The organism is Allobosea sp. (genome assembly GCF_030695125.1).
Classification (GTDB): Bacteria; Pseudomonadota; Alphaproteobacteria; order Rhizobiales; family Beijerinckiaceae; genus Allobosea.
Window position 1 is genome coordinate 1 of sequence record NZ_JAUYTP010000076.1, and the last position, 53,994, is coordinate 53,994.

A 53,994-nucleotide genomic window follows, 5' to 3' on the forward strand; every position below is an offset into this window, starting at 1 on the left:
GCCGGTCCCCGATGCCGATGACGGTTCGTTCGCCTACCCGCTGTCCGACTACATCGCCAAGATCTACGAGGTTGCGCTGGTGAAGGACGTGCCGGTCGTGCGCGTGAATGAGGCGCTGGGCGGAAGCTGGGCGATCGGCAATGCGCTCGGCTACTACAACGACAATGTCGGGCATCTGCTGACGCCCGGCAACGCCTTCCTCGCAAATGGCGTCTGGCTCGACGCCTTCAGCCGTATCAAGGCGCTCGGCCTTCCGGCCTGACCCATCACCCATCTACAAGGCAGAGGGGTCCGCGGTTTTCGTCTTCGCCAGGCGCTCACGCCGCTGCAGCTCGGCATCGATGGCCTCGCGGATGAACACGGACATGCGGTTGGGCCCGACGATCGCCTCGATGCGGGCGCGCTGCTGATCGGTCAGCCTGACCTTCGTCTCCTTGACGTGAAGCGCCGGGCGGCCCCTGCGCGCTGGATTAACCGTCCCCTCAAAGTCTGCCATGACACCCTCTCATCCGTCCCCGGAAATCCATTATAACCGGGGACGGATTAACGAAGGGGTTGCGTCATGGTGCAGAGAACGTTCGCCGAGGCCGCCGCCAGCTACATGGCGCTGGGCGGGGAGGGCAAATACCTTCCGCGGATCCTAGCCCGCATCGGCGACAAGCCGGTCACCGAGGTCACCGCCGGCGAGATCAGGTTCCTCGCGCTCGAAATCTTTCCGACCGCGAAGAACTCGACGCGCAACCGGCACGTCATCACGCCTTGCCGTGCCGTTCTCAACCATGCCCACGAGCTGGGCTGGTGCAACTGGCTGCGGATCCGCTCTTTGCGCAATGCGCCGCCAAGGCGCTACGCCCCGCCCGACCAGGACTGGATCGCGACGTTCGTCGAGTTCTGCGACCGCAACCGCCTGCCCAAGCTGGCGGCGCTGATTCTGTTCATGAACCACACCGGCGCCCGGGTGTCGGAGGCGATCGCGCTGCGGGCCGAGCATGTCGACCTCGAGGCGCGCACGGCCGTGCTGGTGAAGACGAAGACCGATCGCCACTCGGAGCGCGCTCTCTCGGCCGAACTGGTCATGCGCATCAGGATGATCGGCCTCGTTCCCGGCGAACGCGTCTTCGGCCAGCGCTGCCGGCACAACGTCAACGATCGCCTGCGCTGCGTCTGCCGGCGCGCCGGGCTCGACTACAAGTCCAGTCACGCCGTCGGCCGGGCGGCCTTCGCGACGAACGCCCTCAACATGGGCCTTGGGATCAGGACCGCGATGGACGCCGGCGGCTGGCGCACCGCGCGGATCTTCCTCGAGGTCTACGTCCACACCGCAGCGGCCGGGAAGGCTGTCGCCAACCGAATCGACCAGACCTTCCCGCCGCCTCGACGGGACTGGCTGCTCGCCGACGCCGCCTGATCCAGCCGCCTCCGGGCGGCTTTCTCTTGCCCGGAGCACATCATGCCGAAACGGTTCTGGCGAGGCCTCGCCTGGGGCCTGCCGATCGCGCTCGTCCTCTGGGCGGGAATCATCGCCGGCGCGCGCCTCGCGCTCGCTCACTCCTGGTATCCGCAGGAGTGCTGCAGCGACCGCGATTGCTGGCCGATGGGGCCGGACGCCGATGCCCGCGAGCCCGACCCGACGATCGTGCCAGGCGGCTATCGCACCCATGACGGGCACTTCATCGCGCAGCGCGACACGCGCCCCAGCCGCGACGGCCGCTTTCACATCTGCCGCGCGGCCGGCGCGCCGGGCGGCGACCCCATCCGGCCCTCCGGCAAACCCGCCTGCCTGTTCGCGCCCGAACCCGCGACCTGACCAGGTCCGCACCCCTCGACATCGGAGCACCATCATGAACACCCGCGAGGTTCAGGCCGCGCTGGCCCGGCTTGGCTATGCGCTCGTCGTCGACGGCGCAGCCGGGCCGAAGACGCGATCGGCCCTGGAGACATTCCAGCGCGGCCGCGGCCTGGCGGCTGACGGGATCGTCGGGCCGCAGACGATCAAGGCCCTGCAGGCGGCGATCGCAGAGAAAGCCGAGCCGCGGACGCAGGCGCCGCCGGCGCCTCCATCGCTGCCCGGATTCGCCCAGCCCCGAGCGACGCGCCGCATCGACGAGATCATCATCCACTGCACCGCGACCCCCGAAGGCCGGGACGTCTCGGTCGAGACCATCCGCGGCTGGCACATCGGACAGGGCTGGAAGGACATCGGCTATCACTGGGTCGTCATGCTCGACGGCAGCGTGAAGCCCGGGCGCCCTGAAGCGCAGGTCGGATCGCACGTCGCCGGCCGCAATAGCGGGACTCTCGGCGTCGTCTATGTCGGCGGTGTCGCGGCCGACGGGAAGACGCCGAAGGACACCCGGACCCCTGCCCAGAAAGCCGCTCTGCTCGCCCATGTGCGGGCGCTGATCGCGCGGTATCCGACGGTCCGCAAGGTGACGGGCCATAATCAGTACGCGGCCAAGGCATGCCCCTCCTTCGACGTCCGCAGGGACGACCTGGGGCGCTTGGTCTGAATCCGAGCCGGGCGGCCTCCCGGCATCCTCAGGAGAGCACCATGATCAAAATGCGCGCGAAGCTTCGCGTCGGCTCCGTCATTCCGCAGGGAGCCAACCACGAGCTGGTAACATTCCATGGCGTTGCCAAAAGCGACGGCTACCCCGCCGACGGCGCCGACGAGAACAACACCTTCGCCAAGTTCTCGCCCTCGGCCAAGTTCGACATCATGATCGCCAATCCGGCGCTGCTCGGCGGATTCGAGCCCGGCGACACCTTCTATGTCGACTTCACGCCCGCGCCGAAATGAAGCGCATCGGCGATCGCACGGCGGCCTGCCCGGCCTGTGGCTCGCTCGCCATCGCTGATGCGCCGCCGACGAATGGCCCTCGGCTTCGCTGCGAGCGTTGCGCGCATGAGGGGCCGCAACGCGCCTTCCTGTCCTGGCATAGCGGCGACGATCGCCGAGCCCGGCCGCCAGTCGTCGGCCATCGGGTGCTGCCGCTGATCCCCTCCGAACTTGATTGACCCGCCGCGGCCGGGCCCGCCGCTGACTTCCGGAGATCCATCATGACCTTCAAACGCCTCTTCGCGGCGATCGCCTTCGCATGCGCGCTCGCCGTCTCCGCCTGCGTCCCGAAGGACGGCGGCGGCCCCGACACCTCGGCCGAGGGCTGGCGCCAGATCGCCGTCGGCGTCGGCACGGTTGTCGGCCCGACCAAGGCCGATGCCGGCGTCGCCAAGGCCTCCGCCCAGCTCGCGCAGTACTGCGGCGCGCTGCAGGCCGTGGCCGCCAGCGCCACGATCTTCGCGCCCGAGAAGCAGCGCAACGCAGCGGCGATCGCCGCTGCAACCATCAACACGGTCTGCGCCAGCCCGCCTGCCGACGTTAGCGCCGCGCTCGTGCTGGCCGCCGACACCTATGCCGCGGTGCGCGCGGCACAGGCGCGTTAGGCCCGCGGCTCTCAATCAACAGCAACGGAGACGACGTCATGTGGAAGCTTCTGAACGACGCGCAGTTCTGGTCGCTGATCCGAACCCTGATCCAGAGCACCGGGGCCTCGCTCGCGGTCGTCGGGATGGTCCATCCCCAGACCGTCGAGCAGCTGGTCGGCCTGACCGCCTCGGCGCAGATCCTGATCGGCGCCGCGGCCAACATCGTCACGACGATCTACAGCCTCGCCATCCGGACCAAGGCCGGCCTGGTCGCGACCGCCGCTGCGCTCCCGGAGGTTCATGAGATCCGGACGACGCCCGAGATCGCCCGGGCGGTGCCCGACCCGACCGTCACCGATCGCTGAACGCGGAACGAAGGCGAGACGATGGCCGACATGCCTCCCTCGGACTGGCTGCACCAGCTCATCGGCGTCAAAACGCACCACATGGCTGCCGGCGTTGCCGGCGGGCTGGTGCGCGGGCTCGTCGCGCGCGGCTTCTCTTGGCCGCAGCGCCTGACCAGCGCGATCGTCGGCGCCGCGACCGCCGGCTACGGCACGCCGGCCGTCATGCCGCTCCTGCGGAAGTGGCTCGATCTCTGGGCTTATCCGACCGGCGACATCGAGGGCTCGACCGGCTTCGCCCTGGGGCTCGTCGGCATGACGATCTGCGATGCCCTGATCCGCTGGGCCCGCCGCTGGCGCGACGGTCCGCCGCCACCGTCACCGCCAGGCTGGCCTTCCAACCATTCGGGTGCCCCGGCACCCTGATCGCCTCGCCCCCGTCACGGGCGGCCTGTTGACCACGGGCGTTTCCTCCCATGACTGGCCCGGCCTCGCTCACGCGGGGCCGGGTCTTTTTTCGTTACGGCCGGGGGTTGATGCCATCGCGCATGGCGAAGCTTGGCTGTCGGCGCTGCTCCTGGCGCCGGCGGAGAGCCAACCATGCTCTATCTCAAGATTGCCGAACTGGTGCTCAAGGCGCTCGAGCTGATCTTTTCCCTATTCAGCTGATCGGCAGCCCCGCGGCCTGGCCCTGCCGATGTGGGGCCAGGCCGAACGCTCTTCAGCGCCAGGCGGTCGCGTCGTCGTGCTTGGCGTCCCATGCCTCGATCGCCTCGACCAGTGCGATCAGCCGCTCCTCCTCGCGCGAGCCCTCCGGCGCGCCCGTCAGGTCCTGGACCTCCTGCGTCGCGGCCTCGTAGTCCTCGACGGTCTTGATGACGACGTTCGGCATGACTGGCCCTCCGGCTGGTTCAACGCGGCGCGGGATCGGCGCGTTCCCATGTGTCATGCCCGTCTTCTCCTGCAGGACGGCATAGTGCGCGATCACGCCCAGCCGCGACGTCAGGTTCCGCCCGCCGCAGGCCGAGCACTGGTAGCGCAGACAGATGTCCGGAATCGCGAGCTCGGCCGGCATGGCATCCGTCGAGACTTCACCGTGATGATGGCAGTCGCTGCACCAGATCTCGGCCTCGCGCACGCCCGCCGCGCGCTCGCTGCCGACCGTCGCCGGTGCGATCTCACGGCCCTCGGCATCATAGGCGCGGCGCGGGTTCCTCATGGAGGGCAGGGTAGGGGCAGACGTCACGCCGGCACAAGCGCGGCATCTCTGCGGCCGCATGAAGATGTTAGGCCAAGTGCTTCCAACTTGCGGCCTGAAACGCATGCGCGTCGCGGCCGGCAAAGTTGGAACGGGCCTTGGCGTTCCTGATGAAGCGAAAAGCCTTCTAAGCTGCTGGTCGCTGGTTCGAATCCAGCCGGGCTCGCCAATCTCCTTGGTGAGGATTGACCTCTCGGGTCGTCCGTCGTTCTGAGACGGATGATCGGTGTGGTTCCGATCGTCTGCTTGACGCCGCCGCGCAGCATCGTCGGGCTCGTTTTGAACGGCAGACGCGCGAGAGAACAGAGAGCCCGTCCGGCGGCCCGCCATGCGGGGCCGCCGCTTCGTCAGGGCGTCTCCGACGCCTGCCGCGATGCCGTTTCCCGCAAACCGAACGCGCGGCCGGGAATCGAGGCGAGCAGAGCCCGCGTGTACTCATGCTGGGGATCGCCGAACACCTGTCCGATCGGGCCCGCTTCGACGACCTCGCCATTCTTCATCACCGCCACGAGATCGCAGACCTGGGCCGCGACGCGCAGGTCATGGGTGATGAAGACGATCGAGAGGCCGAGGCGCTGGCGCAGATCGGCCAGCAGCTTCAGCACCTGCGCCTGGACGGAGACATCGAGCGCCGAGACCGGCTCGTCGGCCACCAGCACGCGCGGCTCCAAAGCGAGCGCACGCGCCAGGCCGATGCGCTGGCGCTGGCCGCCCGAGAATTCATGCGGGTAGCGGTCGGTGGCCGCCGGATCGAGCCCGACGAGCGCAAAAAGCTCGCGCGCCCGCGCCCGCGCGTCTGCGCGAGGCGTGCCATGGACGATCAGGCCCTGCGCGACGGCGTCGCCCGCCTTGCGGCGCGGGTTGAGCGAGGCGAAGGGGTCCTGGAAGACCATCTGGATATGGCGCGTCTCGGCGCGCAGCTCGGACTTGGAGAGGCTGGCGATATCGGTGCCGCCGATGCGGATGGCGCCGCTCTCGGGATCGATCAGGCGCACCAGGCAGCGCGCCAGCGTCGACTTGCCCGAGCCGGATTCACCGACGATTCCGAGCGTTGCGCCGCGGGGCAGGACCAGTGAGACATCGCGCACCGCATGCGTGACGCGCTGGCCGCGGCCGAGGAAGCCGCCGGTGCGATAGGTCTTTGAGACGTGCTCGATGGTCAGGATCGGTTCGGAGGCGAGTTCACGCGGGGGCGGGGCCTTCAGCGGCGGGACCGCGGCGATAAGCTGCTTGGTATAGGCGTGCTGGGGATTGCCGAGGATCGCTTCCGCCGTGCCCTGCTCGACGACGCGGCCCTGGCTCATCACCGCGACGCGGTCGGCGATTTCGGCGACGACGCCGAAATCATGGGTGATGAACAGGACGGCGGTGCCCTTGCGCTTCTGCAGGTCGCGGATCAGTTCGAGAATCTGGGCCTGGGTGGTGACGTCGAGTGCCGTCGTCGGCTCGTCGGCGATCAGCACCCTTGGGTCGAGCGCCAGCGCCATCGCGATCATGGCGCGCTGGCGCTGCCCGCCGGAGAGCTCATGCGGATAGGCCTTCGCCGCCGCGACGGGGTCGGGGATCCGCACCTCTTCGAGCAGGGCCTGGACCTTATCCCTGATCTGCGCCTTGCCGAGATCGGTGTGGAGCTGGAACATCTCGCCGATCTGGTCACCGATGGTGATCAGCGGGTTCAGCGCTGTCATCGGCTCCTGGAAGATCATGGCGATGCCGGCGCCGCGGACCTTGCGCATCTCGGGTTCGCTGAGGCCTGCGAGATCGCGGCCCTCGAACAGGATGCGCCCGCCGTCGATGGCGACGCCAGGCGGCAGGAGACGCATCACGGCATTGGCCGTCATCGACTTGCCGGAGCCGGATTCGCCGACGACGCAGAGAATCTCGTTGGCCTGGAGCGACAGCGAAACCTCGCTCATCGCATGGGGGCGGTCGGCGTTTTTGGGCAGGCTGACGGTGACCGCGTCGAGGGTGAGGATCGCGCTCATCGGCCCTTCAGCCTCGGGTTCAGCGCATCGTTCAGCCCCTGCCCGACCAGCGAGACGGCCAGCACCGTGACGAGGATGGCGACGCCGGGAATGGCGGAGACGTACCATTGCACCCGCAACACGTCGCGCCCGGCGCCGATCAGGTTGCCCCAGGAGGCGACATTGGGGTCCGACAGCTTGAGGAAGGCGAGCGCGCTTTCGAGGAGGATCGCGATCGCCATGACCACGCTGGCATAGACGATGACCGGGGGCAGGGCGTTGGGCAGGATTTCGCCGAAGATCAGCTTCACGTCGCGCAGGCCCAATGTGCGGCCGGCCTGGACGAATTCGCGGTTGCGGAGCGACAGGAACTCGGCGCGCGTCAGCCGCGCCGAGGCCGGCCAGGAGACGATGCCGATCGCGACGGTGACGGTCGTGATGGTCGAGCCGAAGACGGCGACCAGCACCAGCAGCAGGATGAAGTTCGGCAGGGTCTGGAAGGCCTCTGTGACGCGCATCAGGATGGTGTCGACCCAGTCGCCGTAATAGCCGGCGACGGCGCCGATGGTGATGCCGATCACGACGGAGATGATCGTCGCGACCAGGCCGATCAGCAGCGAGATGCGGGCGCCGTGGAAGATCTGCGCGGCGATGTCGCGGCCGGAGTTGTCGGTGCCGAGCAGGAAGCGCGGATTGGCGAACGGCCAGATCAGCGGCCGCCCGGCGAGTGCCAGCGGGTCGCGGGGGTAGAACCAGTCGGCACTGATCGCCATCGCCAGCACGAGCAGCAGCAGCACGAGGCCGATGATCGCCGGCGGGCTGCGGAAGTAGAGCTTCAGGAAGGACATCGCGTCAGCTCCCCGTGGTGATGCGCGGGTCGAGCCGGGCGTAGAGCAGGTCGACGATGAAGTTGACGGTGATGACCAGCAGCGCCGAGACGAAGACGATCCCGAGCAGCGTGTTGAGATCGCGCTGGATCACCGATTCATAGGCGAGGCGGCCCAGCCCCGGCAGCGAGAACACGCTCTCGACCACGACCGAGCCGCCCAGCATCGTGCCGGCCTGCAGGCCGATCAGCGTCACCATCGGCAGGAGCGCATTGCGCAGGACGTGGCGGACGACGACGCGGGTTTCGTCCATGCCCTTGGCGCGGGCGGTGCGGACGAAATCGAGCGTCAGCACCTCCAGCATCGAGCCGCGCATGATGCGCAGGTAGATCGCCATGTAGAACAGGCCGAGCGTCAGCGTCGGCAGCACGAGATGGCGGGCGATGTCGAGCGTGCGGCGCCAGCCGGTGAGCCCGACAGTGATGTCCTCGAAGCCGCCGGCCGGCAGCCATTGCAGGTAGATCGAAAACACGACGATCGCCATCAGCCCGAACCAGAAGGTCGGCATGGCGTAGAAGACGAGGCCCAGCGTCGAGATCAGCGTGTCGGGCCAGCGGTTGACGCCGCGCGCGGCGATGACGCCGAAGACAAGGCCGAAGAAGAAGGCGAGCGAGAGCGAGGCGGTCATCAGCAGGATCGTCGCCGGCAGGCGTTCGGCGATGACGGTCGCGACCGGCTTGCCGTAGATCGCCGAGAAGCCGAGGTCGAGCCGCACCAGCCGCCAGAGATAGTTGCCGAGCTGCGCCCAGGCGGAGACGTCGAGCCCATAATATTGGCGCAGCTGCTTGGCGGTCTCGGCGTCGCCTCCGCCCATCTGCGCCATCAGCGCATCGACCGTGTCGCCCGGCGCGAACTGCAGCAGGACGAAGACCCCGATCAGGATCAGCACCAGCGTCGGGATCGAGGCGGCGAGACGCCGCCCCGCGAGGGTCAGGATGCGCATGGGCTACGCGGTTCCAGGAGCAAGGAGAGCCTGTGATTCCGGCTCGGAAACACGCCGTCATCCTGGCCGAAGCGAAGCGGAGAGCCGGGATCCATCATAGAACGCGTCGGTGCCCTTCGATGGATCCCGGAGCTGCGCCGCTTCGCGGCTTGTCCAGGATGACGGTGAGGTTCGGGTGGCTTCACTCGGCCAACCACAGATCGTGCCAGGAGCTCGAGCCCCAGCGCGGTGTATTGGAGTGGTTGCGCGCCTTGGCGCTGATCGCGGTCAGGAAGATCTGCTCGATCGGCGTCCAGATCGGCAGTTCGGTGTTGGCGCGGCGGACGAAATCGCCATAGAGCGCCTTGCGCTTGGCGGCGTCGACCTCGGTGGCCGCGTCGTCGATGATCTTGTCCATCGTCTCGTCGGTCCAGCCCCACTGATTGGTCCAGGGCGCGCCCTTGGGCTGGCCCGAGCGGTACCAGACGGTTGTCGAGACGGCCGGGTCGTTGCGGTACTGGTGCCAGCCGGTGGCGAGGTCGAAGGCGTGCTCGTCATAGACCTGCTTCAGGAAGCCGCCGCCATCGGTCCTGACGACCTCGACCTTGATGCCGACATCGGCCAGCGACTGCTGGATGAAGGTGGCGAAGAGGGTGATGTCCTCGCCCCAGGGCGCCGGCAGCAGGCGCAGGGAGAAGCGGGTGCCGCCCGCGCCGGCCTTGAAGCCGGCCTCGTCCAGAAGAGCTGCAGCGCGCTTCTTGTCGAAAGGGTACTGCGGGCCGTTGTCGGCCGGGTAGAAATCGGTCGAGACCGAGGGCACCGGGCCGGTGCCGCGCTTGGCGAAGTCGCCGAGGAAGTTCTCGATGAAGAAGGGAATGTCGAGCGCATGCGCGATGGCGCGGCGCACGCGGATGTCGGCCAGCTCCTTGCGGCGGAAGTTGAACTCGATCGTGTTGGTGCGGGCGTTGCCCTCATTGCCCTTGGTCGAGACGATGAAGCGCTTGTCCTTGCCGAGCCGGGCGGCGTCCGAGATCGTCAGGCCCGAGAACGGGCTGTAATGGATCTGGCCGGCTTCCATCTGGGCGGCCGCGGCGGCGCGGTCGGTGACGACGCGCCAGACGATCCGGTCGAGATGGGGCGCATTGGGGCGCCAGTAGTCGGTGTTGCGGTCGGCGATGACGTGCTGGCCGCGCTCATAGGTGACGAATTTGAACGGGCCGGTGCCGATCGGCGCGAGATTGGCCGGGTTCTGGCGAATGTCGCCCTTGCCCTCGTAGATATGGCGCGGCGAGATGTAGCCGAGATCCGGCAGCGCGCGCAGCAGCAGGTTCAGCGGCATCGGCCGCTCATAGCGGAAGATCGCGGTCAGCGGGTCGGGCGTGTCGACGGCGGTGAGGAAGAGCTGCAGCGTCGTCCCGTAGTTGAGGATCTTCTTCCACATCTCCATCGCGGTGAACTGCACGTCCGCCGAGGTAAAGGGGCGGCCATCATGCCACTTCACGCCGTCGCGCAGCTTGAAGGTGATGGTCTTTCCGTCGGGCGCGGCCTCCCAGCTGGTGGCGAGCACGCCGACCGGGTTGCCGGCGGCGTCGAGATCGACGAGCTGCTCCTGGATCTTGCCGCCGATGATGTAGACGCCGGTCGAGGCCTGGAGGCTGGGGTTCAGCTGGCGCTGCTCGGCGCCGTAATGCACGGTGAAGACCCCGCCCTTGCGCGGCGTCTCCTGCGCGAAGAGCGACCGCATCGGGAAGGCGACGCTGGAAGCGATGGCGGCGCTGGTCAGAAGCGCGGCGCGGCGGGTCATGTCCATGGGAAGATCCTCGGTCCTGCGGTCACGTTGGGGAAACGATGCGGGTGGCGGCCGCGGGCGTCAACGGCGCTGCCGCCTAAAATGCGGGCTTGATCGCTATTGCGGCAGGAAGCTGACGACGATGCCGTTGGCGGCATGGGCGGCAACGCTGACGGCGCCATCGTGAGCGGTCGCGAGCGGGCCCAGCACGGCCTTCGCGCCGTCGAGATCGTCGCTCGCCAGAACCAGCGCCACGGCCCCTTCGGTCGCCGCCCCCTTTCGCACCGTGTCCGGGTAGCGGCGTGCGAAGCCGGCGGCGTCGTAGAACAGGATATCGGCCCGCTTGCCGCCGGTGGCGACGCGCCAGCCATCGCCGTCAGCCTGTGCGGGCTCGTCGATCAGGCGGCCCAGATGCGCGGCCGCGGCCTTCGGATCGACGCAGAGAACCTCGAGGCGGATGATCCGCCGCACGCCGTTGGCATGGCTCTGCAGCGCGGGAATCCAGACGGTGTCACGCGTGAGATGCTCGCACGCGAAGATGCGGATGCCGCCGGGATTATCGGCCAGAGGCCAGCGGAACACGTTGAACTTCGCCTCGCCGACGCCGCCATCGGGAAGCTCCACCGGCCGACCGAAATGCACCGGGCCATCGGCCTCGATGCCGTGCGCCTGGAGTTCGAGGACGCCCGCGGCCGCGTCGCTGGTCGTGAAGGCGACACGCTCGACGCCCTCGCGGGTCTTCAGAAAGTCGCGCATGGGCTTGTTGTGTTCGGTCTCGGTGAGGATGCCGAGCAGCTCGAGATAATCCTCGCCGAACATGATCGTGTAATTGCCGGAGCCGAGATGAGGCGAATGCGTTCCGCGCGGCGAGACGGTGAAGCCAAGGCGCTTCCAGGCCGCAGCGGACGCATCGAGATCGCGCACGGTGACCATGACATGGTCGAGGCCGAGGATGTGCTTGAGAGACATGGGAAGCCCTTGGTCGAAATCCGACAGGAGAGGAGTTCACCCGAAGCGTCGGCGCGGCGCAATTGCCCATCCGCTCCGTGCGGACAGCCCCCTGCTGCACTGCAGACATAACGAGGCAGGGATAAATATTCCAAGCACAGAATGATATATCGAGAAATTCGGAAGAACGTGTTCGCGAACGGCGGCCCGCAGAGAAAATCCAACTTCGTTTCTGGCCGAGGCCAGAAGGCCGCCTCTTGCCTCGGCGGCGGCGGGGGGCAAGGATGACAGTTGTGGCGCCCGTCCGGCGGGCGCCTCCTGCTCGCCTCGGGATCATCGCCCCATGTCCGTCACCGCCTCTGTCACCTGGCCGTCTTCGCTCTGGGCCGCGACCGCACCCGCCGGCCCGGCGCTGCCCGCGCTGGAGGGCGACATTCAGGCCGATGTCGTGGTGATCGGCGCCGGCTTCACCGGCCTGTCGACGGCGATCCATCTGCGCGAGACCGGCGTCGAAGTCGTCGTGGTCGAGGCGGCCGAGCCCGGCTGGGGCGCGTCGGGGCGCAACAACGGCCAGGTGATCCCCACGCTGGCGGGTCACGATCCCTCCGCCATGGTCGCCAGACATGGCGAGGCGGGCGAGCGCTTCAACGCCGTGCTGCGCGACAGCGCGCAATATCTGTTCGACACCATCCGCAAATACGACATTCCGGGCGAGGCCGAGCAGACGGGCTGGGTGCAGCCGGTGCATTCGCCGGGGCGCTTCAAGCTCGCCGAGAAGCGCGTGCGCGAATGGTCGGCCATCGGCGCGCCCGTCGAGCTGCTCGACCGGGCGGCGGCCGCGCAGATGACCGGTTCGGATGCCTGGTTCGGCGGCTTCTGGAATCGGACCGGCGGCCACATCAACCCGCTCGCGCTGGCGCGCGGGCTGGCGCAGGTCGCGCTGAAGCTGGGAGCCGCGATCTATGCCCGCTCGCCCGTCGCCAGCATGGCGCGCGAGGGTGACCGCTGGGTGGTGAAGACGGCGAGGGGCTCTGTTACGGCAAGGGCGCTGGTGCTGGCGACCAACGCTTATACGGATGAATTCGAGAGCGGACTTGCGCCCGAGATCGCCGGAGAGGTCATCCCCGTTTTGTCCTGGCAGATGGCGACCAAGCCGATCAGCGACAACATCGCCAAGACCATCATCCCCGGCCGCCAGGCGCTGTCGGACACGCATCGCGAGCTCTATTTCGCGCGCTGGGATGCGCGCAACCGGCTGGTGACCGGCGGCGCGGCGGTGTTCCCGGGTGCCGGCGGCGACAATCTGCGCGGGCCTGTCGGCGAGCGCCTGATGAGGCTCTGGCCGCAGCTGGGCGAGGTCTCCTTCGACTATGTCTGGTCGGGCTATATCGGCATGACGCCCGACGACGTGCTGAAACCCCAGGTTCCGGGCTATCCGCGCATCCACCAGCTCGGACCCAACGGCTTCGGCTGGGTCGGCTGCAACGGCCGGGCCGTGGCGCTCTCGATCTCGCTGGGGCGTGAACTGGCGCAAGCGACGCAAGGCGTGCCGCTCTCGACGCTGGGCCTGCCGCTGTCGGAGCCCAAGGCGCAGCCGATGCGGGACGTCATCCGTCGCATCGCGCCGCTGGCCCTGCCGCTCTACCGCGCGCTGGACGCCCGGGAGATCTAGCGCGATCAGACGTGCCGAGCGGGCCGGGGACGAGCCCTGCGCGCTCACCCCCGACCGGTGGCGGCCAATGTCGAGGCCCCATCGCCGCCTCGGCGGTCGCGCCCTTACGTCACAGGCGATGCGCAACATGATGGCCAAACCGGATTTGGTCTGACATTCTGTCGGCAGCTCCCATCAGAGGAGCGTCAAGGGACAGGAATTCTCCATGGAACGCAGAGTTTTACTCAAAGGCATCGGTGCGCTCACGGCCACCATTGCCGCCCCCGCCATCGTCCGGGCCCAGTCGGTGCCGACGCTGGTCGGCGCCTCGCAGTTCGGCGATGCGCACCCGTTCACCCAGGGGCTCCTCAAATTCGAGGAGCGGGTGAAGGCGCTCTACAACAAGCCGGTCAACTTCACCCTGCACAAGGATTCCTCGCTCGGGCTCGAAAAGCAGTATTTCGAGTACATGGCGCAGGGGAAGAACGTCGATTACGCGATCGTCTCGCCCGCCCATATGTCGACCTTCGCCAAGGCCGCGCCCTTCATCGACGCGCCCTTCGTCTTCCGTGACTTCGCCCATATGGAAGCGGTGGTGAACAAGGGCCTGCTCAACCCGATCGCCGACGAGATCGAGAAGAAGGCCGGCGTCCGGCTGATCGGCTATGGCGGCGGCGGCGTGCGCAACCTCTTCGCCAACAAGCCTCTGAAGAACGTCGCCGAGATCAAGGGCCTGAAGGTCCGCGTCCAGGGCGCGCCGATCTGGTCGCGCAGCTTCGCGGCCATCGGCATGTCGCCGACCGTGATCGCCTATAACGAGGTCTACAACGCCATCCAGAACAACGTCATCTCGGCGGCGGAGAACGAGGCGGCCGGCATCGAGCAGATGAAGTTCTTCGAAGTCGCGCCCAACATCCTGATGACGCAGCACGCCGTCTCGGTCAGGCCGATCTGCTTCTCGATGAAGACCATGGCGACCCTGCCCAAGGACCTGCAGGACGCCGTGATCCAGGCCGGCAAGGAAGCGGCCGATTACGAGCGCAAGATCGAATCGAGCGGCGATTCCGAGATCCTGATCAGGCTCGAGGCGGCGGGCCGGCTGAAGCGGATTCCGTTCGAGGACCGGCCGACCATGCAGAAGCTCGCCGAGCCGATCATGCAGGCCTATGCCAAGGAAATCGACGCCAGCGGCATCCAGACCGCCATCGCCGGCGTCTGAACCCGTCCCGTTCCCGATCCCGTCAGCCCTGGGCGCGTCTTCCGCCCAGGGCTTTGTCTTCGCACGCGGAACCCATTCATGGATGCTTCTTTGCCTGGCAGGCCCAGCCTGTGGCGGCGCATGACGGCTACCTATTCACGACTGCTGTCATCCATCGTCGTTTTCTCCGTCGGCATCCTGGTGGTGCCGGTGATGCTGCAGATCGTCTCGCGCTACTCCAACCTGATCCCCTCCTACATCTGGACGGAGGAGCTGGCCCGCTTCCTGTTCATCTGGACCGTGATGATCGGCACGATCATCGGCGTGCGCGACAGCGCCCATTTCGACGTCGATCTGCTGCCCAGGCTGGGGACACGGGGCGATGCCTTCATGCGCATCGTCTCCAAGCTCGGCGTGCTGACGATCGCCATCGTCTTCGTCACCGGCGGCATCGAATTCACGCAATTCGCCTGGAACCGGACCTCGGAGCTGGCCGAGCTGCCGCTCTGGCTGATCCATGTCGCCTGGCCGATCGCCGGGGCGAGCTGGATCATCTTCCTCGGCGAGCAGTTCGTCGACGATCTTCGGGCCCTCTTCGGAAAGACCATCAGCCCATGACCGGCAGCGTTCTCTCCTCGGGGCAGGCTGCCTCCATCCTCTTCGGCTGCTTCTTCCTCGGCCTGTTTCTGCGCATCCCCGTCGCCTTCGCGCTCGGCCTGGCCTGCCTGCCGATCCTGATCATCGAGCCCCGGCTCGATTCGATGACGCTGATGAGCGAGACCTTCAACGCCTTCAATTCCTTCATCCTGCTGGCCGTGCCGTTCTTCCTGCTCACGGCCAATCTGATGAATGTCGGCGGGGTGACGAACCGGCTGATGAGCCTGTCGCGGGCGCTGGTCGGGCATTTTCCCGGCGGTCTCGCCCAGATCAACGTGGTGCTGTCCTTCTTCTTCGCCGGCATCTCCGGCTCCTCGACGGCGGACGCCGCCAGCCAGTCGAAGATCTTCATCGAGGCGCAGCGCCGGGAAGGCTATGACGACAGCTTCTCGGTGGCGATCACGGCTGTCTCGGCCGTGCTGGCGGTCATCATCCCGCCCTCGATCCTGATGATCGTCTGGGGCGGGATCCTGACGACCTCGATCGGTGCGCTGTTTCTCGCCGGCGTCATCCCCGGCCTTTTGATCGGCGTGGCGCAGATGGCGACGGTCCACACCTATGCCGTCCGGCGCGGCTACCCGACCTATCCGCGGTCCTCGTTCGGGCAGGTCTTCAAGGCCTTCGAGCATTCCTTCCTGGCGCTTCTGACGCCGGGCATCATCATCGGCGGCAAGGTCTTCGGCTGGTTCACGGCGACCGAATCGGCAGCGATCGCGGTGATCTATGCCGGTTTCCTGTCGCTCATCGTGTATCGCGAGATGGATGCCAAGGGGCTGTACGCGGCTCTGCTGGACACCGGCAAGCTCGCCGGCGTGACGCTGTTTTGCGTCGGCACGGCGTCCGCCTTCGGCTGGCTCATGGCCTATTACAAGATGCCGCAGGCGATCCTGACCGGCGTCTCGGCCTGGGGCATGGGCTTCTACGAGACCGGCTTCTTCATCGCCGGCGTCTTCCTGCTCGTCGGCTGCTTCCTCGACGCGATCCCCGCGATCATCATCGTCGGGCCGATCCTGGCGCCTTTGGCCAAGACGGTGATGATGGACCCGGTCCATTTCGCCATGATCGGCATCGTCAGCCTCGCCTTCGGACTGGTGACGCCGCCCTACGGCCTGTGCCTGATGATCGCGTGTTCGGTGGCCGGCATCAGCATGCGCTCGGCGATCCGGGATACGCTGATCATGCTGATACCGATGTTCGTGGTGCTCGCCCTGATCATCATGTGGCCGACCGTCTCGCTGTTCCTGCCGAGCCTGATCTCGCCGGAATTCCTGAACTGACCCATAGTTCCGACGCCGGCGCAGATCGTGCCGGCGTCGGAAGACGGGCAGGTCGCTGCGCGATGGGGGTGGTTCACTCCTCCCGCCCCCAATTCCGCAAGCGCCTGACGGCAGCGGCAGGGTCTGACGGGCGTCGCCGCCACAGGCCGCGCAGCAGTCCGAGTGCGAAGAACAGCCCGAAGCTCGGCAGGGCGACGGCAATCGGCGCCGTGACGAGGCCCATGGCGCAGCCGCCGGAATCGCCCACACCGCATTTCGGATCGAAGAGCAACGCGCCCAGGACCAGGAGTACGGCCAGCGCAGGGCCCAACAGCAGGCCCCAGAGCCCCGCACGCAACGCCTCGACGAACATCCGGCCCATCGGCTGATCCCTTGAGTGCCGAGCCAGCTTAGCGACCCTGCGGTCGTCTGTCATGACGAAGCCGGTCGACCGAGCCGCGCTTGCCGCGGCGCAACATGCAGCGTAAACCGCGCCGGCCGCCGGTTTTGGCGGCCGCGCCTTGATCGTGCCCGAAAAGCCCGTCATCGCGTCGCGAGAGTTTCGGGGACAGCCGGTCCCGTCATTCCCGGCTTCAGGACAGGCGCGATCGGCTGCGGTCGCGAGGATGCTCATGCCGTCGCTAAGCCCCGCGATCGACCGTTTCGCGGCCCTGGCCTGCGCCAGCCATGCCCGCGCCTGCGCGCTGCTCGTGCTGCTGTCGCTTGCGGCCTTCCTGCCCGGGTTCCAGACGCTGCAGCCGCTCGATCGCGACGAGCCGCGCTTCGCCCAGGCGAGCAAGCAGATGCTCGAGACGCGCGACTTCGTCGATATCCGCTTCCAGGACGAGGCGAGGCACAAGAAGCCCGTCGGGATCTACTGGCTGCAGAGCGCCACGGTTGCGGCCGGCGAGGTGTTCGGCGTTCCCGCGGCGCGCACGCAGATCTGGCTCTACCGCATCCCCTCGTTGATCGGCGCGATCGCCACGGTGCTGCTGAGCTACTGGGCCCTTCTGGCCTTCGTCGGCCCACGCCTCGCCCTGTTGGGGGGCGCGCTGATGGCGGCCTGCGTCCTGCTTGGCGTCGAGGCCCGCATCGCCAAGACGGATGCGCTGCTGGCGGCCTGCGCGGTCGCCGCCATGGGCGCGCTGGCCCGGACCTGGCTGGACTGGACACGCTCGCTCGCCTTCGTGCCAAGCTCGCGCAACTGGCTGGTGTTCTGGAGCGCCACCGCGCTCGGGCTGCTCCTCAAGGGGCCAATCGTGCCGATGGTCTGGGGCCTGGCCGTCCTCGTCCTCAGCATCCGCGAGCGGAGCTTTCGCTGGCTCGCGCCGCTGCGCTTCGGCCGCGGCCTTGTGCTGTGCCTGATCGTGGTCCTGCCCTGGTTCCTGGCCATCGCTTGGAAGACCGGCGGCAGCTTCTTTGCCGAGAGCGTCGGACAGGACATGCTCGGCAAGGTCGCGGAAGGCCAGGAGAAGCATTGGGGGCCGCCGGGGCTCTATCTCGTGATCTTCTTCGGCACCTACTGGCCGGCGGCCGCCTTCGCCGCCATGGCCGTGCCCTTCGCCTGGGTGCGCCGGCGCGAGCCCCAGGTCCTGTTCCTGCTGGCCTGGATCGTGCCGTCCTGGCTCGTCTTCGAGGCGGTTCCGACAAAGCTGCCGCATTACGTGCTGCCGCTTTATCCGGCCGTCACGGCGCTGCTGCTGCTGGCGCTGGTCAATGGCGGCATCGACCGTTTCCGACGCGGCGCGGTCGCGACGGCGATGCTCGTCGTGCTGGTGCCGCTGGCGCTGATCGGCGTCATTCTCTGGGGCAACTGGTCGCTCGACAGAACCTTGCCCTACACGGCCCTGCCGTTCCTGCTGCTGGCGCTTCTGGTGGCGACCCGCGTGGTCGCCGCCTTCCGCCGGAGCGACTTCGAGGGCGCGCTCTGGCGCGGAGTGCTGGCAAGCCTGCTGCTCGGCGTCGGGGTCTACGGCTTCGCGGTGGAGAGTCTGCGCTCGCTGAAGTTGTCGCCGCGTCTGGCGGAGGCGACGCAGGCGGTCGGCTGTCCCGATCCGGCGGTGATGACGGTTGGCTATCGCGAGCCCAGCCTCGTCTTCCTGGTCGGCACCGACCTCGCCATGGGCGTCGACGGCGCGGCCGCGGCCGCCTTCCTGAACCAGCCCGGTTGCCGCGTCGCCCTCGTGGAACGGCGCCATGCCGCCAGCTTCGAGGCGGCGATCGCCCAGTCGGGGCTGGCGCCACGGCTGGTCACCACCATCAGCGGCTTCAACCTGAATGGCGGCCGTCGCCTCGACATGGCGGTCTATGCCCGCCCATAACCGCTGCGCCGCGGCCCCCTACCGCGGCGTCGCTCGCAAAGTGCCTTGCCCTGTGGGCCTCCCTGACGCAGGTTGCGGGCCGTTTTTTCGGATGATCCTCTGTTGACCGTACCCTCTCTGCCTTTGCCGCTGCTCAGCGTCGTCGTGCCCGTCCGCAACGAGGTCGGCAATGTCGGACCGCTGTTGGCCGACATCGAAACCGCCTGCGCGCAGGTCGGCGCCTTCGAGGTCGTCTTCGTCAATGACGGGTCGACGGATGGCACGGCGGCGGCCCTTGCGGCGCTGGCGACGAGCCGGCCCTGGCTGAAGATCGTCGGCCACGCGCAATCCTGCGGGCAGAGCGCGGCGGTGAGGACCGGCGTGCGCCATGCCCGCGCGCCCATCGTCGCGACGCTCGACGGAGACGGCCAGAACGACCCGGCGTTTCTGCCGGCGATGCTCACGGCGCTGCAGGGCGCCGGAATGCAGGCGGGGCTCGTCCAGGGTCAGCGCGTCGGCCGCAAGGACACCGGCTTCAAGAAGCTGCAGTCGCGTATCGCCAATGGTGTGCGTGGACGGCTGCTGAAGGACGGCACGCGCGACGCCGGCTGCGGGCTGAAGTGCTTCCGCCGCGAGGCCTATCTGGCGCTGCCCTATTTCGACGCGCTGCATCGCTTCATGCCGGCGCTGATGGTGCGCGAGGGCTACCAGGTGGTGCATCTCGACGTGCGCGACCGGCCACGCCTCAGCGGCGTCTCGAATTACGGCTTCTTCGACCGGCTCTGGGTCGGCATCCTCGATCTCGTCGGGGTCTGGTGGCTGATCCGGCGCCGCCGGCGCGTGCCCCAGATCATGCCGGAGGCCCAGCCATGATCATCTCGATCGGCCACGCCATCTCGGACTATCTCTACGACGTCTTCGTGCTGAAGTTCGACTTCTGGCTGGCTTTCGGCATCGTCGCGCAACTGCTTTTCACGGCGCGGTTTCTGGTGCAGTGGCTGGCCAGCGAGCGGGAAGGGCAGTCGGTGATGCCGCTGTCCTTCTGGTATTTCTCGATGGGCGGCGGCCTGATGACGCTGGTCTACGGCATCGTCCGGCGCGAGCCGATCATCATCATGGGCCAAGCGCTGGCGATGGTGATCTACACCCGCAATCTCGTGCTGATCTATCGCAACCGCGGACGCAAACAGGCGACGGACGCCTGAGGAAGCCACGCGCGCCTTGAAGGCGCAAACTCGCCGTCAAGCCGGCGCATGTGGCCAGGCGAACCCGACGCCGAAATCGGGCCCGAAATCGCCCAGATCCGCCAGCGCCATGTCCATCTGGACCGGCGGCCGCTCGGAATTGGGCGGGGTGAGGCTTGACCACCCCCACAAACTCGCATGTGATGTATGCAGTGGACAAGGGACGGCGGGCAAAGATGCGCTTGCTTGACGCTCATGCGGGGCTCTGGCAATCGACGAAGGGGATGTCGCTTATTTTCTAAGCAAGCGAGCGGAGTTCACTCCGCCGGCGACGGGACCTAGGGCGCCTGCCAGCCGAGTCCGGGTAGGATCATTCAATGGGAGAGAGTTCGATGAAGAAGATCATGACAGCGGCCATCGCCGGCCTCGGGCTTGCGCTCGCGGCGACGACCGTGTCGGCGCAGGCACCCGCGACGCTGGCTCAGGTCAAGCAGCGCAACCAGGTGATCTGTGGTTCCAATACCGGACTGGCCGGCTTCGGCGTTCCCGACGGGCAGGGCAGGTGGAGCGGCCTCGACGTCGATCTCTGCCGTGCCGTTTCCGCCGCGATCTTCAATGACCCCGAGAAGGTCAAGTTCATCCCGCTGTCCTCGAAGGATCGCTTCACCGCGCTGCAGTCGGGCGAGGTCGATCTGCTTGTCCGCAACTCGACCTGGACGATGTCGCGCGACACCCAGCTCGGCATCCTGTTCGCCGGCGTGAACTATTATGACGGTCAGGGCTTCATGGTCCGCAAGAAGCTGGGCGTGAACTCGGCCCTGCAGCTGTCCGGCGCTTCGATCTGCACGCAGCAGGGCACCACGACAGAGCTGAATCTGGCTGACTTCTTCCGCGCCAACAACCTGAAATACGAGGTTGTCGCCTTCGCCTCGTCCGACGAGACGATCAAGGCCTATGATGCCGGCCGCTGCGACGCCTTCACCACCGACGCCTCCGGCCTCTATGCCGAGCGCCTGAAGCTGACGGCCCCGGCCGATCACATGGTCCTGCCGGAGATCATCTCCAAGGAGCCGCTCGGCCCCTCGACCCGCAACAACGACACGGTCTGGTTCAACATCGTCAAGTGGACGCACTACGCCATGATCAATGCCGAGGAACTCGGCGTGACCAAGGCCAATGTCGACGAGATGCTGAAGTCGCCCAATCCCGAGATCAAGCGTCTGCTCGGGACCGAGGGCAAGTTCGGCGATGGGCTGGGCCTGACCACGGACTGGGCCTACCGGATCATCAAGCATGTCGGCAATTACGGCGAGTCCTTCGAGCGGAACGTCGGCGCCGGCTCCCTGCTGAAGATCGCGCGCGGCCAGAACGCGCTCTGGACCAAGGGCGGTCTCCAGTACGCGCCTCCGGTTCGCTGAGAGCTGAAGGCGGGCGCCGGCGTTGAGCCGGCGCCCGCTCCCTTTTTTTGCTACCGCATTTCACACGATTGGACAGAATAGCGCGCTGCAACCGGCCTTGGTCCGGGATTTGCTAGATCTCCGACACTCGTCGGATAGTCGAGAACGGGACAAACCCGTTCCGCCAACAGGGGAAGTTCAATGAAGTCATTCGTCACTGCAGCCATCGCTGCGGCGATCTCGGTTTGCGCGGCAAGCTCCGTCCAGGCCCAGACCAACACCCTCGCTCAGGTCAAGAACCGCGGCATCCTGCACTGCGGCTCCGGCACCGGCCTCGCCGGTTTCGGCCTCCCCGATGCACAGGGCAACTGGACCGGCCTCGACGTCGATCTGTGCCGTGCGGTGGCCGCGGCGATCTTCAACGATCCGGCCAAGGTCAAGTTCATCCCGCTGTCGGCGAAGGACCGGTTCACGTCGCTGCAGTCGGGCGAGGTCGATCTGCTCTCGCGCACCACGACCTGGACGATGTCGCGCGACACGTCGCTGGGGCTCAACTTCGCCGGCGTCAATTACTATGACGGCCAGGGCTTCATGGTCCGCAAGAAGCTCGGCGTCGATTCCGTGCTCAAGCTGGCCGGCGCCTCGATCTGCACCCAGCAGGGCACCACGACGGAGCTCAACCTCGCCGACTATTTCCGGGCCAACAACCTGAAATACGAGGTCGTCGCCTTCGCCTCCAACACCGAGACGGTCAAGGCCTATGAATCGGGCCGCTGCGATGCGTTCACCACGGACGCCTCGGGCCTCTATGCAGAGCGCCTGACGCTGTCGGCTCCGGCCGATCACATCGTCCTGCCTGAGATCATTTCGAAGGAGCCGCTGGGGCCCGTCGTGCGCCATGGCGACGATCTCTGGCTCGACGTCGTCAAGTGGACGCATTTCGCGATGCTCAACGCCGAAGAGCTGGGCGTCAGCAAGGCCAATGTCGATGAGATGCTGAAGTCGCCTAACCCCGAGATCAAGCGGTTGCTCGGCACCGAGGGCAAGTACGGCGAGGCCATCGGCCTGACCAATGACTGGGCCTACCGCATCGTGAAGCTCGTCGGCAATTACGGCGAAGTCTTCGAGAAGAACGTCGGGCAGGGTTCGCTGCTGAAGATCGCGCGCGGCCAGAATGCGCTCTGGACCAAGGGGGGGCTGCAATACGCTCCGCCGATCCGCTGATACGCCACGAGGCGTAGTCCAAACCGGCTGGACGGAGCGGTGGCGGCAAGGCCGCCACCGCTTGTCCCGTCGCAATCAAAAACCAAAAAAAAGGGCGTAATTGGTGTCGACGATTCCGACCGAAACGGTCCCAACCGGCAAAGCCTCGCTGTTCTACGATCCCAGGATCAGGGGCTATGTCTACCAGATCGCGCTTGTGGCGGTGGTCGGCTTCCTGATCTGGTCGGCGGCGTCGAACGCGCTTGAAAACCTGCGTGCGCAGAAGATCGCGTCCGGGTTCGGCTTCTGGCACAACACCGCCGGCTTCGACGTCAACCAGAAGCTCATTCCGTTCAGCGCCGCGGGCTCGACCTATGGCCAGGCCTTCTGGGTCGGCCTTCTCAACACGCTGCTGGTCGCCTCCATCGGCATCGTCTTGTCGACCTTCCTCGGGTTCTTCGTCGGCGTCGCCCGGCTCTCCAGCAACTGGGTGCTGGCGAAGCTGGCGATGATCTATGTCGAGGTGATCCGCAACCTGCCGCTGCTGCTGCAATTGTTCTTCTGGTACAACGCGGTGCTGAAGCCGTTGCCGGATGCCCGGAACTCGATCGCGCTTCCGGGCTCGATCTTTCTCAACAATCGCGGCCTGATTCTGCCGAACCCGCAATTCGCGCCGGCCTTCCAGGGCGTGGTCATCGCTTTCTTCATCGCCGTCGTTCTGGCGATCGCCTTCTACACCTGGTCGAAGAAGCAGCAGGAACGGACGGGGACGCAATACCCCAACGGCAGCATCACGCTGGCGCTGATCATCGGCCTGCCGCTGGCGGTCTACTTCATCGCCGGCCAGCCGCTCTCCTTCGAACTGCCGCAGCAGGGCCGCTTCAACCTGACCGGCGGGCTGCAGATCTACCCCGAATTCGTGGCGCTGCTGATCGGCCTGACGACCTACACCGCCGGCTTCATCGCCGAGGTCGTGCGCGCCGGCATCCTGGCCGTGTCAAAAGGCCAGACCGAGGCCGCCAACGCGCTGGGCCTGCGGTCGGGCCCGACCCTGAAGCTCGTCGTGATCCCCCAGGCGATGCGGGTCATCATCCCGCCTCTGACCTCGAACTACCTCAACCTGACCAAGAACTCCTCGCTGGCCGTCGCCATCGGCTACCCCGACCTCGTCCAGGTCTTCACCGGCACGGTGCTGAACCAGACCGGCCAGGCCCTCGAAGTCGTCGCCATCACCATGGCGGTCTATCTGACCATCTCGCTCGTCACCTCGCTGATCATGAACATCTACAACAAGCGCATGGCGCTGGTGGAACGGTGAGGGCGCCACGATGACCGACGCAACGCTCGAAAACGCGCCCCACGCCTTCGTCCGCCGGGAAACCCTGCAACAGGAGCCCGCGCCGCTGTCTGTGGCGGGGCCGGTCGCCTGGGTGCGCAACAACCTGTTCTCCGGGCCGGTGAACTCGCTGATGACGCTGGTCTGCCTCTATGTGGTGGCGACCAGCGTGCCCGATCTGGTGCGCTTCTACTTCATCGACGCGGTGTGGAGCGGCACCAATCGCGATGCCTGCCTCGCCGACAAGATCGGCCGGCCGGTGGGCGCCTGCTGGGCCTATATCGCCGACCGGTTCCAGTACTTCATCTACGGCTCCTATCCGGTGCCGCAGCGCTGGCGCGTCAACATCGTCTTCGTGATGTTTGCGCTCGGCGTCGTCTGGATGCTGTGGGACAAGGCGCCGCAAAAGAAGCTCGGCGCGTTCTTCTTCTTCGTGGCGATGCCGATCGCGGCCTATCTGCTGCTGCTCGGCGGTGATGGTGCCGAGACCTTCCTGCGCTTCCTGATCCAACTGACGCTCGCCTTCGCCGCCCTGTATCTGGTCCTGTCGTTCGTGCCGAGCCTGGCCCGGTTCTGGGTACCGCCGGCACTGCTCGAGGTCGAGATCGCGGCGCCGCCCTGGCAGCGCTTCCTCCAGTCCAAGCGCCTCATCCTGATGGCGCTGGTGATCTTCGGCGTGATCGCGCTCCTCGCCGACACCGCCGGCCTGCCGCGGGTCGATACCGGCCTGTGGGGCGGCATGATGGTCACCTTCCTGATCGCGGCGGTCGGCATCGTCTTCTCGCTGCCGCTGGGCGTGGTCCTGGCGCTGGGCCGCCGCTCGAGACTGCCGATCATCCAGCTGATGTCGGTCATCTTCATCGAGTTCGTGCGCGGCGTGCCGCTGATCACCGTGCTGTTCATGGCCAACACCATGCTGCCGCTGTTCGTGCCGCAGGAATACTCGCCCGACCGCCTGCTGCGCCCGCTGATCGGCGTCGCGCTGTTTGCCGCCGCCTATATGGCCGAGGTGATCCGCGGCGGCCTGCAGGCGATTCCGAAGGGCCAGTACGAGGGCGCGATGTCGCTTGGCCTCGGCTACTGGCAGATGATGCGGCTGATCATCCTGCCGCAGGCGCTGCGCATCGTGATCCCGGGCATCGTCAACACCTTCATCGGGCTGTTCAAGGATACGACGCTGGTGACCATCGTCGGCATCTTCGACTTCCTGCGCACCATCGAGGCGACCCTGGTCGATCCGACCTGGGCCACGCCGACCACCCGCGCGACGGGCTACGCCTTTGCCGCGGTGTTCTACTTCCTGTGTTGCTGGGGCATGTCCCGCTACTCGATTTCGGTCGAGCAGCGTCTTGCCGCCGGTCAGAAGCGTTGAAAGGACCAGCCCTCATGGCCATGGCAGAAACCACCAGCACCCGCCCGGCGGCTCTCAAGCCGACCTCGCTCAACACCCCGACAGCCGTCGAAATGGTCGGCGTCAACAAATGGTATGGCGAATTCCATGTGCTGCGCGACATCAACCTGAAGGTCGAGCGCGGCGAGAAGCTGGTCATCTGCGGGCCTTCGGGCTCGGGCAAATCGACCATGATCCGCTGCATCAACCGGCTCGAGGAGCACCAGAAGGGCTCGATCGTCGTCGACGGCACGGAACTCACCAACGATCTCAAGAAGATCGACGAGATCCGCCGCGACGTCGGCATGGTCTTCCAGCACTTCAACCTGTTCCCGCATCTCACGATCCTGGAGAACCTGACGCTGGCGCCGATCTGGGTGAAGAAGCTCCCCAAGAAGGACGCCGAAGAGATCGCGATGCACTATCTCAAGCGCGTCAAGATCCCCGAGCAGGCCGCCAAGTACCCCGGCCAGCTCTCGGGCGGCCAGCAGCAGCGCGTGGCGATCGCCCGCTCGCTCTGCATGAGCCCCAAGATCATGCTGTTCGACGAGCCGACCTCGGCGCTCGATCCCGAAATGGTCAAGGAGGTGCTCGACACCATGGTGTCGCTGGCGGAAGAGGGCATGACCATGCTCTGCGTCACCCACGAGATGGGTTTCGCTAGGCAGGTCGCCGACCGGGTCATCTTCATGGACGCCGGCCAGATCGTCGAGATGAACAAGCCCGAGGCCTTCTTCAAGAACCCGCAGCACGAGCGCACCAAGCTCTTCCTGAGCCAGATCCTGCACTGATCAGGGGGCGGGGAGGCGTCGGGGCAGGGGGCTCTCCCAACGGAACAATCGCGCCACAGCATGGTTTTCCTCCCACATTGGAGGACAACCATGAAGCGTTTCATTCCTGTTCTGCTGGCCGCCCTGGTCACGACGAGTGGTGCCTATGCCCAGTCGATCAACATCGGCCCGGGCGGCGTCCAGGTCGATCCGCGCTCGCCGCGCGACCGCGCCATCGAGCGGGATATCCGGCGCGAGGATCGTGCCCGTGACCGCGATCGCTACCAGCGTGCGCGCGGACGCGACAACTGCCGCACGGTCACGACGGTCCGCGAAACCCGCCGTGGCGAGGTCCGCAGCACGGAGCGCGTCTGCGACTGATCCCGGCTGATCGTCCATGAAGAGCCCGCCGCGCGATCAGCGCGGTGGGCTTTTTTGTCTCGACCGAACGGGAGTGGCAAAACGGCGTTATCGGCCGTCCCGGGCCTTGACCGCCACGTCGGGGAAATCCGTGAACAGGCCGTCGATTCCCAGCGCCATGAAAGCCTTGTACTCGGCCACAGGGTCGCCCTTGAAGTCGGAGGCCAGGCGCTTGGGCTCGCTGCGGAACGTCCAGCTATGGATCTGCAGTCCAGCGGCTCGCGCATTCCTGACGACGTCGGTCGGCGGCAAAAGAACACGGTCACGTTCGTCGATGACGCCGTCCTTGTTCAGGTCCTGCGGCTTCCCGTCCTGGCCGACCACCTGCTTGCCGGCCATCAGATAGGGCTTCCAGGGCGCGACGCCGTCGGCATAGGTCGCGATCTCCTTGAGACCCTCAGCGCTCACCAGATCCTTGAAGGTGCGCTTGTCGCCGGTGACGACGAAATCATAGGGCTTGTCGAACGGGGCGGCGAGGACGATGCCGCCATCCTTGTCGACATCGTCGGCGTCGACGAGCTGGAACAGCCGCACCTGCGTCTTGCCGCGCAGATATTTGAGGTTGGCCGTCTCGAAGCTCTGGATGATGACGGGCGACGATTTCTCGGTCCAGCCGGCCGCCTTCAGCGTGTCGAGCAGCCGGTCTTCGAGCGCAAGGCCGATCGCGGCGTGGAAGATCGGATGCTTGGTCTCGGGATAGACCCCGATCGTGCGGCCCAGCCTGGCGCTTTCCGACTTGGCGAGCTCGATGACCTCCTGGAAGGTCGGGATCTGGTATCGCCCGTTGTGGGACTGATCCCGGTCGGCAAAGGCCTGCTTGGCCCGCAGGGTCTTGATTTCGGCCAGCGTGAAATCGCCGGCAAACCAGTCGGTGGTATCGACGCCATCGACCTTGCGGGTGGTCTTGCGGCTGGCGAATTCGGGACGGGTGGCGACGTCGGTGGTGCCGCTCATCATCGGCTCGTGGCGCGCGATCAGCACCCCGTCCTTGGTCGCCACCAGATCGGGCTCGATGAAGTCGGCGCCCTGCTCGATGGCGAGCTTGTAGGCTTCGAGCGTGTGCTCGGGGCGATAGCCGCTGGCGCCGCGATGGCCAACGATCAGCAGCGTCTGCGGAGCCACCGCCGGCGCGGCCGTTTGCGCCAGCACCGGCGTGATGGCGGATGCAACCAGGCCGAAGCCCACGGCGCATCCGACGGTCAGCAGCGTTTTCGTCAGCATGAACGACTCCCAGGGTCGCATCGATCCGGACGCGACCCTGGGCGGATCATGTGACAGGCCGTTGAAGGCGCGCTGCGCGCGCAAGCGCAGAGCGCCCGCAGGTCAGCGGCGGCCGCTCTCGAGCGTCGTCTTGGCGTCGAGACGCTTGGCGGTCGGCGGGGTCAGGTCCGGGGAGGGCTGCGAGGCGCAAGCGGCGAGCGCCAGCGCGAGGACGGAGGCGAGAACGAGATGGCCGGCGCGCTGCATGGAAACGAGACCTTTTGTTGCGAGGGGTGTTGCCTCGTCTTTCCGCCTGTGGAAGGACCGCGTCAAGCGGATGTCGTCGGGCGTGGCATGTCGCCGAGTCATGTTTTAAGTCGTCCAGTCTCGATCTCGCCCGCCTCTGCCGGCGCCCTGCTGCGCATTCGCCCGGAACGAACCGCCATGACGCCTGCCGCCCGCATCAGCGCCGCCATCGAGGTGCTGGACGACATCATCCAGCGGCGCCGGCCGGCCTCCGATGCCCTGAAGGATTGGGGCCTGTCGCGGCGCTTCGCGGGTTCAAAGGATCGCGCCGCGATCGCCTCGCTGGTCTACGACGCATTGCGGGTAAGGGCGTCGAGCACCCATGTCATGGGCTCGGACGCGCCGCGCGCGCTGGTGCTGGGCATGCTCGCGCGCTTGCGCGGCTCCGACCTCGAGGAGATTGCTGCGCTGTTTTGCGGCGAGCATCATGCGCCGGCGCCGCTGGAGAGCGACGAGGTGGACAGCCTCGTCGCCCCGCGGCTGGCGGGAGCGCCCGACTGGGTGCGCGCCGATGTTCCCGAATGGCTCTGGCCAACCTTCGCCGCCGGCTTCGGTGCGGACGCGGTGGCCGAGGGCGAGGCGCTGGCCGGTCGCGCGCCCATCGACATCCGCACCAACCGGCTGAAGACGACGCGCGAGACGCTGGCCTCCGAACTGGCCCATGCCGCTCCGGAAACCGGCGCGTGGTCACCCGATGCGCTGCGCTTCCATCCGGGTCCGGACGGGCGCGGCCCTTCGCTGCAGTCGGAGGCGGCGTTCTTTGCCGGCGGCTTCGAGATCCAGGACGAAGGCTCTCAGCTCGTGACCCTTCTGGCCGGGGCCGCTCCGGGGCAGACCGTGATCGACCTCTGCGCCGGCGCCGGCGGCAAGACGCTGGCGCTCGCAGCGCTGATGGAGAACCAGGGGCGGCTTTTCGCCACCGATCTCGACGCCCGCCGGCTCGCGCCGCTGCATGAGCGGCTCGCCCGCTCGGGCGCCGCGATCGTCGAGATCCGCATCCCGCGCTCGCGCGGGCACGAGCCGCTGGCCGATGTCGAGGGCCAGGCCGACCTCGTCCTGGTCGATGCGCCCTGCACGGGCTCGGGCACCTGGCGGCGCAATCCCGATGCGAAATGGCGGGTGCGCCCGGGCGCTCTCGCCGAGCGCGTCAAGGACCAGGCCGAGGTCCTGGCCCGGGCGGCGCGGCTGGTGAAATCCGGCGGGCGCATCGCCTACATCACCTGCTCGGTGCTGGCCGACGAGAACGACGCGGCGATCGCCGCCTTCCTGGCCCGGCAGCCCGGCTTTGCACCTGTGCCGCTGCCGCAGGTGATCGCGTCGGAGCAGGGCGATTTCGGCCTGCTGGCGCGCTTTGCGACCATATATGGCCTCCAGCTCTCGCCGCGCCGCACGGGCACGGACGGTTTCTATCTGGCCATGTTGCGCTACAATGGGGTCGGGTGAAGCAGGAGCCACTGCAATGGCCAGACTTGTGATTGATGACGTGGATGAAGAGCTTCTTGCCCGCCTAAAGGATCGCGCAGCGGCGCGTTCCCAGTCCGTCGCCGAGATCGCGAAGGAGATCATCGTTCGTGCGATACCATCGCGCGGTACCGCCTCGGATGCGTTCCGCAAAATTCGCGCGCTGACGCCGCCTGGCCCCCAGGCAGACAGTACGGATATCATCAGGCAAATACGCGATGAATGAACCGTTGGTGCTCGACGCCAACATCATCGTCAAACTCTTGGTGAACGAACCGCGTTCTGAAATTGCGCAGCAGATATTCGATGACGACCGTTTCGTTTTCTATACGCCAGCGCATGCGTTGGCGGAGGTGATCGAGGTACTTTGTCGGAAAGTGCGGCGAGGCGAGGCCGATGAACGGCAGTTGCGCGAAGCGCTCATCTGGCTGCCAGGATCCTTCGTTGCGGTTCCCGTCGAGACCCTGATTGAACGCGCGGTGGACCTTGCTATCCAAAACGCGATCGGAATCTACGACGCGCTGTATGTCGCGCTGGCGTTGGACCACGATATCCGGCTGGTTACGGACGATCAGCGTCTGGCAAATCGCCTGAGAGGATACCCGGCCAGCGAGCGTGTTGTTCTACTCGAAGATGCGTTGCGCGTCCTCTGAACGGACAGACGGCAAAATCGAAGTTGAACGACGGCGCGCATATCGCTACGCCGCTGGCATGACACAAGCGCACGACTCCATCCTGATCATCGACTTCGGCAGCCAGGTGACGCAGCTCATCGCGCGGCGCATCCGCGAGATCGGCGTCTATTGCGAGATCGCCCCGTTCCAGTCGGCCTCCGAGGCGTTCCAGCGCCTTTCACCCAAGGGCGTGATCTTCTCGGGCGGGCCGGCCTCGGTGCCCGACGAAGGCTCGCCGCGCGCGCCGCAGGAGGTGTTCTCCACCGGGCTGCCGGTGCTGGGCATCTGCTACGGCCAGCAGACCATGGCGCAGCAGCTCGGCGGCAGGGTCGAGAGCGGCCACGCCGCCGAATTCGGCCGCGCCGATGTCGAGATCGTCACGCCCTCGGCCCTGTTCGAGGGCGTCTGGGAGGAGGGCGGTCGCTACCCCGTCTGGATGAGCCATGGCGACCGCGTCACGCAATTGCCCGCCGGCTTCACCGTCAAGGCGACCTCCGAGAACGCGCCCTATGCGGTGGCGAGCGACGAGGCCCGGCGCTTCTACTCGACGATGTTCCACCCCGAGGTCGTGCACACGCCCGATGGCGGCAAGCTGCTGCGCAACTTCGTCGTAAAAATCTGCGGCTGCACGCCGGACTGGAGCATGTCGGCCTATCGCGCCGAGATGCAGAAGAAGATCCGCGAGCAGGTCGGCAGCGGCCGCGTCATCTGCGGGCTGTCGGGCGGCGTCGATTCCGCGGTGGCGGCCGTGCTGATCCACGAGGCGATCGGCGACCAGCTCACCTGCGTGTTCGTCGATCACGGGCTGATGCGGATGAACGAGGCGGAGGAGGTCGTGCGCCTGTTCCGCGACCACTACAACATCCCGCTCGTTCATGTTGAGGCGGAAGAGCTCTTCCTGTCGGAGCTCGCCAAATGCGGCGCCGATCCGGAGGCCAAGCGCAAGACCATCGGACGGCTCTTCATCGACGTCTTCGACGCGGAAGCGGCCAAGATCGGCGGCGCGGATTTCCTCGCCCAGGGCACGCTCTATCCCGACGTGATCGAGAGCGTCTCCTTCTCGGGCGGCCCTTCCGTCACCATCAAGAGCCACCACAATGTCGGCGGCCTGCCCGAGCGCATGAAGATGCAGCTCGTCGAGCCGCTGCGCGAGCTGTTCAAGGACGAGGTGAGGGTGCTCGGCCGCGAACTCGGGCTGCCCGAGGCATTTGTCGGCCGCCACCCCTTCCCGGGACCGGGGCTGGCCATCCGCTGCCCCGGCGAGATCACCCGCGAGAAGCTCGACATCCTGCGTAAAGCGGATGCGATCTATCTCGACGAGATCCGCAAGGCCGGCCTCTACGACGTGATCTGGCAGGCCTTCGCCGTGCTCCTGCCGGTGCGCACCGTCGGCGTGATGGGCGACCACCGCACCTACGACCATGTCTGCGCGCTGCGCGCCGTGACCTCGGTCGACGGCATGACCGCGGATTTCTACCCCTACGACATGGCCTTCCTCGGCCGCACGGCGACGCGCATCATCAACGAGGTCAAGGGCATCAACCGCGTCGTCTACGACATCACCAGCAAGCCGCCCGGCACGATCGAGTGGGAGTGATCCGCCCCGCGGCCCCTGAGGCCGGCGGCGTCCAAGGACCGGCACGATGATGAGCCTTCCCTTCTTCGGCCTGCTCGCCGGCTTCGGTTGCGTCCTGGCGGGCCAGCGCGGCGCGGCGCTGCTGCTCTGGGCGGTCTCGATGGTGGTGATGCTGGTGCTGTTTCGGCTGCACGTCACCGATGCGCTGACGATCGTGCTGTGAGGCCGTGCCGATGACCCCGTCGATGGCCCGCACGCTCAATGCCGTCGGTCTGCTGGCCGTCAGCCTCGTGCTGATCGCCGCCTTCCTCGACCAGGTCCTGCTCGGCGAACTGCCATGCCCGCTCTGCCTGCTGCAGCGCGTCGGCTTCATGGGGGCGGCGCTGGGGCTGGCCTTGAACGTCAAATTCGGCCCGCACCCGGGGCATTACGGGGTGGTGATCCTCTCCGCCTGCTTCGGCGGCATGGTCTCGATCCGCCAGATCCTCGGCCATATCGTCCCGGGCACCGGGACCTATGGCAGCGCCATCCTCGGTCTGCACTATTACAGCTGGGCGCTGCTGGTCTTCGGCGCCATCGTGCTGGGCTGCGCCGCCTTGCTGTTCTTCGAACGCCAGTTCGCGGAACCCGAAGCGACTCCCGCACGCGCCTCGACCTTCTTGATCGCCATGACCGTCCTTGCCGCCACCCTCGCTTTGGCCACCGGCGTCTCGACGGTGCTGGAATGCGGCGCGGGCCTCTGCCCCGACAACCCGGTGGTCTACGAACTGCTGCAGGGGCCGAACCCGCCGAGGCCCTGAGAAGGCGCCGATGAGGCTTGCGGAAGGGGTGTCTGCCGTCCGCCGATTTCAGGGGCTACCGCCGATTGAGCCGGCGGACAGCGGACATTGGTCATCGACCCAGAAGCAGGCGTCGCTGCACGCTGTCCCGACATGGGCTCCACACCGCGGCGCGCGCCGGGCGCCTTGTCTGACGAGGTGATGCTGCTTTTCAGCGATACGAGATCGGGCTGCAACACCGCAGCCTCTTGCCCCGGAAATGGATCTCTCCGACGGCACCACCGAGCCGTGGGACACTGCCAACACGGAGCCGTGAAGCGAGTTGAAGAGCGTGTGATCGCCAGGCTCCGAACTTCATGACGGCATGCGCTTTCGGCACGCCTCAAGGAGCATCGCATGATGTCGATCTGCCCAGGCCGGTCCGATGGCCCAGCAAGATGGCTGTGCGTCGCAACGGATGGACACAGCCGACATCGCCTGTTGGGCCAAGCGGCTCAGGAGGCAGGGCCGTCTTCGGACGACGACGCCAACCGGCCGCGTCCCGTTCAGCCGAGGGGCGTTCTCCGCAGCGTCCTCAAGGGATGGCCGGCCCGACCATGCGCCGCTTCTCACGTCATCTTCCGAATCCGCGAACCTTGATGAGGACGAAATGAACCTTGCCATCCTGCTGCGCACCACCGGTGTCGGTGCCATCTGCGCGCTCGCTCAAGCCTCCCCGGCGCTCGCCCAGAATTCGACGACGGAAACCATCGTCGAAACCATGCGCACCCTGTCCGGCAAGCAGTCGACGCGGCCGAGTGGTGCCAAGGGGCAATGCTTCGCCGCCCGCTTCACGCCGACCGCGGAAGCCCGGCAGCTGTCGAAGTCGCCCGCATTTTCGGGCGAGCGAGCCGCCGTGGTGCGGTTCTCGGTCGGAAGCGGCAACGCCAAGGTCTCGGATGGGACCAAGACCGTGAATCGCGGGATGGCTTTGCGGATCGATCCGAATGGCCCCGGCCAGAGCGAGTTCGTGATGGTCAACGCACCGGTGAATTTCGTGAAGTCGCCGGACCAAATGCTGGCCTTCCTGCAGGCGAGACTGCCGGGCGCCGACGGGAAGCCCGACGCGGCGAAGATCAAGGCCTTCACCGATGCCAATCCCGAGACCACCAACCAGGGCCGGTTCCTGGCGGGCCGGCCCGTCCCGGCTTCCTGGGTCGGGGTCAGCTATTGGGCGATCCACCCCTACACCCTGACCAATGCCCAGGGCGCGACGCAGATCGTGAAGTTCAAACTGTCGCCCAAGGGCGGCCAAGTCGGACTGAACGACGAGGACGCCAAGGGAAAACCGGCCGACTTCCTGGTCGATGAGTTGAAGGCGCGCCTGGCGGAGAAAAGGCCAGCCGGGTTCGACGTTCTGGCGATCCTCGGTTCGGCCGGCGATGCCGCCATCCCTGCGACGCAGACCTGGCCGGACGAGGAGACGCGGCGCAGCGTCAAGTTGGCGGAACTCACCGTGACCGGGCTGGCGGAAAATGACATCTGCGACCGCGAGATCTTCGATCCGACTAGACTGGCGGAGGGGGTAGCCGGTCCCACTGACGACCCGTTATTCGCCGAACGGGCGCCCGCCTATGCGATCTCGATCACTCAGCGGAATTGAGGCTGGCCTCATCCGCTGCCCGTGGTTCGTTCGGGCAGTATCAAGGCGTCTTTTGCCCGCGCGACATCAAGCGGCGCGGCGTATGGCGTATCGGTCCCCGCCAGCCGCAGTGTTCGAGATCATAACGCTCTGGGCATGCTAAAGGCGAAGGCGCCGAGGGCCATCGCTCTCGGCACTCACCGAGACCATCAGATGATGGTGGAGCCGTCGGCCTGGGCCCGGCGGTTCAGTCTCGACACCTCGGACGCGAGCGCCTCGCGGTGACGCAGCAGCGTCGCGCGGTCGGCCGGGGCAGTCATCTCGGCAATCGCCTCGTCATACGCCTCCAAGGTGTTCTCTTCGCCGCTCGCGAATGCTGACAGTGACGCATCGTCGAGGCCGAGGATCGCCGACCGTGCCGTCACCACCACCTTGTGGACGCTGCCCATGAGCGAGCCATCGTCGTCGGCGCTCTCACCGTGAGCGGAGAGCATCCTGTGAATGTCGGCATGCGCTGCCTCATGCAGGCCATCGACGGCGCGCAGTCGCTCCAGGACGGCGGGGTCTTCAGCCTTCTCGATCGCTTTGCCATAGCCCTCACGGGCATCGATGATGGCGGTGTGCAGAGCAGCCAGATGGTCGTGGTTCATTGCGCACTCCTGTTGCCGGGATCGGTCGAACGGTCTCGACATAATCCGCGACGTCGGCCGCGGTTCCGCCCGCGCAGCACTCATCTCGGTGCCCTGCAGCCGCAACGCCCGCAGAATGGCGGCACACCGCATCACGACCGGCCGCTTTGTGGACTCGCCTGCGTGGCGAGCCGAATTCCCGGCGCCGAACCGGCCCACTGGCGCGAGCGCAACGACCTCATCCCGACGAGCCGCAGCCTTTTTGCCGAACAATCCGCGCCTGCAAACGTTCCAACCTGATGATCACGCGCCCACGGCGCGCCAGTTGGAGTTTCAGATATGGCCAATCCGCTCAAAGCCATCCTCATCGCCGGGGTCGCGACATCGACGCTGGCGCTTGCGGCATGTGGCGACCAGCCTTTGCCAGAGGAAGCCGGATATGGGCCCAATCCAACGCTGCCGGCACCGAAATCCTCCTGGCTGCCGACGGTCAAGGTCGCGGACGCCATCGGCTGGAAGGAGGGCGAGAAGCCCGTCGCAGCCAGTGGCGGACAGATCACAGCCTTCGCCACGGGCCTGCAGCATCCGCGCTGGCTCTACGAGCTTCCCAATGGCGACATCCTCGTGGCGGAGAGCGACGCCCCGCCCAAGCCTGAGGACAAGAGTGGCGGCATCCGCGGCTGGGTCCAGGGCCTGTTCATGAAGAAGGCCGGGTCGCAGACGCCGAGTGCCAATCGCATCACGCTGCTGCGCGATCAGGACGGCGACGGGGTCGCCGAGACCAAAAGCGTCTATCTGCAGAATCTGACCTCGCCCTTCGGGATGGCGCTGGTCGGCGACCAGCTCTACATCGCCAACGCCGACGCCGTCGTGCGCGTGCCTTATGTTGCGGGCGAGACGACAAATTCAGCCACGCCGGTGAAGCTTGCCGACCTGCCGGCCGGCCGCAACCACCACTGGACCAAGAGCCTGGTGGCGAGTCCCGATGGGACCAAGCTCTATGTCGGCGTCGGCTCCAACTCCAATGTCGGCGAAAACGGCATGGCCGAGGAGGAGCGGCGCGCCGCTGTGCTGGAGATCGACACCGCGAGCGGCGCGACGCAGGTCTTCGCCAGCGGCCTGCGCAATCCGGTCGGGATCGACTGGAATCCTGCAACCAAGGAACTCTGGGTCGCGGTCAACGAGCGCGACGAGATCGGCGACGACCTCGTTCCCGACTACATGACCTCGGTGAAGCGGGATGGATTCTATGGCTGGCCCTACAGCTATTATGGCCAGACGGTCGACACCCGCATCGAGCCTCCGAGGCCCGACCTCGTCGCCAGAGCGATCAAGCCCGACTATGCGCTCGGGGCCCACAGCGCCTCGCTCGGCCTGACCTTCGTCAAGGATGGGCGGCTGGGCCAGAGTTACCAGGGTGGCGCCTTCATCGGCCAGCACGGCTCGTGGAACCGCAAGGTTCCGGTCGGCTACCGCGTGATCTTCGTCCCCTTCGTCGATGGCAAGCCTTCGGGCATGCCGAAGCCCGTCATGACCGGGTTCCTCTCCGACAAGGGCGAAGCGAAGGGACGGCCTGTCGGCGTGCTGGTCGACCGCAACAGCGGGCTGCTGGTCGCCGACGACGTCGGCAACGCGATCTGGCGGCTGACCGGGCCGACGAGTTGATCGCCGCAGGCTCTGCTGGCGCACGCGCGCCGACCGACGTTGCCAGATCCTAGGCCCGAGCGCGGTCCTGCCGGGCACACGCGTGCCGGACAGGACCGCCTGCACGAACCGTTTCACTTGTTGTGAGAATCGGGTGACGCCCGCCGTCGCGGCCTGCTTCGACGACAGGGAGGTTTCAGCTCCCGGGATCGATCGCGTCGGCGACCTTCCGTTTCGCGCGTCCCGACAGCAGCGTCATCGCGAGGATGAAGCTCGCGAGGACGAAACAGATCGTGTTCGTCAGGATCAGGGGCCATTGGCCCTGGGCAATGCCGTAGATCGTCCAGAGCAGGAAACCCGCCGTGGTCAGCGCGTACATCGGCGGCGACAGGGCCTCGGTGTCGCGCGTGCGGACGATCTTCCAGGCCTGCGGCACGAAGCTCGCGACCGAGCAGGCTGCGGCGACATATCCGACGATGACGACGAGGTCCATGCCGGTCACATGGGCTTCAGCAAGGCGATACCGAGCTCGGCAACCTTGCGTCGGCGAAGATGGCCGGGCATCTCGGTGACGATCACCTCCAGCGTCGGCCTCACGAGCCCCTTCAAGAGATGGCCGCCCCTGGTCGATCCGTCGCGCAAGCCCAGGACGACATGGGCATGGATGCTCGCCCGCCCATCGTCACCCTCGGCAACGTCGCCGATCAGGCAGAGCACTTCGGACTGCGTATCGACCGCGATCTCCTCGTAGGACCTCGAAGCGAAGTCGAAGAACCCGATCGTGGCGCGCTCGAAAGCGCCGATCGCGGTCAGCGAGGCGGCGGTCAGGCCCTTGTCGACGGCAAACGACGTGATGCAGGCGAAAGCCTCGTCTCCGTCATCCAGCACGAGCGCGAAGACGCGCTTGCCGTCATTGTCAGCCAGCAATGTGCTGTGCATCGTCATGCTCCTCTGTGGCGTGGTCAGGGGTCGAATCCGCTACCGCACTGCGCTCGGCCTGCCGCGACGGCCGCCCGCGCATGACATAGGCATCGCTGCGCTGGCGCGTCGTCAGATGCTCGACTCGGTCATGGAAAGGCGAGAGCACGCAGACCGGATCGGCATTGCGCGGGTCGCCGGTCAGGGCCATGGCCTGGCAGCGGCAACCGCCGAAATCGATCTCGCGTCGGTCGCAACTGCGGCATGGCTCGGCCATCCAGTCCGTGCCGCGAAACGCGCCGAATGCAGGCGACTCCTGCCAGATGGCGGCGAGCGGGTAATCCCTGACGCTCCAGAAGGCGAGACCGGGAATGGTCTGCGCGGCATGGCATGGCAGCACGAGTCCGCGCGGCGTGACGTTGAGCGACTGCCGGCCCCAGCCATTCATGCAGGGCTTCGGATAGCGGGCGAAATGGTCGGGCGGGACATAGTCGATGGTGATCTGGTGGGACGTCCGGTCGCGCAGGGCTGCGACCGTGTCCCGCGCGGCGAGCGCGTCGGCCATGTCCGGCATCAGGGCATCGCGGTTGCGAGCGGCCCAGCCGTAATACTGCGCGTGGGCGAGCTCGATACGACGTGCCCCCATGGCAATGGCCTCGTCGACCATGGCCGCCATGCGCGCGAGATTGCCGCGATGCAGGACGGCGTTGATCGTCAGCGGGAGGCCGCCTTCGCTGACCAGCCCGGCGAAGGCGCGCTTGCGGCGATGCGAGCCGGCAAGGCCCGCGACCCGGTCGGCATTGGCGGCATCGACATCCTGGATCGAAAGCTGGACATGATCCAGGCCGGCCCGGGCAAGCAAGGCCAACCTGCCTGCGTCGAGGCCGATGCCGGATGTGATCAGATTGGTGTAGAGGCCCGCCTCCGACGCGGCAGCGACCAGTTCCGTAAGGTCATGCCGGGTTGCGGGTTCGCCGCCCGACAGATGCAGCTGCAGAATGCCCAGCTCCGCCGCCTGGCCGAAGACACGCGTCCACTCGTCCGTCGAAAGCTCATCGGCCTTGCGGTCGAGGTCCAGCGGGTTTGAACAGTAGGGACAGGCGAGCGGACAGCGATGGGTCAGCTCAGCCAGCAGAGCGAAGGGGGGAGGGGCGTTCATGTCTCGACCATGCGGCGCGAGGCGAGATCCGCGATCAGGGCGAGCACGTCGCGCTCGATGCGCACGCGCTCGACCTCGTATTCGTCTGCAAGCAGCCCGGCGATGTCGCCGATCCGGCGCGTGCCGTCGCAGAGGTTCAGGATCGCGGCCGATGACGCGTTGATTCGCAGCACATGCTCGGGCGCGAGCAGATTGAAGCCGCCGCGAACGCGGTCCGCGCGCAGTCTGACGCCGCTGGCGAGCATGGGGCGGGCGTCGAGGCAGATCATCCGCGCGCCCCCGGCTCGAAGGCCCCGGGCGGGATCTGGCCGGCCGCGCCATAGGCATGGTCGAGCGCATCCAGCATCGCCCAGAGCACGTCGCATTTGAATTCGAGCGCGGCGACGACGGCATCCTGCTGCTCACGCGTCGTGGCATGCGCGGCGACATAGGCAAGCGCGCTTTCGACATCGCGCGAGGCCTGCTCCGGACGGGCGGTGAAATAGGCCAGGCTCTCGGCACTGACGAAATCGTAATGCGCCAGCATGCCGGAGACGCGCGTCTTGATGACCTGCGGCGAGAACAGCTCCGTCAGCGAGGAGGCGACGGCCTCCAGCAGCGGCCGCTCGCGCACGAAGGCGACATAGGCATCGACCGCAAAGCGCGTTGCCGGAAGCACGCCTTTCAGGGCGGTCACCTCGTCGCGATTGAAACCGAGGCTTTCGCAGAGCCGCAGCCAGCGCTCGATGCCGCCCTCGCCGTCGGCAGCGCCGTCATGGTCGATCAGCCGCTGCCGCCAGGCCCGGCGCATGGCCGGGTCGTCGAGGCGCGCGATCAGGCCGGCGTCCTTGCGAGGGATCGCCGCCTGATAGGCATAGCGGTTGAGCGCCCAGGCCTGGACTTCGCCTTTCCCGCAGCCGCCGGAATGAAGCCGGAGGTGGAATGGGTGCCGGTCATGATAGCGTCGCGCGCCGACCTCGCGCAGTCGGTCGACCAAGGCGGATGGCTGCAGCAGGCTCACAGCGCAATCTCCAGTCCGTCATGACCGATTTCGATCCCCTCGCTTTCGACGTGGCGGCGCTCGCGGGATCCCTCGATCAGCACGGGGTTGCTGTTGTTGATGTGGATGTAGATCTTTCGCGATGCCGGCAGCGCAGCGAGCCAAGCGAGCGAGCCACCCGGGCCGGTCATCGGCACATGACCCATCCTGCGCCCGGTCTTCTCGCCGAGGCCGGCACGCTTCATCTCGTCGTCGTCGAACAGCGTGCCGTCGAAGAGCACGATGTCGGCGCGGGAGACCCAGTCCGTCAGATCGGGCGTGAGCGCCGCGCATCCCGGCACATAGGCGAGGCTCGCGCCACCCGTCACGAGAATCCCGCAGGCCTCGCCATCCATCGCGGCAGCCTCCGGCTCGCCCTGCTCCAGATAGAGCGGCGCCTTGCCGGGCACCGCGAACAGTGTGATCTGCATTTCGTCGGTCGCCGAGAAAGGCTCTCCACCGCGAGCAGCGACGCGCTGCGCCATCAGGGGTGCGAAGAGCGGGTTGTCGGCGATCGCGGCATGAACGGGTGCGAGCGCCAGAAGACGGAAAGCGTGTCGTTCGCGCAATGTGCTCAGGCCGGCGACATGGTCGATCTCGGCACTCGTCAACACGACCGTGCTGATCGGCGAGCGGCGGGTCGCCAGAGGCCAGAGGGCCTTTGTCGCGCGCAGCTGCTGCCCGAGATCGGGGGAGGCGTTGATCAGTACACAGTCCTCGCCCGAGATCAGAGCGAGGGAAGACTGGGTGCGCCAAGCCGCCCGCGCATCGCCCGACCAGGCCAGCGTGCAGTTGGCGCATCGGCAGTTCCATTGCGGAAAGCCGCCGCCCGCGGCGGAGCCGAGAACGACGGCTTTCACAGGAGTCAGTCTTCGGCAGGCGTGACGACCAGGGCGGCTGCAACGTGCAGGTCGTCACCTTCGCTGGCGGGCGCATAGGCTGTGACTTCCATGCCGCAGGCGATGTCTTCGACGATAGGGGTTTCCCAGATCATGTCTGTCTCCTTTTGCGTGTGGTGTTGGAAGAACGCGGCAGGCTGGAGATTGATCCCGGCATTCGGCGAAGCTGTCGAAGCCCGGCGGATTGGTCCCAGTGAGGCATCCGTCTTCCTCCTGCTCGCATCCCTGTGCGCCCATGATGGCTGCCCGCGGACCAACGATCGTGGACGGACCAGGACCGACGCGACCGAGTTCCCGATGTCGCACGATCGCACGCGCCTATTGATGCGCTCCCGTCGTTCGGCGTGACGCGAGCCGCTGAAGATTCGGATGTTCGATCAGGGCAACCGGAACTTTTGAAACATCCGGGCGTATCCGGTCAGACGCCCCGCCACTCCATGCGCGCCGGGCACGGCGCAGGGGGTCGGTTTCGAGTGCTATACGAGAGCGTCATACCCTATTGCGGGGTCGCGCCTGTACCCTCTGTCATCGCGCGAAGCTGGAATTTCGACCCTCTGCTTCTGGCCGCCCTTGCGGGCGCGTGTCTCGCGGGCGCGGTCATGCTGGTCGGGTCGCGGCGACGGGCCTGGTTCCTCGCCATGGCGGTCCTTGCGCTGATTTTCGTGTCTCCCCTCTGCGCATTGGCCTCGGCGCTGTTTGCGGCGCGCGGTTTCCATCACCTGGCGATCACCGTGATCGTGGCACCGCTGATCGCCTACGCCTTGCCGCCGCAGCGCGGGTCGGGATCTGCAGCCGCACTTGGGGCCTCGACCGGGGTGCTGTGGCTCTGGCACTGGCCCGCCCTGTACACCGCCGCGTTCGAAAGCCATCTGCTCTACTGGGTCCTGCAGCTGGCGCTGCTCGGCAGCTTCACCTGGTTCTGGCGCGCGGTGATGTCCCCCCATGCGTCGCCCGTGACGGCGCTGATGACGATCGGTTCAGGGGCCGGCCAAATGGGGCTTCTCGGCGCGCTGCTGACGCTCGCGCCGACCCCGCTCTATGACGTCCATGGGCTGGCATCCCTGCCCTGGGGGCTGGACCCGCTGAGAGATCAGCAACTTGCCGGGCTGCTGATGTGGGTCCCGGCGTTCTTCGTCTATGGAGCCTATGCGATCCTGGCCGCGCGGCGGGTCGATCGGGCGGCGTTCGAATGATCGCCTGGCTGAAATTCCTGCACATCGCGAGCCTCGCCGTCTGGTGCGCCGGCCTGCTGATCCTGCCGATCCTGCTGCAGCGCGCCGACAATCCGGTGCGGGCAGGCGAGGCGGCTCGGATGCGGATCTTCGCCCACAACGCCTATAATTTCTGCATCAGCCCGGCCGCGGTCATCGCCACCGTCGCCGGCGGGTCCCTGCTGTTCGCCCGCTGGGTGTTCGAGCCCTGGATGTTTGCCAAGCTGGTCCAGATCGGCGCGCTCATCGTGCTGCACACCTATCTCGGCCATTGCGTCACCCGGCTCGGCGAGCGGGGCTATGTCAGACCCGCGCTCCCGCCGGCACTCATGCTCGCCATTGGCCTCGGCATCATGAGCACGATCCTGTTCACCGTGCTCGCCAAGCCGCAACTCGATGCGGCGATGATGCCCGATTGGCTGCGGACACCCCTCAACCGTCAGCTTTTGCTGTCGCCGGCACCAAGCCGATAATCGAAGACGAGCTTCCCGCCATGCCAGCCCGTCAGAGCCGTGAACCCGGCGCACAAAGCCGACAGCAGAATGCCGAAAGGCAGAACGGCTGTCTCGTAGCCGGTCAGCCGGTAGCCGAAATTCGCACCCAGCATGCTCAGAAGCGCGACCGCGATCACGAAATGCGTCCAGCTCGGCGGCCGCGTACGGATACCGGGCACCATCAGCAGTTCGACGGTGCCGGTGATCCCGGCCAGAAGCCCCATCATGAAAGCGGCGCCGATCGCCCACAGCGCGACGCGCGGCCAGAACGCATCGCCCGTCCACCAGTAGAACAGGTCCGCGCCGAAGGTGCACATGGTGAGCGCGATCGGAAACGCGACCAGCATGGCGTGGATCGGATGCCCGGCCACGGCGATGCGCGTCTCGGTATCGCTGAAAACGTTTTCCGCGTGAAGCGGATCGAGGTTGCGGTGCAATTCGTCCTGGGAGGTCGGGTTGCTCATCGGCGGGGCCTCGTGCTGCTGGGCGCCCTGGCGCTGGGTGGCTGCGGCGGGCGCCTGTCGGCGCTGGATCCGGCGGGCCCCGCGGCTGATAGCACCCTGACGCTGTTTCTGATCCTGCTCGGCCTGGCCGCACTGTCCTTCGTCATCATCTTCGGCATCTTCCTTCTGGCCCTGCGTCGCAATCGCGGTCGAACTGTCTCGCTGCGTCTGTTCATCATCGGCGGCGGTCTGGTCTTCCCACTGGTTCTCTTGAGTTTTGCAACCGTCTACGGCGTCGTCCTGGGCGAGCGCATCACCGGCGCTCGCGAGGTCCCCGCGCTGACCGTTGCCGCAACGGCCCAGCAGTGGCGCTGGCAGTTTACCCGCCAGACGCCAGGAGGTTCCGTGACGCGCGCCGACATCCTCGACATCCCGGCCGGCCAGACCGTCGCGATCATGGTCGCGAGCACCGACGTCATCCACGCCTTCTGGGTGCCGCGGCTGGCCGGCAAGGTCGATGCCATTCCCGGCCTGACCAACCGCATCCTGATCCGGGCCGATGTTCCGGGGCGCTATGGCGGCGTTTGCGCCGAGTTCTGCGGCACCGGCCATACCGGCATGGACTTCACCGTCGTTGCCCATGACGCGGAAGCCTGGGCGGCACTCGAAACCGGAGGGCAGCCATGAGCGCGCTCAAGCTTCATGGCGAACTCGATGCGGTCTGGGGCGTGCCGCGCGGCTGGCGCGGCGTCCTGACCAGCGTCAACCACAGCGATCTCGGAATCCGCTTCATGGTCGCCGCCGGCGTCTACTTCGCCATCGGCGGCGTGCTCGCCATGATGATCCGGGCTCAGCTCGCCACGCCCCGTTCAGCCTTCATCGGACCTGAGATCTACAATCAGGTCTTCACGATGCATGGCAGCCTGATGATGTTCATGTTCGCGATACCCTTCTTCGAGGGCTTGGCGATGTACCTGCTGCCGAAGCTGCTGGGCTCGCGCGACCTCGCCTTTCCGCGCCTCTCCGCCTTCGGCTGGTGGTGCTACCTGTTTGGCGGATCGATCCTGCTGGTGGCGATGGCGGTGGGCCTGGCGCCCGATGGCGGCTGGTTCATGTACACGCCGCTCGCGTCGAAGACCTATACGCCGGGCATCAATGCCGATGTCTGGCTGCTGGGCATCACCTTCGTCGAGATTTCGGCGGTCTGCGCCTCGATCGAGATCACGGTCAGCGTCCTGAAGCTGAGGGCGCCGGGCATGTCGCTCGGCCGCATGCCGATCTTCGCCTGGTACATCCTCGTCACCGCTCTGATGATGGTCGTCGGATTCCCGCCGCTGATCCTGGCCTCGACGCTGCTCGAGATCGAGCGCGCCTTCGGCTGGCCCTTCTTCGATCCGCAGCGCGGCGGCAATCCGCTGCTCTGGCAGCACCTGTTCTGGCTCTTCGGCCATCCGGAGGTCTATATCATCTTCCTGCCGGCGGCCGGCGTGGTTTCGACCGTCCTGCCCGTGATGGTCCGCCACACGCTGCTCGGCTATGGCTGGATCGTCGGCTCGATCTTGGTGCTGGGTTTCTTCAGCTTCGGGCTGTGGGTCCACCATATGTTCGCGACGGGCATTCCCCATCTCGCGCTCGCCCTGTTCTCGGCAGCGTCTGCGCTCGTGGCCGTGCCCACCGTCGTGCAGCTCTTCGCCTGGCTGGCGACGATGTGGGCCGGCCGGCCGCAGATGCGCCTGCCGATGCTCTACATTGCCGGCTTCTTCTTCAACTTCCTGCTGGGCGGGCTGACCGGCGTCATGCTGGCGATCGTGCCGTTCAACTGGCAGGTCCACGACACCGCCTTCGTCACCGCGCATCTGCATTACGTGCTGATCGGCGGCTTCATCTTCCCCATGCTGGCGGGCGTCTATTACTGGCTGCCGCGCTTCACCGCGCGCCGCTCGCACCCGCTGCTCGGCCAGCTCGGCTTCTGGCTGATCTTCGTCGGCTTCAACGTCACTTTCCTGGTGATGCATCTCACCGGGCTGCTCGGCATGCCGCGGCGGATCTACACCTATGAGCCGGGTCTGGGCTGGGAATGGCCCAACCTGATCTCCTCGATAGGCTCCTTCGTCATGACCTTCGGATTCGCCGTGGTCCTGATCGATGGCGTTCTGGCCATCGTCTTCGGGCGCCGCTCCTCGCGCAATCCCTGGCGCGCGAGCACGCTCGAATGGGCGCTGCCGATGCCGGCCCCGAGCTACAATCTCGCCAGCCTGCCGCATGTCGAGTCGCGCGAGCCGCTCGACCGCTATCATAAGCTGGCGCAGAGCCTGGCGATGGGCGAAGGCTATCTCGGCCGCACCCGGGATGGGCTGCGCGAGACCACAGGTGTCGAGGTCGTCTCCGGCCGCGTCAGCGAGATCGTCATCCTCCCCGGCAATTCCTGGCTGCCCATCGCCACAGCCGCCGCAACGGGAAGTTTCTTCCTGGCGCTCCTGCTCGGCTACTATTGGCTCGCGCCGATCGCGCTTCTCGGAGTGGCGAGCCTGCTGTGGCGCTGGGCTGCGCCGCTGGGGGCCCGGGCCGATCTCGGCCCGATCGACATCGGCCGTGGCGCCAGCGTGCTGCCGCACCACGAGGCGGCCGAGGCCCCGGGCTGGTGGGGCAGCGTCTTCGCACTGGTCACCAACGCGACGTTCTTCTCGTCGATGCTGTTCGGCTATGCCTTCCTGGCGACCGTCGGTCCCGGCTGGCCGCCGCCGGTTATGGTCCAGCCTTCGCTTCTCGCCGGCGGCGTCGTCTTCGGCGCGGTGACGCTGGCCTTTCTCGCCGAGGGATTTGCGTTCCGCCGCATGCTGGCCGGCGACATGGGCAGCGCCGGAACCGGGCTGGTGGTGGCCATCGCCGCGCTGCTGATCTGCATGCTCGGCCTGCTTGCCTTCGGTTGGCTGGGTCTGCCGTCTCCGCGCGACCATGCCTATGGCGCGGTCACCTGGGTGATGCTGATCTACGGCGCGCTGCACGGCTTCATTGCGCTTGTGGTGCTGGCCTTCGTTCGTCGGCGGATTGCGGCCGGCTATGTGTCGCCCGCCCGCATGCTGGAGCCGCGCGTCGCCCGGCTCTGGCTGCGCTATGGCCTGGCTGCGATGCTGATCGTGCTGGCCGCGATCGCCCTGCCGGGAGCCGCGTCATGGCGCTGGTGACCCGGCTGTTTGGCGGATTGCTTGTCTGGGCAGCGGGTTTTGCGGTGATCTATGGCGCGCACGGACTCGGCTGCGGCCTGGGTTGGGGCGAGCGGCCGGTGCTCGGCCCGTTCACGCCGCTCAACATGGCGCTGATCCCGCTCTGGCTGGCCAGCCTCCTGGTCGCGGCCTGGGCCCTGCGGCACGCGGGCCGCGACAGCACGACCCTGCAGGAGCCCGCCCTGCGGCGGGCCGCACTCATCGGCGGCTGGGCCGGGCTCGTCGGCCTCGTCGTCATGGGGGCGCCGGTACTGCTTCCGGCGCATTGCCTCTAGCGTCCAGCCCCTGCGGGCTGCGCCACGTGCATCGCAGGCCGCGCCGCACCCGGCTTGCAACCGATCGGACCAGAGAAACGGGCTGGAATCCGTGCTTGCTAAGGAACCATCCCGGCGTCGGACCATTGGATCAGGAGGACCTTTCAGGAGTACCCGATGGACCGACGCGCACGCTTCAAGCCTTATGATCAGCCCACCGGAGGGTGGGGCTCGCTTAAATCCGTCGGCAAGCATGCGGTCCAGCAGCAGGCGATCACGACCGCCCCGCTGCTCATGCGCGATCACAACAAGCTCAACGGTTATGCCTGCACGAGTTGCGCCTGGACCAAGCCCGGCGAACCCCATCTCGCCGAGTTCTGCGAGAACGGCGCCAAGGCGACGTTTTGGGATCTGACCAAGAAACGGACGACGCCGGAGTTCTTCGCGCGGCATACGGTCACGGAACTGCTGGGCTGGTCCGACTATGACCTGGAGAATGAGGGGCGCCTCACGCATCCGATGCGTTACGATCCCGCGAGCGACCGCTATGTCGAGGTCTCCTGGGACGAAGCCTTTGCCGATATCGGCGCGAAGCTGAAGGGCTACGATCCCAGGCAGACGGTGTTCTACGCTTCGGGCCGCGCCTCGCTCGAAACCTCCTACATGTACCAGCTCTTCGCGCGGCTCTACGGGCACAACAACCTGCCCGACAGCTCCAACATGTGCCACGAAACCACCTCGGTGGCGCTGCCGCAGAGCATCGGTACGCCCGTCGGCACGGTCCTGCTCAAGGATTTCGCCGAGACGGACTGCATCTTCTCGTTCGGTCAGAATGTCGGGACCAACTCGCCGCGCCTGCTGCACGATCTGCAGGAGGCGCGCGAGCGCGACATCCCGATCGTCGTCTTCAACCCCCTGCGCGAGCGCGGCTGGGAGGCCTTCGTCAGCCCCCAGCGCCCCGGCCAGATGATCACCAACACCCCGACCCAGATCGCGACGCAGTATTACCAGGTCCGCGCCGGCGGCGACATCGCGGCCATGCTGGGCATCGGCAAGATGCTGCTGACCTGGAACGACGAGGCCAGGGCAGCCGGACGGCCACTGGTTCTCGATGAGGCTTTCATCGCCGAGCACACCCATGATTTCCCGGCCTTCGAGGCGAAGCTGCGCGAGACGCAGTGGCCCGAGATCATCGAGGCCTCGGGTCTCCCGCGCGCCTCGCTCGAAGCGGCCGCCGCCACCTTCGCCAAAGCCAAGGCGATCATCGCGATCTACGGCATGGGGCTGACGCAGCATAAGCTCGGCGTCGACTGCATCCGGACGCTGGTCAACCTGCTGCTGATGCGCGGCCAGATCGGCAAGCCCGGCGCCGGTATCTGCCCCATCCGCGGCCACTCCAATGTGCAAGGCCAGAGGACGGTCGGCATCGCCGAGAAGGTCGAATTGGTGCCGCTCGATCGCCTGGCCGAGCAGTTCGGTTTCGAGCCGCCGCGCGAGGACGGCATGGCGACCGTCGAGGCCTGCGAGGCGATCATTGCCGGAAACGTGCGCGCCTTCATCGGGCTCGGCGGCAATTTCGTGCGCGCCATCCCCGAGCGCGAGTTGATGGAAGAGAAGTGGGGCGGCATCGATCTTTCGGTCCAGATCGCAACCAAGCTCAATCGCTGCCATCTCATCACCGGCAAGACGACCTATCTCCTCCCGACCATCGTTCGCTCGGAGATCGACGAGCAGGCCAGCGGGCCGCAGATCGTGACGATCGAGGATTCGACCACCTGCATCCATGCCTCGCGCGGCAAGCGGATGCCGGCGGCCGAAACGCTGCTGTCCGAGCCGAAAATCGTCGCCGAGATGGCCAAGGCGACGCTGCCGCCCAATCCGAAGGTCCCTTGGGACGAATGGGTCGGAGATTACGGTACGATCCGCGACGCGATCGCGGAAACCTTTCCCGAAGCGTTCCACGACTTCAATGATCGGCTGGACATTCCCGGCGGCTTCCCTCGGCCGGTCGCGGCGCGCGAGCGTAAATGGGAGACCGAGACCGGCAAGGCTAATTTCGCGGTGCCATCGGCCCTTTCCGCCAGCTTCGACGACGGGCTGGATTCCAGTATCCTTCGGCTCATCACCCTGCGCTCGAACGACCAGTTCAACACCACGGTCTACGGCTATTCGGATCGGCTGCGCGGCATCGAGGGCTCGCGCATGATCGTGATGATGAATGCCGATGACCGGATCCGCTTCGGCATCGCCAAGAACGGCAAGGCCCGCCTGACCACCGCAGTCGACGACGGCATCGTTCGCAGCATGAGCGGGTTCCAGGTCATCGATTACGACATCCCCGCCGGCACCTGCGCCGCCTATTTTCCTGAATGCAACGCCCTGATCCCGCTCTGGCAATATGCACAGGAGAGCATGACGCCTGCAGCCAAGTCGATCCCAATCCGGGTCGCGGCCGAATGATGCGGTTTGCAGAGAGAGCATCATGACCCAGCCGTCCCCGATGCCGGCGCCGGCCGACCTGCGCAAGGCTGTGTTCGAGGCGCTCGCCGACAAGGCGGCGCTGCCGGTTCGATCTATGCTCGTACTCGGCGTGCTCGCCGGCATCTACATCGGGTTCGGCGGCCTGTTTGCGACGATCGCGCTGACCGGAGCAGATGGGCTGCCCTACGGGGTCGGCCAAATCGTTGCCGGTCTGGTCTTCGCGACCGGTCTCGCGCTGGTCATGATCGCGGGCGCTGAACTCTTCACCGGCAACACGATGATGACGGGGGCGGTACTCGCAGGGCAGATCGCTCCGTCCCGAGCGGCGTGTGCCCTGGCAATCGTCTACGCCGCCAATTTCGCGGGCTCGCTGCTCCTTGCCGGATTGGTCTTTGCGGCGGGACTGCACGAGGGCCAGAACGGCGCCATCGGCCGCGCCGCCGTCGATCTGGCGCGGGGAAAGACTGAAGCGGGCTTCCTGGCCACGCTCTCCAGCGGCATCCTGGCGAACATGCTCGTCTGCCTTGCCGTCTGGTGCGCCTATGCTGGCGAGACAGTGACGCAGAAGCTCGCGGGCCTTACCCTTCCGGTGGCCGCCTTCGTCGCGGCCGGCTTCGAGCACTCCGTCGCCAATATGTATCTGCTGCCCTATGGCTGGCTGGTCCAGCCGGCCGCGCCTGAGGTCAATGAGGCGATCACGGCGTTCGCCATCCTGGCAAATCTCATCCCGGCGACCATCGGCAACATCATCGGCGGCGCGATCGTCGCAACGGCTTATTGGCTCGCCTTCGCCAAACCCCAAACCCTGTCGGTCAAACCCGCAATCCGCGAGGGCACCGCGTAGCCTATATTGGCCGGCGATGCTGGCCGCCTGCTCCCGTCCGATTAAGGCACACCTCATACGGAAGAGGCTTGCGGGTTAACCGGGTGGCCGCCGAGCCCGTCAGTAAGGTGATGACGACGCAGAATCTGCGGCCAGTCTACGGTGGAAAATAGGGTGGGAAGCGTTCTAATCGACCGACAACTAACTGAAAGATATACAATTTTTCAGTTTATTGGCGGAAGGGGTGGGATTCGAACCCACGGTGGGCTTGCACCCACGGCGGTTTTCAAGACCGCTGCCTTAAACCACTCGGCCACCCTTCCGTGCCGATCTCATTGCCGGGCATGGGGCGTTTTGGCAAGCGCTGTCGTCGGCCCAACCGACGGAAGCCTGCATGAGCCAGCCGGTGCCGCCAAAGCGAGCCGCCGCCCCATCGGTTCGAGGCGGCTCTTCAGGCTGCGGCGGCAAAGCCACGGCGGTTGAAAAAGCGCTGCAGCAGGGAACCGGGTTGACAGCCGCCGCATTTCCGACACCTTTGTGCCCGCTCAAGGGCAGACGGGGACCAACCCGTTGACGCTGTCGCGACTCGTCGCGGCGCGTTAGCGGTCCCTTAACGGGATTGACCGAAAACTCTGGCTTCGCCGCTGTCGCGGCTGGGCCGAACTTGCGGGTTTTCGGCGAAGAAAGCGGAACGACGGCATGATGCGAGGCGCTCGCCCTTCGGCACCGGACTCCCTTTCCGCCACGACCGAGCCGGGCCCCGCCCAGTCCTCCCGCCCCGTCGCCAATCGCGCCCTGCGCCTCGGCTGCGTCGCGCTGGCGGGTTTGTTCCTCGCCAACTGCGCCAATGACCAGGTCGCCCGTCGCGGCAAGTCGAAGGAAATCGGCGCCTTCCCGCAAGCCAAATACGGCCCCGCCAGCCCGCGCGTCGTCGCCGATGGCCAAGACGTGCCCAAGGGCGGCGGGCGCCAGATGATCGGAAAGACCTATTCGGTCGCCGGCAAGCGTTACACCCCGTTCGACAAGCCGGTCGGCTACAGCGCTGTCGGCACCGCCTCCTGGTATGGCGAGGCCTTCCATGGCCGCAAGACGGCCAATGGCGAAGTCTATGACCGCCACGGCATCAGCGCCGCGCATCCGACGATGCCGCTGCCGGCCTATGCCCGCGTCACCAACATGCTCAACAACCGCTCGATCATCGTGCGGGTCAATGATCGCGGTCCCTATCATGGCGGCCGCGTGATGGACGTCTCGCAGAAGACCGCAGAGGCGCTTGCCTTCCGCCATCTCGGCACCGCCCGGATCAGGTTCGAATATCTCGGCCAGGCCTCGCTTGCCGGTTCCGACGACGGGCTTCTGCTGGCAACCCTGCGCACCGACGGCCAGCCGGCCGCCATCCCGGGCACCAGCGCGCGCACCATGGTCGCCAGTTCCTCGCCGGTCGCGGCGGGGCGTTCGCGGAGCGCCGATCTCGAAGAGGCCCAGCCGGAGCCCGCCGTCGAACCCGTCGTTTCGCGGCCCGTCGCCCAGGCCTATGCCCCGACCGGCTTCACGACGGCCTCGGCAGACAGCAGCATCCGCACGGTTGCGCCGAGCGCCCCGGTCGCCGCTTCGCTGGTTTCGACCGCCGCGACGGGCGGCGTGCCGGTCAGCGGCGTCAGGCTGCCGCCCAGCCGTCCCTTCGATCTCGACACCATCGCCAACGCCGCCAACCCGGTCGTCGTTCCCGCAATGCTGCGCTCGACCTTGCCGCCGAGCCGCGGCAGCGTCGCGAGCCTGTTCACGGCGCCCGAGCGCGCGCCGACGCAGCGCTTCTCCGCCTCGCATCCGCTCAACCGCTCTCTGCTGTCGCAGCCGCTGCAGCCGCTGGCGCGGAATTGAACCATTCGCGCCTTGACCCGGCGCGTCCCGCTCTGCTTCAGATCGGGCATGAGCACGTCCAGCCTCTTCCTTGACGGCCTTGCGCGGCGGGCCGCCCGGCCGCCCCGTCGCTCGGGCGTCGCGCTGCTGCGTCTTCTCGGCGCGCTGCTGCTGACATCCCTGGCCGAGGGCCCTGCGGCGCGGGCGCAGAGCTTCCAGTCGCCGGCCCCGTTCGCGGTCCTGCTCGATTCCGCCAGCGGCACGGTGCTCTACGAGAAAGCCGCCGACGAGCTGATGGCGCCGGCGAGTATCGCCAAGATCGCCACCGCGCTCGTCGCCTTCGAGGAGATCGCGCAGGGCCGGCTGACCCTGGACAGCGAAATCGCGATTTCCGAAAACGCCTGGCGCAAGGGCGGCGGCGTCTCGGGCGGCTCGACGATGTTCGCCCAGCTCAACAGCCGGGTGAAGCTCTCCGACATCCTGCAGGGCATCATCGTCCAGTCCGGCAACGATGCCTCGATCGCACTGGCTGAAGCCGTCGCCGGTGACGAGGCGACCTTCGCCCGGATCATGACCGAGCGGGTGCGGGCGCTGGGGCTGCCGAAGTCGGTGTTCCGGAACGCGACCGGCATGGGCGACCCGCTGCAGAAGGTCACCGCGCGCGAAATGGCGCTGCTCTCGGACCACATCATCAAGACCTATCCCGAACACTACAGGATCTTCGGCCAGCGCGAATTCGTCTGGAACAAGATTAGGCAGCAGAATCGCAACCCGCTGCTGGCGATGGAGATCGGAGCGGACGGGCTCAAGACCGGCAACATCGATGAATCCGGCTATGGTCTGGTCGGCTCGGCTGTGCAGAACGGGCAGCGGCTGATCGTCGTCGTCAACGGGCTGAAGACCGCCCGCGACCGCGCCAATGAATCGCGCAAGCTGCTGGAATGGGGCTTTCGCGCCTTCGAGCCGCGCCAGATCTTCGAGGCGGGCGAGATCGTCGGAGAGGCCAGCGTTTTCGGCGGCGAGAAGGGTCGCGTCGGGCTCAAGGCCAAGGGCCCGGTCAGCCTGCTCCTGCCGCGCGGCAGCAGCGAGCGGCTCAACGCACGCATCGTCTATCGCGGGCCGCTCACCGTTCCCGTCCAGGAGGGCGCGGAGGTCGCCCGGCTCCTGGTCACGCGCGGCGAGGTCAAGACGCTCGACATCCCCCTTTATGCCGCAGAGACGGTGCAGCCAGGGACCCTGCAGAGCCGCGCGCTCGACGCGCTGATGGAAGCCGCCACGGGCTGGGTCCGCAAGGCCCTGAGCCGCAGCTGATGGGGGCCGCCGCACCCGGCCGCTTCATCACGCTCGAGGGCGGGGAGGGGGCGGGCAAATCGACGCTGGCGCGCCATCTCAAGGACCGCGTCGAGGCGCTCGGCCTGCGCGTGACGCTGACCCGCGAGCCCGGCGGCTCCCCCAAGGCCGAGGCGATCCGCGAGGTCATCCTGTCCGGCCAGGTCAAGCGCCACGGCCCCTTCGTCGAGGCGCTGATGTTCTCGGCGGCCCGCATCGACCATATCGACCGCCTGATCCGGCCGGCGCTGGAGCGCGGCGACTGGGTGATCTGCGACCGCTTCATCGATTCGACGCGCGCTTATCAGGGCGCGCTCGGGCGGATCGAGGCCGGGCTGCTGGCCGAGTTGGAGGCCGTGACCATCGACGGGCTGATGCCGGATCTGACCCTGATCCTCGATCTCGACCCGACCATCGGCTTGGCGCGCGCCGCCCGCCGCCGGGCGCCCGACGAAGCCACCGATCGGTTCGAGGGCGAGGCGCTGGCGTTCCACAGCACGCTGCGCCAGGCCTATCTCGCGATCGCCGCGTCGGAGCCTTCGCGCTGCGTCGTGCTCGATGCGGCGCAGCCGCCGGCCGTTCTGGCGCAGGCCGCCTGGAGCGCGATCCGCGAACGGCTGCCGTCCCCCCAAGCCGCCTGACGCAGCCGGATCGCCCCCCTCAAGCAAGGGCTTGCCCTCACGCGCCGTCGGGCTCAAACACGACCCGCACACGATGCGGGCTCCGCGACACGAGACGACCATGCTCCCGACCAGCGATGAACCCGACCGCCTGCCGAGCGCCCCCCATCCGCGCGAGACGCTGGCGCTGATCGGGCACGAGGCTCAGGAGCGCGCCTTTCTGGCGGCGCTGGCCTCGGGCCGGATGCATCACGGCTGGTTGCTGGGCGGTCCGGAGGGAATCGGCAAGGCGAGCTTCGCCTATCGTGCCGCGCGCTTCGTGCTGGCGGCCGGCGATCCGGCGCAGCGCGCGGTGGGCGCGACCTCGCTTGAAATGCCGGCTGAGGATCCCGCGACCCGCCGGGTCATGGCCCAGTCCCATCCCGATCTGCATCTGCTGCGGCGGATTCAAAAGCCCGACGGCAAGGGCTATACCAGCAACATCCCCGTCGATGCGGTGAGGCGCGTGCTCGACCGGTTCGGCTCGAGCGCCGCCGAAGGCGGCTGGCGCGTCTGCATCGTCGATTCGGCTGAGGACATGGACCGCTCGGCCGGCAACGCCCTGCTCAAGCTGCTCGAGGAGCCGCCGCCGCGTGCGCTGTTCCTGATCGTGGCCCACGCCCCTGGCCGGATGCTGCCGACGATCCGCTCGCGCTGCCGGCTGATGACCTTCGGCGCGCTCGACGAGGCGCAGGTGGCAGAGGCCGGCGCGCTCGCGCAGGAGCGGATGGGCGGCCCCTTCGACGAGGCGGGAATCGGCCGCGCCGCGCGGCTCGCCGACGGCTCGGTGCGCCGGGCGCTGACCTATGTCGACCCGACGACGCTGGCGCTGGTCGAGGCGGTGCGGGCGAGGCTGGACGCGCTGCCCCGGATCGACCTGGGGGCGCTGATGGCGCTGGCGGAGGACGTCGCCGGCAAGGCCGGCGAAGGCGATTTCGCGGTGATGATCGAGACCGTGCAGAGCTGGCTCTCCGACCATCTCCACGCGCATGCTGCAGCGCAACCGGCGCGCCTTGCACCGCTGGCGGAGGT

General features: G+C 67.0%; 59 protein-coding genes and 1 tRNA gene (1 of these 60 only partly in view). 40 read left to right on the forward strand and 20 right to left on the reverse strand.

The window, feature by feature from the left end; all coding sequences use genetic code 11:
- On the forward strand, positions 1-262 hold a 262-nt coding region (locus Q8S38_RS22815; protein ID WP_305682627.1), incomplete at its 5' end, for a hypothetical protein.
- A 12-nt stretch (positions 263-274) separates the two neighbouring features.
- Here the strand turns inward: Q8S38_RS22815 and Q8S38_RS22820 are convergent.
- Positions 275-496: a hypothetical protein gene (locus tag Q8S38_RS22820; RefSeq protein ID WP_305682628.1), complete on the reverse strand. Its 222-nt coding sequence runs from the start codon at positions 494-496 to the stop codon at positions 275-277.
- 66 nt (positions 497-562) lie between these two features.
- Here Q8S38_RS22820 and Q8S38_RS22825 point away from each other — a divergent pair, with 66 nt between their 5' ends.
- The 7 genes from Q8S38_RS22825 to Q8S38_RS22855 all read left to right on the forward strand — a co-directional run bounded on the left by Q8S38_RS22825 (position 563) and on the right by Q8S38_RS22855 (position 4,196).
- The gene (locus Q8S38_RS22825) at positions 563-1,408 is read left to right on the forward strand and encodes a tyrosine-type recombinase/integrase (RefSeq protein WP_305682629.1); all 846 of its coding nucleotides are present in this window, start codon (positions 563-565) and stop codon (positions 1,406-1,408) included.
- Between the two features lie 42 nt (positions 1,409-1,450).
- The gene (locus Q8S38_RS22830; protein ID WP_305682630.1) at positions 1,451-1,807 is read left to right on the forward strand and encodes a hypothetical protein; all 357 of its coding nucleotides are present in this window, start codon (positions 1,451-1,453) and stop codon (positions 1,805-1,807) included.
- 34 nt (positions 1,808-1,841) lie between these two features.
- Positions 1,842-2,510, forward strand: coding sequence for a peptidoglycan recognition protein family protein (locus tag Q8S38_RS22835; RefSeq protein ID WP_305682631.1), 669 nt, complete (start codon positions 1,842-1,844; stop codon positions 2,508-2,510).
- A 41-nt stretch (positions 2,511-2,551) separates the two neighbouring features.
- Positions 2,552-2,800, forward strand: a complete 249-nt coding sequence (locus Q8S38_RS22840; RefSeq protein WP_305682632.1) for a hypothetical protein — start codon at positions 2,552-2,554, stop codon at positions 2,798-2,800.
- Positions 2,801-3,060: 260 nt separating this feature from the next.
- On the forward strand, positions 3,061-3,444 hold the full coding sequence (locus Q8S38_RS22845) for a hypothetical protein (protein ID WP_305682633.1): 384 nt from the start codon (positions 3,061-3,063) through the stop codon (positions 3,442-3,444).
- A 38-nt stretch (positions 3,445-3,482) separates the two neighbouring features.
- Positions 3,483-3,791 (forward strand): Pam3-gp28 family putative phage holin, encoded by a 309-nt coding sequence (locus Q8S38_RS22850; protein WP_305682634.1) that lies wholly within the window; start codon positions 3,483-3,485, stop codon positions 3,789-3,791.
- 21 nt (positions 3,792-3,812) lie between these two features.
- A complete protein-coding gene (locus Q8S38_RS22855) occupies positions 3,813-4,196 on the forward strand; it encodes a hypothetical protein (RefSeq protein ID WP_305682635.1) in 384 nt (127 codons plus the stop codon).
- A gap of 295 nt (positions 4,197-4,491) precedes the next feature.
- Here Q8S38_RS22855 and Q8S38_RS22860 read toward each other — a convergent pair whose 3' ends face one another.
- From Q8S38_RS22860 to Q8S38_RS22885, 6 genes are all read right to left on the reverse strand, one after another.
- On the reverse strand, positions 4,492-5,016 hold the full coding sequence (locus Q8S38_RS22860) for a hypothetical protein (protein ID WP_305682636.1): 525 nt from the start codon (positions 5,014-5,016) through the stop codon (positions 4,492-4,494).
- 359 nt (positions 5,017-5,375) lie between these two features.
- Positions 5,376-7,013, reverse strand: coding sequence for an ABC transporter ATP-binding protein (locus Q8S38_RS22865; RefSeq protein WP_305682637.1), 1,638 nt, complete (start codon positions 7,011-7,013; stop codon positions 5,376-5,378).
- A complete protein-coding gene (locus Q8S38_RS22870; protein WP_305682638.1) occupies positions 7,010-7,840 on the reverse strand; it encodes an ABC transporter permease in 831 nt (276 codons plus the stop codon). Before Q8S38_RS22870 ends, Q8S38_RS22865 begins: the two co-directional genes overlap by 4 nt.
- A gap of 4 nt (positions 7,841-7,844) precedes the next feature.
- Entirely contained in the window at positions 7,845-8,822 is a 978-nt protein-coding gene (locus Q8S38_RS22875) for an ABC transporter permease (RefSeq protein ID WP_305682639.1), read from the reverse strand.
- Between the two features lie 181 nt (positions 8,823-9,003).
- Positions 9,004-10,611: an ABC transporter substrate-binding protein gene (locus Q8S38_RS22880; RefSeq protein WP_305682640.1), complete on the reverse strand. Its 1,608-nt coding sequence runs from the start codon at positions 10,609-10,611 to the stop codon at positions 9,004-9,006.
- A 96-nt stretch (positions 10,612-10,707) separates the two neighbouring features.
- Complete coding sequence (locus Q8S38_RS22885; RefSeq protein ID WP_305682641.1) at positions 10,708-11,559, reverse strand: VOC family protein; 852 nt, start codon at positions 11,557-11,559, stop codon at positions 10,708-10,710.
- Between the two features lie 322 nt (positions 11,560-11,881).
- Here Q8S38_RS22885 and Q8S38_RS22890 point away from each other — a divergent pair, with 322 nt between their 5' ends.
- From Q8S38_RS22890 to Q8S38_RS22905, 4 genes are all read left to right on the forward strand, one after another.
- Positions 11,882-13,210: an NAD(P)/FAD-dependent oxidoreductase gene (locus tag Q8S38_RS22890; RefSeq protein ID WP_305682642.1), complete on the forward strand. Its 1,329-nt coding sequence runs from the start codon at positions 11,882-11,884 to the stop codon at positions 13,208-13,210.
- A gap of 205 nt (positions 13,211-13,415) precedes the next feature.
- Positions 13,416-14,408 (forward strand): TRAP transporter substrate-binding protein, encoded by a 993-nt coding sequence (locus Q8S38_RS22895; protein WP_305682643.1) that lies wholly within the window; start codon positions 13,416-13,418, stop codon positions 14,406-14,408.
- 120 nt (positions 14,409-14,528) lie between these two features.
- Entirely contained in the window at positions 14,529-15,005 is a 477-nt protein-coding gene (locus tag Q8S38_RS22900) for a TRAP transporter small permease (RefSeq protein WP_305682644.1), read from the forward strand.
- Entirely contained in the window at positions 15,002-16,321 is a 1,320-nt protein-coding gene (locus tag Q8S38_RS22905; RefSeq protein ID WP_305682645.1) for a TRAP transporter large permease, read from the forward strand. Before Q8S38_RS22900 ends, Q8S38_RS22905 begins: the two co-directional genes overlap by 4 nt.
- A gap of 73 nt (positions 16,322-16,394) precedes the next feature.
- On the opposite strand, the gene Q8S38_RS22910 is transcribed toward Q8S38_RS22905, so the two are convergent.
- Positions 16,395-16,682 carry a hypothetical protein gene (locus Q8S38_RS22910; RefSeq protein ID WP_305682646.1) on the reverse strand — a complete coding sequence of 96 codons (288 nt, stop codon included), beginning with the start codon at positions 16,680-16,682 and terminating at the stop codon, positions 16,395-16,397.
- A 250-nt stretch (positions 16,683-16,932) separates the two neighbouring features.
- Between Q8S38_RS22910 and Q8S38_RS22915 the strand changes: the two genes are divergently transcribed.
- The 9 genes from Q8S38_RS22915 to Q8S38_RS22955 all read left to right on the forward strand — a co-directional run bounded on the left by Q8S38_RS22915 (position 16,933) and on the right by Q8S38_RS22955 (position 26,261).
- Entirely contained in the window at positions 16,933-18,621 is a 1,689-nt protein-coding gene (locus Q8S38_RS22915; RefSeq protein ID WP_305682647.1) for an ArnT family glycosyltransferase, read from the forward strand.
- A gap of 99 nt (positions 18,622-18,720) precedes the next feature.
- A complete protein-coding gene (locus Q8S38_RS22920; protein WP_371125955.1) occupies positions 18,721-19,473 on the forward strand; it encodes a glycosyltransferase family 2 protein in 753 nt (250 codons plus the stop codon).
- Positions 19,470-19,805 carry a lipid-A-disaccharide synthase N-terminal domain-containing protein gene (locus tag Q8S38_RS22925; RefSeq protein WP_305682649.1) on the forward strand — a complete coding sequence of 112 codons (336 nt, stop codon included), beginning with the start codon at positions 19,470-19,472 and terminating at the stop codon, positions 19,803-19,805. Before Q8S38_RS22920 ends, Q8S38_RS22925 begins: the two co-directional genes overlap by 4 nt.
- Positions 19,806-20,176: 371 nt before the next feature.
- Entirely contained in the window at positions 20,177-21,202 is a 1,026-nt protein-coding gene (locus tag Q8S38_RS22930; RefSeq protein ID WP_305682650.1) for an amino acid ABC transporter substrate-binding protein, read from the forward strand.
- A 180-nt stretch (positions 21,203-21,382) separates the two neighbouring features.
- On the forward strand, positions 21,383-22,405 hold the full coding sequence (locus Q8S38_RS22935) for an amino acid ABC transporter substrate-binding protein (RefSeq protein WP_305682651.1): 1,023 nt from the start codon (positions 21,383-21,385) through the stop codon (positions 22,403-22,405).
- A gap of 100 nt (positions 22,406-22,505) precedes the next feature.
- Positions 22,506-23,702: an amino acid ABC transporter permease gene (locus Q8S38_RS22940; RefSeq protein WP_371125953.1), complete on the forward strand. Its 1,197-nt coding sequence runs from the start codon at positions 22,506-22,508 to the stop codon at positions 23,700-23,702.
- Between the two features lie 10 nt (positions 23,703-23,712).
- The gene (locus Q8S38_RS22945) at positions 23,713-25,092 is read left to right on the forward strand and encodes an amino acid ABC transporter permease (protein WP_305682653.1); all 1,380 of its coding nucleotides are present in this window, start codon (positions 23,713-23,715) and stop codon (positions 25,090-25,092) included.
- A 20-nt stretch (positions 25,093-25,112) separates the two neighbouring features.
- The gene (locus Q8S38_RS22950; protein WP_305682727.1) at positions 25,113-25,901 is read left to right on the forward strand and encodes an amino acid ABC transporter ATP-binding protein; all 789 of its coding nucleotides are present in this window, start codon (positions 25,113-25,115) and stop codon (positions 25,899-25,901) included.
- A 90-nt stretch (positions 25,902-25,991) separates the two neighbouring features.
- Positions 25,992-26,261: a hypothetical protein gene (locus Q8S38_RS22955; protein ID WP_305682654.1), complete on the forward strand. Its 270-nt coding sequence runs from the start codon at positions 25,992-25,994 to the stop codon at positions 26,259-26,261.
- An 87-nt stretch (positions 26,262-26,348) separates the two neighbouring features.
- Here the strand turns inward: Q8S38_RS22955 and Q8S38_RS22960 are convergent, their stop codons facing one another.
- Both Q8S38_RS22960 and Q8S38_RS22965 read right to left on the reverse strand, forming a co-directional pair.
- Positions 26,349-27,521, reverse strand: a complete 1,173-nt coding sequence (locus tag Q8S38_RS22960) for a glycerophosphodiester phosphodiesterase (RefSeq protein ID WP_305682655.1) — start codon at positions 27,519-27,521, stop codon at positions 26,349-26,351.
- A 102-nt stretch (positions 27,522-27,623) separates the two neighbouring features.
- The gene (locus Q8S38_RS22965; protein WP_305682656.1) at positions 27,624-27,767 is read right to left on the reverse strand and encodes a hypothetical protein; all 144 of its coding nucleotides are present in this window, start codon (positions 27,765-27,767) and stop codon (positions 27,624-27,626) included.
- 177 nt (positions 27,768-27,944) lie between these two features.
- On the opposite strand from Q8S38_RS22965, the gene Q8S38_RS22970 reads away from it, so the two are divergent.
- The 7 genes from Q8S38_RS22970 (at position 27,945) to Q8S38_RS23000 (ending at position 33,938) form a co-directional block, all read left to right on the forward strand.
- Positions 27,945-29,249, forward strand: a complete 1,305-nt coding sequence (locus Q8S38_RS22970) for an RsmB/NOP family class I SAM-dependent RNA methyltransferase (protein WP_305682657.1) — start codon at positions 27,945-27,947, stop codon at positions 29,247-29,249.
- A gap of 16 nt (positions 29,250-29,265) precedes the next feature.
- A complete protein-coding gene (locus Q8S38_RS22975; RefSeq protein WP_305682658.1) occupies positions 29,266-29,493 on the forward strand; it encodes a hypothetical protein in 228 nt (75 codons plus the stop codon).
- The gene (locus Q8S38_RS22980; protein WP_305682659.1) at positions 29,486-29,920 is read left to right on the forward strand and encodes a type II toxin-antitoxin system VapC family toxin; all 435 of its coding nucleotides are present in this window, start codon (positions 29,486-29,488) and stop codon (positions 29,918-29,920) included. Before Q8S38_RS22975 ends, Q8S38_RS22980 begins: the two co-directional genes overlap by 8 nt.
- A gap of 58 nt (positions 29,921-29,978) precedes the next feature.
- Positions 29,979-31,538: a glutamine-hydrolyzing GMP synthase gene (guaA, locus tag Q8S38_RS22985; protein WP_305682660.1), complete on the forward strand. Its 1,560-nt coding sequence runs from the start codon at positions 29,979-29,981 to the stop codon at positions 31,536-31,538.
- A gap of 46 nt (positions 31,539-31,584) precedes the next feature.
- Positions 31,585-31,740 (forward strand): DUF5993 family protein, encoded by a 156-nt coding sequence (locus Q8S38_RS22990; RefSeq protein ID WP_197426553.1) that lies wholly within the window; start codon positions 31,585-31,587, stop codon positions 31,738-31,740.
- Positions 31,741-31,750: 10 nt separating this feature from the next.
- Positions 31,751-32,317, forward strand: a complete 567-nt coding sequence (locus Q8S38_RS22995; RefSeq protein ID WP_305682661.1) for a disulfide bond formation protein B — start codon at positions 31,751-31,753, stop codon at positions 32,315-32,317.
- A gap of 403 nt (positions 32,318-32,720) precedes the next feature.
- Positions 32,721-33,938, forward strand: a complete 1,218-nt coding sequence (locus Q8S38_RS23000; RefSeq protein ID WP_305682662.1) for a catalase — start codon at positions 32,721-32,723, stop codon at positions 33,936-33,938.
- A 188-nt stretch (positions 33,939-34,126) separates the two neighbouring features.
- Here the strand turns inward: Q8S38_RS23000 and Q8S38_RS23005 are convergent, their stop codons facing one another.
- On the reverse strand, positions 34,127-34,567 hold the full coding sequence (locus Q8S38_RS23005) for a PA2169 family four-helix-bundle protein (RefSeq protein ID WP_305682663.1): 441 nt from the start codon (positions 34,565-34,567) through the stop codon (positions 34,127-34,129).
- A gap of 318 nt (positions 34,568-34,885) precedes the next feature.
- On the opposite strand from Q8S38_RS23005, the gene Q8S38_RS23010 reads away from it, so the two are divergent.
- Positions 34,886-36,211: a PQQ-dependent sugar dehydrogenase gene (locus Q8S38_RS23010; protein WP_305682664.1), complete on the forward strand. Its 1,326-nt coding sequence runs from the start codon at positions 34,886-34,888 to the stop codon at positions 36,209-36,211.
- A 175-nt stretch (positions 36,212-36,386) separates the two neighbouring features.
- On the opposite strand, the gene Q8S38_RS23015 is transcribed toward Q8S38_RS23010, so the two are convergent.
- The 7 genes from Q8S38_RS23015 to pqqA are packed head-to-tail and all read right to left on the reverse strand — an operon-like array spanning position 36,387 to position 40,279.
- Positions 36,387-36,683: a SemiSWEET family sugar transporter gene (locus Q8S38_RS23015; RefSeq protein ID WP_305682665.1), complete on the reverse strand. Its 297-nt coding sequence runs from the start codon at positions 36,681-36,683 to the stop codon at positions 36,387-36,389.
- Between the two features lie 5 nt (positions 36,684-36,688).
- On the reverse strand, positions 36,689-37,129 hold the full coding sequence (locus Q8S38_RS23020; RefSeq protein ID WP_305682666.1) for a PPC domain-containing DNA-binding protein: 441 nt from the start codon (positions 37,127-37,129) through the stop codon (positions 36,689-36,691).
- Positions 37,107-38,267: a pyrroloquinoline quinone biosynthesis protein PqqE gene (pqqE, locus tag Q8S38_RS23025; RefSeq protein ID WP_305682667.1), complete on the reverse strand. Its 1,161-nt coding sequence runs from the start codon at positions 38,265-38,267 to the stop codon at positions 37,107-37,109. The genes Q8S38_RS23020 and pqqE overlap by 23 nt, the downstream gene beginning before the upstream one ends.
- Positions 38,264-38,536: a pyrroloquinoline quinone biosynthesis peptide chaperone PqqD gene (gene pqqD / locus Q8S38_RS23030; RefSeq protein ID WP_305682668.1), complete on the reverse strand. Its 273-nt coding sequence runs from the start codon at positions 38,534-38,536 to the stop codon at positions 38,264-38,266. Before pqqD ends, pqqE begins: the two co-directional genes overlap by 4 nt.
- Entirely contained in the window at positions 38,533-39,267 is a 735-nt protein-coding gene (gene pqqC / locus Q8S38_RS23035; protein ID WP_305682669.1) for a pyrroloquinoline-quinone synthase PqqC, read from the reverse strand. The genes pqqD and pqqC overlap by 4 nt, the downstream gene beginning before the upstream one ends.
- Positions 39,264-40,145 (reverse strand): pyrroloquinoline quinone biosynthesis protein PqqB, encoded by an 882-nt coding sequence (gene pqqB / locus Q8S38_RS23040; protein ID WP_305682670.1) that lies wholly within the window; start codon positions 40,143-40,145, stop codon positions 39,264-39,266. The genes pqqC and pqqB overlap by 4 nt, the downstream gene beginning before the upstream one ends.
- A 5-nt stretch (positions 40,146-40,150) precedes the next feature.
- Positions 40,151-40,279: a pyrroloquinoline quinone precursor peptide PqqA gene (gene pqqA, locus Q8S38_RS23045; protein ID WP_305682671.1), complete on the reverse strand. Its 129-nt coding sequence runs from the start codon at positions 40,277-40,279 to the stop codon at positions 40,151-40,153.
- Between the two features lie 543 nt (positions 40,280-40,822).
- Here pqqA and Q8S38_RS23050 point away from each other — a divergent pair.
- Entirely contained in the window at positions 40,823-41,377 is a 555-nt protein-coding gene (locus tag Q8S38_RS23050; protein ID WP_305682672.1) for a cytochrome c oxidase assembly protein, read from the forward strand.
- Positions 41,374-41,868, forward strand: a complete 495-nt coding sequence (locus Q8S38_RS23055; RefSeq protein WP_305682673.1) for a CopD family protein — start codon at positions 41,374-41,376, stop codon at positions 41,866-41,868. Before Q8S38_RS23050 ends, Q8S38_RS23055 begins: the two co-directional genes overlap by 4 nt.
- Here Q8S38_RS23055 and Q8S38_RS23060 read toward each other — a convergent pair.
- Positions 41,835-42,353, reverse strand: coding sequence for a DUF2231 domain-containing protein (locus tag Q8S38_RS23060; RefSeq protein WP_305682674.1), 519 nt, complete (start codon positions 42,351-42,353; stop codon positions 41,835-41,837). The genes Q8S38_RS23055 and Q8S38_RS23060 overlap by 34 nt on opposite strands.
- Positions 42,354-42,365: 12 nt before the next feature.
- Between Q8S38_RS23060 and Q8S38_RS23065 the strand changes: the two genes are divergently transcribed.
- The 5 genes from Q8S38_RS23065 to Q8S38_RS23085 all read left to right on the forward strand — a co-directional run bounded on the left by Q8S38_RS23065 (position 42,366) and on the right by Q8S38_RS23085 (position 49,135).
- The gene (locus tag Q8S38_RS23065) at positions 42,366-43,019 is read left to right on the forward strand and encodes a cytochrome c oxidase subunit II (protein ID WP_305682675.1); all 654 of its coding nucleotides are present in this window, start codon (positions 42,366-42,368) and stop codon (positions 43,017-43,019) included.
- Entirely contained in the window at positions 43,016-45,517 is a 2,502-nt protein-coding gene (ctaD, locus tag Q8S38_RS23070) for a cytochrome c oxidase subunit I (RefSeq protein WP_305682676.1), read from the forward strand. Before Q8S38_RS23065 ends, ctaD begins: the two co-directional genes overlap by 4 nt.
- A complete protein-coding gene (locus Q8S38_RS23075) occupies positions 45,505-45,831 on the forward strand; it encodes a hypothetical protein (protein WP_305682677.1) in 327 nt (108 codons plus the stop codon). Before ctaD ends, Q8S38_RS23075 begins: the two co-directional genes overlap by 13 nt.
- 156 nt (positions 45,832-45,987) lie before the next feature.
- Positions 45,988-48,270: an FdhF/YdeP family oxidoreductase gene (locus tag Q8S38_RS23080; RefSeq protein ID WP_305682678.1), complete on the forward strand. Its 2,283-nt coding sequence runs from the start codon at positions 45,988-45,990 to the stop codon at positions 48,268-48,270.
- A 22-nt stretch (positions 48,271-48,292) separates the two neighbouring features.
- Positions 48,293-49,135, forward strand: a complete 843-nt coding sequence (locus Q8S38_RS23085; RefSeq protein WP_305682679.1) for a formate/nitrite transporter family protein — start codon at positions 48,293-48,295, stop codon at positions 49,133-49,135.
- A gap of 212 nt (positions 49,136-49,347) precedes the next feature.
- Here the strand turns inward: Q8S38_RS23085 and Q8S38_RS23090 are convergent.
- A tRNA-Ser gene (locus tag Q8S38_RS23090) sits at positions 49,348-49,437 on the reverse strand.
- 376 nt (positions 49,438-49,813) lie between these two features.
- Between Q8S38_RS23090 and Q8S38_RS23095 the strand changes: the two genes are divergently transcribed.
- The 4 genes from Q8S38_RS23095 to Q8S38_RS23110 all read left to right on the forward strand — a co-directional run.
- Positions 49,814-50,995, forward strand: a complete 1,182-nt coding sequence (locus Q8S38_RS23095; RefSeq protein ID WP_305682680.1) for a septal ring lytic transglycosylase RlpA family protein — start codon at positions 49,814-49,816, stop codon at positions 50,993-50,995.
- 48 nt (positions 50,996-51,043) lie between these two features.
- Positions 51,044-52,285, forward strand: a complete 1,242-nt coding sequence (locus Q8S38_RS23100) for a D-alanyl-D-alanine carboxypeptidase family protein (protein ID WP_305682681.1) — start codon at positions 51,044-51,046, stop codon at positions 52,283-52,285.
- The gene (gene tmk / locus Q8S38_RS23105) at positions 52,285-52,944 is read left to right on the forward strand and encodes a dTMP kinase (RefSeq protein WP_305682682.1); all 660 of its coding nucleotides are present in this window, start codon (positions 52,285-52,287) and stop codon (positions 52,942-52,944) included. The genes Q8S38_RS23100 and tmk overlap by 1 nt, the downstream gene beginning before the upstream one ends.
- A 100-nt stretch (positions 52,945-53,044) precedes the next feature.
- A protein-coding gene (locus Q8S38_RS23110; RefSeq protein WP_305682683.1) for a DNA polymerase III subunit delta' crosses the window boundary here: on the forward strand, positions 53,045-53,994 show its 5' portion. 121 nt of this gene lie beyond the right edge of the window; only the first 950 of its 1,071 coding nucleotides appear in the window; it begins with the start codon at positions 53,045-53,047; its stop codon lies off the right edge, out of view.

Bases quoted from the DNA above. Each gene is read 5' to 3' on its own strand.
- Q8S38_RS22820 (WP_305682628.1), bottom strand. From the start codon at position 496: ATGGCAGACTTTGAGGGGACGGTTAATCCAGCGCGCAGGGGCCGCCCG.
- Q8S38_RS22825 (WP_305682629.1), top strand. From the start codon at position 563: ATGGTGCAGAGAACGTTCGCCGAGGCCGCCGCCAGCTACATGGCGCTG.
- Q8S38_RS22830 (WP_305682630.1), top strand. From the start codon at position 1,451: ATGCCGAAACGGTTCTGGCGAGGCCTCGCCTGGGGCCTGCCGATCGCG.
- Q8S38_RS22835 (WP_305682631.1), top strand. From the start codon at position 1,842: ATGAACACCCGCGAGGTTCAGGCCGCGCTGGCCCGGCTTGGCTATGCG.
- Q8S38_RS22840 (WP_305682632.1), top strand. From the start codon at position 2,552: ATGATCAAAATGCGCGCGAAGCTTCGCGTCGGCTCCGTCATTCCGCAG.
- Q8S38_RS22845 (WP_305682633.1), top strand. From the start codon at position 3,061: ATGACCTTCAAACGCCTCTTCGCGGCGATCGCCTTCGCATGCGCGCTC.
- Q8S38_RS22850 (WP_305682634.1), top strand. From the start codon at position 3,483: ATGTGGAAGCTTCTGAACGACGCGCAGTTCTGGTCGCTGATCCGAACC.
- Q8S38_RS22855 (WP_305682635.1), top strand. From the start codon at position 3,813: ATGGCCGACATGCCTCCCTCGGACTGGCTGCACCAGCTCATCGGCGTC.
- Q8S38_RS22865 (WP_305682637.1), bottom strand. From the start codon at position 7,013: ATGAGCGCGATCCTCACCCTCGACGCGGTCACCGTCAGCCTGCCCAAA.
- Q8S38_RS22870 (WP_305682638.1), bottom strand. From the start codon at position 7,840: ATGTCCTTCCTGAAGCTCTACTTCCGCAGCCCGCCGGCGATCATCGGC.
- Q8S38_RS22875 (WP_305682639.1), bottom strand. From the start codon at position 8,822: ATGCGCATCCTGACCCTCGCGGGGCGGCGTCTCGCCGCCTCGATCCCG.
- Q8S38_RS22880 (WP_305682640.1), bottom strand. From the start codon at position 10,611: ATGGACATGACCCGCCGCGCCGCGCTTCTGACCAGCGCCGCCATCGCT.
- Q8S38_RS22885 (WP_305682641.1), bottom strand. From the start codon at position 11,559: ATGTCTCTCAAGCACATCCTCGGCCTCGACCATGTCATGGTCACCGTG.
- Q8S38_RS22890 (WP_305682642.1), top strand. From the start codon at position 11,882: ATGTCCGTCACCGCCTCTGTCACCTGGCCGTCTTCGCTCTGGGCCGCG.
- Q8S38_RS22895 (WP_305682643.1), top strand. From the start codon at position 13,416: ATGGAACGCAGAGTTTTACTCAAAGGCATCGGTGCGCTCACGGCCACC.
- Q8S38_RS22900 (WP_305682644.1), top strand. From the start codon at position 14,529: ATGACGGCTACCTATTCACGACTGCTGTCATCCATCGTCGTTTTCTCC.
- Q8S38_RS22905 (WP_305682645.1), top strand. From the start codon at position 15,002: ATGACCGGCAGCGTTCTCTCCTCGGGGCAGGCTGCCTCCATCCTCTTC.
- Q8S38_RS22910 (WP_305682646.1), bottom strand. From the start codon at position 16,682: ATGGGCCGGATGTTCGTCGAGGCGTTGCGTGCGGGGCTCTGGGGCCTG.
- Q8S38_RS22915 (WP_305682647.1), top strand. From the start codon at position 16,933: ATGCCGTCGCTAAGCCCCGCGATCGACCGTTTCGCGGCCCTGGCCTGC.
- Q8S38_RS22925 (WP_305682649.1), top strand. From the start codon at position 19,470: ATGATCATCTCGATCGGCCACGCCATCTCGGACTATCTCTACGACGTC.
- Q8S38_RS22930 (WP_305682650.1), top strand. From the start codon at position 20,177: ATGAAGAAGATCATGACAGCGGCCATCGCCGGCCTCGGGCTTGCGCTC.
- Q8S38_RS22935 (WP_305682651.1), top strand. From the start codon at position 21,383: ATGAAGTCATTCGTCACTGCAGCCATCGCTGCGGCGATCTCGGTTTGC.
- Q8S38_RS22945 (WP_305682653.1), top strand. From the start codon at position 23,713: ATGACCGACGCAACGCTCGAAAACGCGCCCCACGCCTTCGTCCGCCGG.
- Q8S38_RS22950 (WP_305682727.1), top strand. From the start codon at position 25,113: ATGGCAGAAACCACCAGCACCCGCCCGGCGGCTCTCAAGCCGACCTCG.
- Q8S38_RS22955 (WP_305682654.1), top strand. From the start codon at position 25,992: ATGAAGCGTTTCATTCCTGTTCTGCTGGCCGCCCTGGTCACGACGAGT.
- Q8S38_RS22960 (WP_305682655.1), bottom strand. From the start codon at position 27,521: ATGCTGACGAAAACGCTGCTGACCGTCGGATGCGCCGTGGGCTTCGGC.
- Q8S38_RS22965 (WP_305682656.1), bottom strand. From the start codon at position 27,767: ATGCAGCGCGCCGGCCATCTCGTTCTCGCCTCCGTCCTCGCGCTGGCG.
- Q8S38_RS22970 (WP_305682657.1), top strand. From the start codon at position 27,945: ATGACGCCTGCCGCCCGCATCAGCGCCGCCATCGAGGTGCTGGACGAC.
- Q8S38_RS22975 (WP_305682658.1), top strand. From the start codon at position 29,266: ATGGCCAGACTTGTGATTGATGACGTGGATGAAGAGCTTCTTGCCCGC.
- Q8S38_RS22980 (WP_305682659.1), top strand. From the start codon at position 29,486: ATGAATGAACCGTTGGTGCTCGACGCCAACATCATCGTCAAACTCTTG.
- guaA (WP_305682660.1), top strand. From the start codon at position 29,979: ATGACACAAGCGCACGACTCCATCCTGATCATCGACTTCGGCAGCCAG.
- Q8S38_RS22990 (WP_197426553.1), top strand. From the start codon at position 31,585: ATGATGAGCCTTCCCTTCTTCGGCCTGCTCGCCGGCTTCGGTTGCGTC.
- Q8S38_RS22995 (WP_305682661.1), top strand. From the start codon at position 31,751: ATGACCCCGTCGATGGCCCGCACGCTCAATGCCGTCGGTCTGCTGGCC.
- Q8S38_RS23000 (WP_305682662.1), top strand. From the start codon at position 32,721: ATGGCCCAGCAAGATGGCTGTGCGTCGCAACGGATGGACACAGCCGAC.
- Q8S38_RS23005 (WP_305682663.1), bottom strand. From the start codon at position 34,567: ATGAACCACGACCATCTGGCTGCTCTGCACACCGCCATCATCGATGCC.
- Q8S38_RS23010 (WP_305682664.1), top strand. From the start codon at position 34,886: ATGGCCAATCCGCTCAAAGCCATCCTCATCGCCGGGGTCGCGACATCG.
- Q8S38_RS23015 (WP_305682665.1), bottom strand. From the start codon at position 36,683: ATGGACCTCGTCGTCATCGTCGGATATGTCGCCGCAGCCTGCTCGGTC.
- Q8S38_RS23020 (WP_305682666.1), bottom strand. From the start codon at position 37,129: ATGCACAGCACATTGCTGGCTGACAATGACGGCAAGCGCGTCTTCGCG.
- pqqE (WP_305682667.1), bottom strand. From the start codon at position 38,267: ATGAACGCCCCTCCCCCCTTCGCTCTGCTGGCTGAGCTGACCCATCGC.
- pqqD (WP_305682668.1), bottom strand. From the start codon at position 38,536: ATGATCTGCCTCGACGCCCGCCCCATGCTCGCCAGCGGCGTCAGACTG.
- pqqA (WP_305682671.1), bottom strand. From the start codon at position 40,279: ATGATCTGGGAAACCCCTATCGTCGAAGACATCGCCTGCGGCATGGAA.
- Q8S38_RS23050 (WP_305682672.1), top strand. From the start codon at position 40,823: ATGGCGGTCCTTGCGCTGATTTTCGTGTCTCCCCTCTGCGCATTGGCC.
- Q8S38_RS23055 (WP_305682673.1), top strand. From the start codon at position 41,374: ATGATCGCCTGGCTGAAATTCCTGCACATCGCGAGCCTCGCCGTCTGG.
- Q8S38_RS23060 (WP_305682674.1), bottom strand. From the start codon at position 42,353: ATGAGCAACCCGACCTCCCAGGACGAATTGCACCGCAACCTCGATCCG.
- ctaD (WP_305682676.1), top strand. From the start codon at position 43,016: ATGAGCGCGCTCAAGCTTCATGGCGAACTCGATGCGGTCTGGGGCGTG.
- Q8S38_RS23075 (WP_305682677.1), top strand. From the start codon at position 45,505: ATGGCGCTGGTGACCCGGCTGTTTGGCGGATTGCTTGTCTGGGCAGCG.
- Q8S38_RS23080 (WP_305682678.1), top strand. From the start codon at position 45,988: ATGGACCGACGCGCACGCTTCAAGCCTTATGATCAGCCCACCGGAGGG.
- Q8S38_RS23085 (WP_305682679.1), top strand. From the start codon at position 48,293: ATGACCCAGCCGTCCCCGATGCCGGCGCCGGCCGACCTGCGCAAGGCT.
- Q8S38_RS23095 (WP_305682680.1), top strand. From the start codon at position 49,814: ATGATGCGAGGCGCTCGCCCTTCGGCACCGGACTCCCTTTCCGCCACG.
- Q8S38_RS23100 (WP_305682681.1), top strand. From the start codon at position 51,044: ATGAGCACGTCCAGCCTCTTCCTTGACGGCCTTGCGCGGCGGGCCGCC.
- tmk (WP_305682682.1), top strand. From the start codon at position 52,285: ATGGGGGCCGCCGCACCCGGCCGCTTCATCACGCTCGAGGGCGGGGAG.